Genomic DNA, 55,734 nt, shown 5'->3' on the forward strand with positions numbered 1-55,734 from the left:
TCATGAGCCGACGACTCACCCGAGAATCCACCCCGAACTGGCGCGACACCTGAACCTCGAACCAAACACCCCTGCAGGGGCAAAACGCTCTTTCAGCGTGGGCGGAGCCGCTCGCCGACGGCGCGGGTACGCGAGCGGAGGAGCTGGAGCGAGCCGAGGAGATGCTGGGGCTCACGCTGCCGACCGCATTGCGCGAGGCGTACTCGCTTCTCGGTACGCGTCGCGACCTCACCGACAACCAGGACCCGCTGCTGCGCCCTTCCGAGCTGTTCGTGCACGACGAGTTCGGTGGAGTACTCGTCTTCCGCAGCGAGAACCAGGGATGCGCTTTCTGGGGAGTGCGGCTGCGGGACCTCGGTCAGGACGATCCGCCAGTGTTCGTCCAGTCACGGGAGGGTCTCCCTGGCCTGTGTCGAGCTCGTACTCAGCGAGACGCTGCTTGGCAGCGAAGGACGGCTCTACAACGCCTGCGAACTTCCCGCCAGCCTGATTGGAGAGCTGCCGAGTCGGTTCGCGCCGGTGGAGTTTCCCGAGTACCCGATGTGGACGGGGAAGGAAGAGTCACCCGTGTGCTGGTTCTCCGCGCCGGGGAAGCTCTTACGGCTCGATGGACTGAGTGACCACAGCTGGCTCCGCGTTCGGGGAAGTACGTTCGCCGACCTGGAGTCGCTCTGCGCCACCCTCCCCGGCCACTGGGTACGTGGGTACTCAGAGCCGTTGGAAGCCGACGAACTGCCTTTCTAGGCACCCGAGGGTCTGCTTGGATGACCGGGAAAGTCTGTGAATCGAGCGCAACGGGGGCGTGAGAATGGCTGATCCGTACATCATTCTCAACGAACTCGCCCAGGAGCTTCGACCGATGACACAGGGAATCGAGTGGTTCGAGGGCCTCTCGACTGAGGAGCAGTCCAACACCCTGCGCCTCCTGTCACATTTCTGCATTCAGGCCCGCGCCACCGCCGAGGACGGCCCGGAAAGTATCCGACGCGCCGGACTTCGCGCCACGCACACACCGGCAGTTCTGATCACACGAGGGCGGATCGACCAGCAACTCGAAAAGATCGCCAGCCTCACCCCGTACAACGAACGCCTCAAGTCATTCCGGCTACTGATCGCGGTGCTGGCCGTCGCCGACGAACGCCGACGAGAGCGGTTCTCCTCCGACGGTTGCGGCCACGCGTGGCATCGCCTGTCTGTCGACACCCCCGAAGCCTCGGCCTGATCCCTCGCGCTTTCGCGCCTACCGGGCCAGTGGCCGGAGGGGAAACATCGCGCTCAGCCTCGGCAGTTTGCGCATCGCCTCGTCTTCGCATCGCGCGTCCCACTGCTCGCCGCGCGGCCCTGGATTGCCGCCTACAGCGCCCTGCTCGGCTTCGACGGCTTCATAAAATGCGTCGCCGCAGTCGTCATCCGCGCAGGTGAGTAGTCCATACGCCTCCATGGCGACGTAGTCGAGAGACTCCCACTCCGGCCAGTCGTCGTGCCAGAGCTCCCGAGGGCGACCCACCAGGCACTGAACCTCTGGAGTGTCGGCCAGAGCGTCGGTATCGATCACTGCCCGCGCGAAGGCTTCCCGACCGATCCCCACCATCCACAGACCGAAGTAGCAGAATCCGTCGTCCGAACACCAGCCGCCGAAGATCCGCTCCGCCGCAGCCCATAGATCCCAGGTGAAGGCTTCACGCGTCACTTCGTCCAGGCGAACCTGGAACTGCACGATCTCTGTCAGCGGCCTCCGCGACAACTCGTCACGCAACCCCGTCAGCCGTTCGTCCCGGCCCCGCGTCTGCCGTCGGCCTCTTCGATGAGCTTCCAGAAGGAATCGATGTCCACGGCGGCACTGTGCCAGGCACCTCTGACACCGCAGGGTCGGCGAACTATGTTCGAGCAGTGGAGAACACGGAGATCATCATCAAGCTCACCTCTGATGAAGCGTTGGTCCTGTCGGACTGGCTAGAGCGAGTGCAGATGACGGACCTCAGCCGTCTCGTCGACGAGAGGCGGTCTGGGCGCCCATTCATAGGCTGGCCGGAACGCTCGACAAGTCCCTGCCTGGGATCTTCGCAGCGGACTATGGCGAACGCCTGGACGCGGCGCGTCGCAGGCTTCGACCCGCCTCAGACGATCTCGCCAGCGATCATGAAGACTCTGACTGAGCTGGCTCGCAGCATCACTCACATGAGGGGTTTCAGCCCAAAACTTCTGGTGGATTCCCATTGATTCTGGACAGTGAAGTCCATGGGGTTGGGTGGGACGAGTGATACGGCACCGCTGGACGTGGACGGATTCGAGGTCGGTTGGCGGGATGCCAAAGGTGAACACCGCCGACCACTGAGTGAGGCGGAGGAGGTCGAGTTCGAGACGGGACTGCCAGTACGTGGCTTCCCTTCATACCGCGGCCAGCGGAACTTCCCGGGCCTGTACTGGTCGGCCACAACAGGCGGGCATGTGGGGTTCGAGTCGTGGCTGGAGCGGGATCACGCGATGCTGCTGGATTCACACCCGAGGTGACTGGTCTGCTGTCGCAGCCGCTGTGGCTGTTCTGGCAGAACGACAAGGGCCGCGTGGTCTCGCACGCGCCGGACTACTTCGCACGGTTCGAGGACGGCCGGGGATTGCTGGTGGACTGCTGGCCTCTGGACCGGGTCGACGAGCGGTCGGCGACCAAGTTCGCCGTGACGCGGCTGGCTTGTGAAGCGGTGGGCTGGGGCTACCGGGTGGTCGGGATGGTGGACCCGGTCCGGATGGCCAATGTCCGCTGGCTGGCGGGGTATCGACACCCTCGGCATGCGACCACCGCGGGGATGGCCGAGCGGCTGATGTCGGTGTTCTCGGTGCCCTCACCGCTGGTGGGACAGGCGTCGCTGTTGGGTGATCCGATTGCGGTGTTACCAGCGTTGTTCCATCTGCTCTGGGCGGGGCAACTCCGGACGGACCTGTCGAAGCCGCTGACGGACACGACGCTGGTGTCGCGGGTGGAGGCGTGGTGAGCGGACGGGCGGCGCTGCGCGTCGGCGACCAGGTCCGGCTCGACGAGCGGCCGCACACCGTGGTCGGGTTGTCAGGGACGATGGTGCGGCTGGCCGACGAGGCTGGGCGGGCGAGTCTGGTGCTACTGCCTCACCTACTGGCCGCCGAAGGCTTCGAGTTCCTCGGTCAGCGGGAGGGGTCACCGGTAGTGGCACCCTTCGCGTTGCTGGACACCGTTCCGCCGCTGGAGGCAGAGAAGGCCACCGCCTGGGAACAGCATCTACTGGAGCTGGAGTCCGGGCGGCAAAGCGGTATCGGAGCCGGGGCGGGGCCGCGGCCGGAGTACGACCCGGCCCTGCATACCTTGGAGGAGCGGATCGCCGCGAAGGCCACCGAGTTGCGTGCCCTGGGCTGGACGGTGAGCACGCGGACGGTCGAGAGGATGAGGACCCGCTACCGGGATCAAGGGGTCTGGGGGCTGGTCGATCACCGCAAGACCCGTCTGTCCTCGCCGACGGGCCGGGCTGATGAGCGGGTGGTTTCAGCCGTCGCGGAGGTGCTGGCCGGCCAGCTGAACGAGTCGACTGGGACACGAGGCCGGGTGCGGCGCCGGGTCGAGGCCCTGCTGGCCGAGCAGCACGGGGCCGGGGTGGTGCCGATGCCGTCGAAGACGACGTTCTACCGGCTTGTCGAGGCAGTGAGCGCGGGCACGCACGCCTTCGGTTCGGCTGCTTCCCGCCGCTCCCAAGCTCGGCGGCCCGAGGGAATGTTCACGCCGTCCGCGGCCTGCCGACCTGGCGAGCTAGCGCAGATCGACACGACTCCGCTGGACGTGCTGGTGATCCTTGAGGACGGGGTGAGCGGTCGTCCGGAACTGACCATCGCCGTTGACGCGGCGACCCGGACAATCTGCGCGGCGGTGCTGCGGCCGGCGGGCACCAAGGCAGTCGATGGTCCGCTCCTGGCTCCTGAACAAGAACCAACCTCATCTGCTCTCACGTGGAACGACCGCCTCGCCCAGCTCCCTCCCAAGGAAGCCATCTACGGGAACATCATCAGGCGACGCGTCGACGAGCGGGAGTACATCGCCACCTATCCAGAATTCGTCACGCTGCTGGGCATACTGGCCGATCCTGCCTGGCGGGCACTACGGGAACCTCGCCGATGGACGAACCTCAGCCAGCACCGGCGCACCATCGACTCCGTCTACGCAGAGGCCGAGCACCGGCTGAACGTCCCCACTCTCCGCGAGAAGCTCCGTTCCCACGCCTTCTCCAACGACCCCCTCTTTCGCTGGACCGACTCCCTGGGACGATCACTGATGCTGGTGACGACGCCGGACGACTACGACGCCTTACGGGATGAGTCCCACCAGAACTGAAGACACCAGGCCACGGCCGTACCGTCCGACAGAACAAATGGGACCGTCTCAGCTGCGCTCAAGCAGGCGCAGCAACGGCCAGATCCACTGGGCCGCCCGGCTTTTAACCCGTCCCAGCAGAACTGACAAGGCCCAGGTCAGAGACACCTCCTCGATCCAGATCTTTTGGGAACGGACACGGGGGGCCTCCGGGCCCTTGAGCGGCACCCGGCCCGGTGGCGGAACCGGCCCGCAACACCCCGGCGTCCCTCCAAGGCGTACACAAGATCATGAACGTACGGCGGAGGGCTTCGCGCATGACCGGAACGGCTACTCGCTATCTCTATCTCGCCAGGCACGGTGAGGCTTCACCGGACGAGAGCGAGCTGACGGAGAACGGCCGGCGCCAGGCCGTTCTGCTCGGTGAACGGCTTCGGCGCAGCCCTCTCTCTGTGGTCCATCACGGGCCGCTTCCCAGGGCGGAGCAGACCGCCCGGCTGATCTGCGGCCGGCTCGAAGGCGTACCTCTGAGGTCGTCGGAACCGGCCGGGGACTACATCCCCTACCTGCCCCTGAGGGACGAGCTGCCCGCGGAATCGGCCGACGCGATGCTCGCCCACCTCGCCGGGTTCCCTGCCGAGGAACGCGAGCGCGGCCCGGAGCTGGCGCGGGCGGCTCTCGCGGAGTTCGCCGGGACGGTCGACGGCGACGAGCCCCGGCACGAGCTGGTCGTCACCCACAACTTCCTGATCGGCTGGCTCGTCAGGGCCGCCCTGGACGCGCCCGACTGGCGCTGGATGGGCCTGAACCAAGCCAACGCCGGGCTGACGGTCATCCGGTACGCGCCCGGGCGGCCCGCTTCTGTGCTCTTCCACAACGACATGGGGCACCTGCCCGCCGAGCTCCGCTGGACCGGCTTCCCACCGGGACTGCCCGTGTGAGGGCGCCGGTCCGGGACACGGTTGACCTTCACCTCGGGGGAGGCCACAGCATCGGGAGGGCCGGGCGACGCGCCCGGTGCGAGGAGGAACAGGCATGGGGTTGCTGACCATCGGGGCGTTCGCCAAGGCGTCCCGGCTTTCGCCGAAGGCGCTGCGTCTCTACGACGAGCTGGGCCTGCTGGTCCCCGCCCGCGTCGACCCCGCCACCGGCTACCGCCTCTACGGCCCTGACCAGTTGGAGCGGGCCCGCCTGGTGGCCTGGCTCCGCCGTCTCGGCATGCCGCTGGCGCACATCCAGCAGGTGTGTGAGCTGGAGGGGGCCGCGGCGGCCCGGGAGGTCCGCGCGTACTGGGCGCGGGTCGAGGCCGACACCGCCGGCCGGCGGGACCTGGCCGCCTTCCTCGTCGACCACCTCTCACGGAGGGACTCCACCATGTCCACGACCGCCCAGCCGCTGGAGATCCGGTACGCCGCGCTGTCCGACACCGGTCTCGTGCGCGAGAACAACCAGGACACCGCCTACGCGGGATCCCGTCTGCTCGCTGTCGCCGACGGATTCGGCCGCCGGGGAGCCCCCGCGAGCGCCGCCGCCGTCGACGTACTCAAACGCCTCGAGACCGACACCCTCCCGGCGGGCAGTCTCCTCAACGCCCTTGAGGACGCGGTCGAGGAGGCAGGCCGCGCCGTGCACGGCATCGCCGCGTCCGATCCGGAGCCGCAGGAGGTGGGGACCACGCTCACCGCGATGCTCTGGACCGGAACACAGCTGGCTCTCGTCCACATCGGAGACTCCCGGGCGTATCTCCTGCGGGACGGGGAGCTCTTCCGGATCACCCACGACCACACGCTCGTGCAGTCGATGGTCGACGAAGGCCGCATCAGCCGGGAGGAAGCCGCCTCCCATCCCCACGGTCGCTGCTGGCCCGGGCGCTGGCCGGAGGAACCGTCACGACCCCTGACATGCGCCTGCACGACGCCCTGCCCGGGGACCGTTACCTGCTCTGCTCGGACGGCCTGTCCACCGTCGTGCCGGAGGAGGACGTACGCCGGGTGATCATGTCGAGCGGCGCCCCCGAGCAGGCCGTACGCGAACTCGTCGCCCTGGCCAACGGCTCCGGCGGACCGGACAACGTCAGCTGTGTGGTGGCCGATGTGCTGGAGGCCGGGCGGTAGGGGCGTCCGGCTCGGCCGCCGGGCCGGCGCGCACACGGTTCACGGCGCCACCGCCGTACCCGTGCGGGCCGGCCCGGCGGTGCGCCGGTTGCTCTTCCGGCGAGTCCTTCAGCTGAAGACCGCGGCGTTGCGTGCCGCCCACTCGGCGAAGGTGCGGGGCGGACGGCCGAGAACCTGCTCGACGTCGGGACTCACCCGCCGCTCGGCGGCCGACGGCTCGCCCAGGATGGAGAGCGTCCCGTCCGCGACGGGCCCGGGCATGAAGCGGAGCATGGCCGCACGCGCCTCGTCGCGGGTCATCCCGGTGAAGCGGACGGGTGTGCCCAGTGCTTCGCCGATCGCCCGGGTCTGCTCGCGTGGAGTGATCGCCGCGGGTCCGGTGAGTTCGTACGTACGGCCCGCGTGCCTGCTGTCACGCAGTGCCGCCGCCGCGACCTCGGCGATGTCCGACGGGTCGACGACCGGAAGGGCGACATCGCCGAAGGGAGCCACGACCGTCCGCTGCGAGCGGACCGTCTCCGCCCACATGCGGGCGTTGGAGGCGAAGCCGGACGGCCGGAGAACGGTCCAGTCCGGCCCCGCCTGCCGCACCGCGTCCTCGAACGCCCGCAGATGGGCATGGGACACGGCCTCGGGGCGGGTCCCGGTGATCTGGGACGACTGCAGGACGATCCGCCGGACCCCGCCGGCCTTGGCGACGTCGAGGATGTCGCGGGGGTTCAGTCCCTCGCCGCCCCCGGCGACGAGGAGGTACAGCGCTTCGGCCCCGTCGAGGACGGGCTCGAGGCTCTCCGGTGCGGCGAGATCGGCCTGCCGGTGCCGTACGCCCTCATGGGTGCCGGCCTCGTCGGCGGAACGTCGCGAAAGCGCTGTCACCCGCTCGCCCGCGGCTGCGAGTGCCGCGACGAGCGGCCGGCCGACGTTCCCGGTGGCGCCTGTTACCACGATCATGATCAGCTCCGATTCCGGTCTGCACCCGCGGTTGGCGGGTTCTGGTCATGACGTCATCCTGGTGACCAAAGTGGCCATCTCCTGGCCAGTTTCCGGGGCACGATGACCCGTATGAGAGCCGACCGTCTCGTGGCGACCCTGCTGTTCCTCCAGTCACGCGGACGCGTGACCGTGGCGGAGGTCGCGGCCGAACTCGAGGTGTCCGAGCGGACCGCGCGCCGCGACCTGGAGGCGCTGGCGATCTCCGGAGTCCCCGTCTACTCGCAGCGGGGGCGGGGCGGCGGCTGGTCGCTCGTCGGCGGCGCCAGGACCGATCTCACCGGTCTGACCGCCGACGAGATCCGCGCGCTGTTCCTCGTCGCGGGCCCCTCGTCGACGACGCCCGAGCTGCGGACCGCGCTCCGCAAGCTGGTACGGGCCCTGCCCTCCACGCTCCGCCAGGGAGCCGAGGCCGCGGCGCGAGCCGGCGTCAACGACGAAACGGACTGGTCGCGCTCCCCGGTCCCGGGGGCGACGCCCCATCTCGACGCGCTCCGGCGCGCGGTCGTGGACGGTACGCAGATCCGGCTCGGGTACGCCGGACCCGGCAGACCGGATGGCGAGCGGACCGTGCACCCGCTCGGCCTCGCGGCCAAGGCCGGCGTCCCGTATCTCGTCGCCGGCACGGATCGCGGGCTGCGGACCTTCCGGCTCAGCCGCGTCACGTCGGTCGAGGCGACGGGTGAGTCCGTCGTGCGCCCGGACGGCTTCGATCTCGCCACCACCTGGCGCTCCCTGGCCGCGCGCATGGAGGACCGCATGCTCGCCTCGACCGTACGGATACGGGCGGAACAGGGGGCCCAGCAGGTGCTGGAGGGGCTGTTCGGCGGCCGGTTGCGCATCATCGTGCCGGCCGGGTCCGGCGGATGGCTGGAGGCGGAGATCGACGGGCCGTCGCCGGAGATCGTCGCGGCGCAGCTGGCCGGGCTGGGCTCGCGGGCCGAGGTCCTCGGGCCACCGGCGGCACGGGAACGGCTGGCGCAGCTGGCGGCCGAGCTCACGGCCACGTACGGGGCACCGACGGGCGAAGCGGGAACGGCGAACGAAGCAGAAGCGGTGAACGAAGCGGAAGCGGCGAACGAAGCAGGAGCGGTGAACGAAGCGGAAGCGGCGAGCCGTCCCGCGTGATTCCCGTGCGGTCCCGGGGACCTCGCATGCCGAGGTGACGGCGCCCGGGGTGGTGCTCCGGGGAGCCGGCGTGTTCCGTGGTGCCGAGGTGTCGATCCGGGGCGACGCCGTTCGTATAGAGGGTGAGAAGCCGGAACGACGGCGTCCGGGACCGCGGCGGCAAGGCGGCACAACGCCGCACGACGCCCGCCAGGCGGTCAAGGCGCCTGACACCGGAACCGGATATCGAATATCGAATATCGAATACCGAATACCGGATACCGGACGGCATACCGCCAAGGAGGAACCCCATGAAGCAGTACCTGCTCAGCATCTACCAGCCCGACGGCCCCCCGCCGCCGCCCGAGTTCCTGGAGCCGATCATGCGGGACCTCGAGGCCGTGAACGCCGAGATCAGGGCCGCCGGCGCCTGGGTCTTCTCCGGGGGCCTGCACCCGCCGAGCACCGCGACGGTCCTGCGGTTCAAGGACGACGAGATGCTGATGACCGACGGCCCGTACGTCGAGGGCAAGGAGCACATCGGCGGGTTCACGGTCGTCCAGGCGCCCGACCTCGACGCCGCACTCGAATGGGGCCGCAAGCTCGCCCGGGCGATCACCCTCCCGATCGAGGTGAGGCCTCTGGAGCACGGCAGCTGTGCGTGACGTGCCGTGCGGACCCGCCAGGCCCGCGGAGGTGACCGCGGCGGAGGTGGAGCGCGTGTTCCGCCAGGAGTACGGGCGGGCGGTGGCCGTCCTGGTCCGCGCCTTCGGTGACATCGACGTCGCCGAGGAGGCGGTCCAGGACGCGTTCGCCACGGCCGTCGAACGGTGGCCGACGTCCGGACCGCCGCCCGGCCCGGCGGGCTGGATCATCACCACCGCCCGCAACCGGGCCGTCGACCGCCTGCGCAGGGAGGCCTCCCGCGAGGACCGGCACGCCCAGGCCGCACTGCTGTACGCCCGCGACGGACAGCCCGGGGAGGAGGGACCCGTGCGCGACGACCGGCTGCGCCTGATCTTCACCTGCTGTCACCCCGCGCTCGCCCCCGCGGCACGGGTCGCACTGACCCTGCGGCTGCTCGGCGGGCTGAGCACCGCCGAGATCGCCCGCGCCTTCCTGGTCACTGAGCCGGCCATGGCCCAGCGGCTGGTCCGCGCCAAGGGCAAGATCCGTGACGCGGGGATCCCGTACCGGGTCCCCGCCGATGCCGACCTCCCGGACCGTGTCCGGGCCGTGCTGGCCGTCGTCTATCTCATCTTCAACGAGGGGTACGCGGCCGGCTCGGGCGACGAGCTGGTCCGCGAGGACCTCTGCGCGGAGGCCGTCCGCCTCGGGCGGCTCCTGGCCGAACTCATGCCGGACGAACCAGAGGTCATGGGGCTGCTCGCCCTGATGCTGCTCACCCGGTCGCGCCGGGACACCCGTATCACCGCGGACGGCCGCCTCGTGCCCCTGGCCGACCAGGACCGCGGCCGGTGGGACCGCGGCCTGATCGACGAGGGCCAGGCCATCGTGCGGCAGTGCCTGCGGCGCAACCGGCCGGGCCCGTACCAGATCCAGGCCGCGATCAACGCCGTGCACAGCGACGCGCCGGAGGCCGCGGCGACCGACTGGCGACAGATCCTGCAGCTCTACGACCAGCTGTACGCGATCGCGCCGAACCCGGTCGTCGCGCTCAACCGTGCGGTCGCGGTGGCCGAGGTCGAAGGCCCGGAGGCGGCGCTGGCTCTCGTGGACGAACTCGGCTCGAGCTCCGGCTCCGGCTCCGGCTCCGGCTCCGGCATCGACGGCTACTACGTTTTCCATGCCGTCCGGGCCGACCTGCTGCGCCGCCTGGGCCGTCCCGCCGAGGCCGCCCGGGCGTACGGGAAGGCCGTCGCACGTACGGACAACGCCGCCGAACGCGACTTCCTGCGGCGCAGGCGCGAAGATCTCGGCGGTCGATGACCGGCACCGGCGCCGCGGGCCACCTTTCCCCTCGCCGTATCCCGCTTGACCTCAACCGAAGTTGACGTTCAAGACTGCCGCGTACGGGCTCCGGAACGGCCGGAAGCCCTGCCTGGGAGTGGTGGACGGTATGCACGTGGCGCAGGTGACCGAATTCGGTGGCCCGGACGTCCTGGTGACGGCGGAGGTGCCGGACCCGCAGGCGGGCCCCGGTCAGGTGGTGGTGGAGGTCGCCGCGATCGACACGATCTTCGTGGAGACACAGGTCCGGGCGGGCTGGGGCACCGGCTTCTTCCCGGTGCGGCCGCCGTACGTACCCGGGGGCGGCATCGCCGGCACGGTGGGCGCCACGGGGGCGGGCGTCGACGAGTGGCTGGGACGCCGGGTGGCCGCGTCCATCGGCTTCACCGGCGGGTACGCGGAACGGGCTGTCGCAACGGCGGAGTCCCTCGCGCCCGTGCCGGACGAGGTCTCGTTCACGGACGCGGCCGCGCTGATCCACGACGGCGTCACCGCCCACGCTCTCCTCGACAGGACCGCCATCAAGCCGGGTGAACGCGTACTGATCACAGGCGCGTCGGGCGGCATGGGCACCCTGCTGGTCCAGCTGGCCACGGCGGCAGGCGCGTATGTCGTCGGGACCGCACGGGGAGTCCTGAAGACCGCGCTGGTACGGGAGCTCGGCGCCGACGTCGTCGTGGACGCGGCCGTACCCGGCTGGGTGGAGCGGGCCCGCGAGGCACTCGGCGGAGCAGGCGCCGATGTCGTACTGGACGGGGTCGGCGGCGACCTGGGCCTCGCCGCCTTCGCACTCGCCGCCGACGGCGGCCGCTTCTCGGGCCACGGCGCCCCGACCGGGGGCTTCGCCGCGGTGGACCCCGGCGAAGCGCGTCGGCGCGGTGTACGTCTGCTCGGTATCGCGGACGTCCAGCTCTCCGCCGCCGCCCACTCGAACCTGGCCGCCCGCGCCCTGGCCGCCGCGGCGTCGGGCATCCTGTGCCCTGTGATCGGGGCGACGTTCCCCCTGGTCAGGGCGTCGGAGGCGCATGCGGCGATCGAGTCGCGGGAGTTGCTGGGCAAGGTGGTGCTGACGGTCTGACGGACGGTCTGACGGCCGTCGGCATACGACCCGCAGCGGTGTTCCCGTCTTCCGTCAGGGTGCGGACGGCGTATCAGTTCGACTGCCTGTCGTGGAATCGCGGAACCGGGTCGACCATCGCGTGCGGCTCTCCTTGTCTCCGCTTCGACCGGGCCTTGACGGCGCTGGACGCGAGTCTCAGCCGGAGTCGCGCGACGGGTCCTGACGCAAGGGCCGCCCGACGCGCCGCACCGCTTCGAGCACCGGCTCCAGCGACTCCACGACCACGGTGGCGCCCGCCCGCCGGAGCCGTTCCGCCCGTTGGGCTTCGCGGCCGTACCCCAGGAAGGGGACACCGGCCTCGCGGGCCGCGTACAGGTCGGCGGGGGTGTCCCCGATCACCAGCGATGCGGCCGGGTCCGCGCGGAGGGAGGCCAGGGCACGCCGGACGCAGTCCGGAGCGGGCTTGACGAGATGGGGGTCGCTCGTGCGGCCGTGGATGTGCGGGGCGAAGCACTCGCGCAGTCCGCGGCCGGCGAGGTACTCCTCCATCGCCTGTGGAGAGTTGGCGCCGGTGATCGCAAGGCCCACACCGACGGCGCTCCAGGTCCGTATCAGCGGGTCCGCATAGGGGGTGGGGAGGGCGGTGGCGGTGGCGTGCAGTTCCTCGCGGGTGAGCTCGGCCTCCAGCGCCTCGACCAGATCGTTTCCGGGTTGCAGTCGGTGGACGGCACGGAGGACGGCGTACGGGTCGCCGGAGGCGCGTTCCTCGTCGCTCAGCAGGACATGGCTGCCGTGCTTCTCCAGCCGGTCGACCAGGCCGGCGGCGACCTCGTGCGCACGGTGGCCCGCGAAGAGGCGGCAGACGGGTCCGTCGAAGTCGAAAAGGACGTACTCCGCACCGATGATCAGGTCGTTGAGCTGCTCGGCCACCTGCGTCGCCCGTTCCGTGTGTGCCGCATCGGTAGTCACCAGGAAAGTGTCGGCCCCGAGGTGACGGTGTTCCAGAGGGCGTCGCACCACATCTGCGACTGCTCCACGAAGGCGGCGTCCCACGCCGGCGCCCCGACCCCCGCGAGGGTCCTCAGAACATGTCCGGGCACCAGGGCCGGCGCCGCGCGCGGAACACCGCGTCCGCCCGGGTGGCCGCGCCCGGGCGGTGCTCGTCGATACGGCCCAGCGCAACCAGCCGCACCACCGACTCGTCACCGAGATAGAGCGTCCCCAACTCCCCGGCCCCCAGCGACAGATCGGCCGTCTCCGTGGTCGGCACGCACCATGCGCCCTCCGGCGTCGCGTCCAGCCGGAAGCGGCCGGCGGCCAGCCCCGACTCGTCGTGCACGTCCAGCACCAGTGACCCCGACGCCTCGTAGGCACGCGACTGCAGTGCCCGTACGACGTCCAGCAGCCGCACCCACAGGAAGTCCGCCTGCGAGACGGTCCGGGCGGCCCGGGGATCGGGGAGGAAGAGGGGGAGCAGGTCGTCGGGGGCACGGCCGCCGGACCTGACCGCGGTGATCCAGTCGATCGAGCAGACGAACTCCCACAGCGCACGTTCCGCGGCCGGCGTGACCGCGATCAGGTTCTCGGTCCGCGCCGTGTTCGCGGGCTGGTTGGCGTCGTTCCAGCGGCTGTCCACCCTGTAGGTGATCAGACCCTCCACTTCGCCCGCCGCAGAGCGGTACACCGCGTGGTACGGCTCCGTCCACGGCCGGGACGGTATCCGCACCGCGCCCGTGTTCAGGCTCCACCAGCGTTCGTCCCGGTCGATCGCGCCGTGCTGCCGCGCCCGGAACCGTTCGTGCAGGTCAGGGCCGGACTTGCGTACGTCGTCGGCGTCGGCCAGGTCCACCCGGCCCCCGTCCGCCGCGCCCGACCACCGCGGGTCGAGACCGCTGCGCGGGACGTCGATCTCCCACTCGGTGAGCCAGGCGGCCGGTCCGAAGCCGTAGCGCCCGTAGATGCGGTGCTCGGCCGCGATCAGCGTCGCGACCGCGTCACCGCGCTCCTTGGCCTCCGCCAGATCCTCGGTGATCATCCGGGTGAGGATCCCGCGACGGCGGTGGGTCGGCGCGACCGTGACATGCGAGACGGCGTCCGCGGTGACGAAGGCGCCTCCGACGACGGTGAGCTGCTGGGGGAAGGAGTAGTACGTCCCCACGCACCGGCCCCGGTCGAAGGCGCCCCGTGCCCGCGTGAGGTCCATGTGGGCGAGCCGGTCGGCGGCCTCGGGCTCCGCGATGACCGGGGACATGAGAAAACCCGTGGCCATGGCCCGCAGCCAGTCGCGGCCCTCGGCCTCGGTGACGGTACGCACCTCGACGCCCTCAAGGCTCATACCGTCCACGCTAGTGCGGCGACCGGAAAGGTTCACCGGCTCACGGCGCCGTGCACAGGTTTCCGGTCACGGCAACGGCCACTTCGGCGAGATCCCGTGGATCGGACCCCGCGCGGATCAGAACCCCGCGCGGATCAGAACGCCTCAGAACGCCGCGCGGATCAGAACGCCGCGCGGATCTCCCCCACCGTTCGCCCGCCGCCCAGCAGCGGCGCATCCGCGAGCCGCGCCAGCACCGGGTCGTCCACGCCGAGGCGCTCCAGGCAGCGGGCCAGCACGGGGCCCAGCGCCCGTGTCGCGCCGTCGTCGACCTTGAAGGCGAGTGCGCGGCCGTCCGGCAGGGCCACCGCCTGGACCGCCTCCGCACCCATCTTCGACAGCGTGCCGGGCACGGCCCGCATCAGCCAGGTGTCGGGGCGGCGCGTCCCTGCGACGTACTCGGGGTGGGCGGTCATCGCATCCGCGACCCGCCGTTCCGCCGACCCCTCCGGGGCCAGTACGAAGGAGCGGTACGCCCGGGCCAGGCCCGTCAGGCTGATCGCCATCAGTGGCGCCCCGCAGCCGTCCGTACCGACCGCGGCGACCTGCTCGTCCGCCGCCTCCTCCACCACGTCGTGCACGAGCCGCTGCAGCGGATGGGACGGGTCGAGATACGAGTCGAGAGGCCAGCCGTTGAGGGCGCAGGCCGCCAGCATCGCCGCGTGCTTGCCCGAACAGTTCATGGTGACCCTGTCCCGCACCAGACCGGCCGCGAGGTACGCCTCCGCCTCGGCCGGGTCCAGCGGCAGATCGGGCGGGGTCTGCAGATCGCCGGGCGTCAGCCCGTTCTCGGTGAGCATCTCGCGGGCCAGCTCGAGATGAAACGATTCGCCCGAGTGGCTCGCTGCGGCCAGCGCCAGCCGCTCCCCCGCTATGTCCAGACCGGCGCGCAGCACGGCAGCGGCCTGCATCGGCTTGTTCGACGAACGCGGGAACACCGGCGCCGCCGGATCGCCCAGCGCGAACTCCACGCTGCCGTCCGCCGCCAGGACCACCAGCGATCCCCGGTGATGGCCCTCGACGAAGCCTGAACGCACGACTTCGGCGAGGACCGGGCGTATCGCGGAGGCTGAGATGGTGGAGCTCATCGGCGGTGCGTGCCTTCCGGACAGGAGACCCGCCCGGAGGATCGCCTCAGGTGAGCAGGTCGTCTACTTGTGCTTCCCCTTCACGGTACCTGCGGGCGATTTCGGCGCTGCAGTCGTCCGCGGTCCGCTGCAGTTCCGCACGCTGCCGCGAGACCTCCTGCTCGTAGCTCACCAGCCGTCCCATCGCGGAGTGGAGCTCCTCGTCCGTACGCGCGTCGAGGTCGGACAGCTCCACCTCGGCCAGCATCTGCGCGGCCAGCCGCCCCGACTCCTCGCCCCTCGGCGTGGACAACGTCACATGACGGGCCGAGCTGCCCCGGCGCGAGGGCGGGTCGGCGAGGATCCGCGAGAGCCGGTCGACGACCGCCGAGTCCGGCTCGGCGGGCCCGCCCGGAGCCGTCCCGGCCGGCGACTGAGTACGGCGGGAGAGCTCGGCCCGCAGAATGTCGATACGGCCGTGCAGCAGCCGGCGCACATAGCTGAGATCCGCCTCGTCCCGCTGGGAGTCACGGCGCAGCGCCCGCAGCTCCGGCAGTCTCAGCGCGCCGAGGTCGTGCATGCGCGGCTCGGGCAGGGTGCCCGCGGTTCGCTGTGCGGGCGGACGCAAGGCGCCCGCACTGTGGATGGTCGGAACGGGACCGGACGACTGCCCGGCGCCAGATGTGCTCATTGGTTGATCCCCTCGACCGGTGCATGAGGTCTCCCCGGGCACGGAGCGCCGAAGGGAAGCACCGACTCCGTGCATCGTGCCATTCCGGGCGGTTCGTACGCAGGTGCTCTGCACCCGTTCAGCCCCGGATACGCCCGGACAGGTCCCGGATAGGTTGGTCCGTATGCGAGCAGTGGTACAGCGGGTCGACGGCGCGAGCGTCGTGGTGGCCGGTGAGACGGTGGGCGAGATCGTCGGAGAAGGACTGTGTGTGCTGGTGGGGGTCACCCACGGGGACACACCGGAGAAGGCCGCGCAGCTGGCCCGCAAGCTCTGGTCGGTGCGCATCCTGGACGGCGAGAAGTCCTGCTCGGACGTGAATGCGCCCTTGCTGGTGATTTCGCAGTTCACTCTCTACGGGGATGCCCGCAAGGGCCGCCGCCCCACCTGGAATGCCGCGGCGCCGGGCGAGATCGCGGAGCCGCTCGTCGACGAGGTGGTGCGTCAGCTGCGGGCGCTCGGGGCGCCTGTGGAGACGGGCCGGTTCGGAGCGAGCATGCGGGTGTCGCTCACGAATGACGGCCCGTTCACGGTGCTGATCGAGGTCTGAGAGACGGCCGCGGAGCCGTACGGGACCACCCCGCCGTCGTCGGCGACAGGCCGTGCCGCACGCCGCGGCCGCCGGCCGACCCGCTACGGCTCGACGACGGGCTCCTGCGCCGCCGCCGTGTCCCCGGCGAGCAGTTCCGCGTCCACGGGGACGTTCCGCTTCACCAGCGCCAGGGCGATCGGCCCCAGCTCGTGGTGGCGGGCCGACGTGGTGATGAAGCCCAGCTGGCGGCCGTCGTCGCCGTCCGCGGCCAGCCGGACCGGCGTGCCGTGGCCGGGCAGATGCACCTCGCTGCCGTCCAGGTGGAGAAAGACCAGTCGCCGCGGCGGCTTCCCCAGGTTGTGGACGCGCGCCACGGTCTCCTGACCGCGGTAGCAGCCCTTCTGCAGATGCACCGCGCTGCCGACCAGCCCGATCTCGTGCGGGATGGTGCGGTGGTCGGTCTCGAAGCCGAGCCGCGGGCGGTGCGCCTCGACGCGCAGCGCCTCGTAGGCCAGCACCCCCGCCGCGGGGCCGTTGGCCGCCGCGAACGCCTCGAGGTCCTCGCGCGGCAGGAACAGATCGCGGCCCTGTGACGTCTCGCGTACGACGACTCCCTCCGGCACCTCGGCGATCGAGCCGGCGGGCAGATGGACGACCGCGATCTCGTCGGTACGGTCGGCGACCTCCACCTGGTAGAAGAACTTCATCGACTCCAGGTACGAGATGAGCGCGTCCTGCGTCCCGGGCTCGACATGCGCCCATACCGTCCCGCCGTCGTCCACGAGGTAGAGGGCGTGCTCGATGTGGCCGTGTGCGGACAGGATCAGCGCCTCGGTGGCCTGCCCTGCCGGCAGGTCGCTGACATGCTGCGTGAGCAGCAGGTGCAGCCAGCTGAGCCGGTCCTTGCCGGACACGGTGACGACGCCGCGGTGCGAGAGGTCGACAAGGCCGCTTCCGTCGGCGAGCGCGCGCTGCTCGCGGAACAGATCGCCGTAGTGTGCGGCGACACCTTCGTCGCGCCCCTCTGCGGGGACGGCGCCGGGCAGGGACAGCAGAGGGCTGATCGTTGAATGTCGCTGCATACGCATAAGCCTACGACTGGTCAGCGGCCGCCTTCACAGTGCAGTCGCGGCAACGCCCGAAGATCGCGAAGTGCTTCATGTCGGTTTCGAAGCCGAACGTCTCGCGGAGCTTCGCGGTGAAGTCGGCGGCCACTTCGACATCCGCCTCGATGACGTTCCTGCAGTCCCGGCAGACCAGGTGCAGATGGTGGTGCCGGTCGGCCAGGTGGTACGTCGGCGCGCCATGACCCAGGTGCGCGTGCGAGACCAGCCCCAGCTCCTCCAGGAGCTCCAGCGTCCGGTAGACCGTCGAGATGTTGATCCCGGAGGCGGTCTTGCGCACCTCGACGAGGATGTCGTCGGGGGTCGCGTGCTCCAGGGTGTCGACGGCTTCGAGGACAAGCTGGCGCTGCGGGGTCAGCCGGTAACCACGCTGACGCAGGTCGCTCTTCCAGTCGGTGCTCACCACGCGACCAGTGTAGGCACGCGCGGTGCGCTCGCCCCCGGACCGCGGGAAGCCCGGGGGAACGCCCTGCCTGTGGAGCGGGAAGGTCCTGCTGCTCGAGGTCCTGCTACTTGAAGAAGGCGATGCCGTCGTCCGGGAGGTCGCCGAGGTCCTTCGCCCACTGCTCGACCTGCTCGGGGGTGACGACCTTCTTTAGGTGCGCCGACATGTACGGCCGCAGCGGCACCTCGGGCGTGGCCTTCTCGCCGACCCACATCAGGTCACCCTTGACGTAGCCGTAGAGGCGCTTGCCACCGGTGTACGGGCCGGAGACCGCGGTACGCGCGACGGCGTCCGTCACCAGGTCGATCTGCGGCTTCTTGTCGGCGAGGTCGCCGTACCAGACCTCCACGATGCCCTGGTCACGGGCCATGACGATCTCGACCTTGCGGTCCTTGTCGATGCGCCAGTAGCCGGACTCGGACTCCAGCGGCCTGACCTTCTTGCCCTCGGCATCCAGGACCCAGGTGTGCGAGACGTACTCGAGGAAGTCCCGGCCGTCATGGCTGAACGTCACCGACTGGCCGAAGTTGCACTTCTCGGCACCCGGGAAGTCGGAGACGCCCGCGCCCTCCCATGTGCCGAGGAGGAACGCGAGGGGGACGAGGTCCGGGTTCAGGTCGGACGGGATCTCGATCATGAGCAGCTCTGTCGATCTCTAGAGGGATTAACGCTGGCCCTGGTACAGCTTCTTCACGGCCAGGCCGGTGAAGGCGAGCACGCCGACGCAGACGAGGACCAGCAGGATCTCGAAGAAAAGAATCACGGGTGCTCCTTGAATGAGCAGTGAACGCAGAACGGGCCGGATCCCAGCTTAGTGGGCGGGGGTCCGGCCCTCGCTGCGAGGTCGGCTCCCGGGTCAGCCCAGCAGCTGGTTCTGCAGCACCACGGTCTGGTGGAAGGGGACGGCGGGCGCCTTGCCCTTCCTCGACTGGATGACCAGCGCCAGGGTGTCGCCGGAGACGATGTAGGCGTGGTGCGTCTCCTCGGCGCCCACGGGAGCGGTCTCCCGATAGACGTACGACGCGGTGGGGAGTTCGTGCCCCACGGTGGTCCAGCTCCGGTCCAGCTCGAACTCGGACGTGCCGGCCAGCGGTACGTGCGGCCTCGTCCCCTGGGCGACCAACCCCTTGAACGCCTCCGCCGAGTCGGCCGAGCCGAACTGGAGAAGGTAGATGCGGCAGACCGTCCCGTCCGGCATCGTCCAGCCACGGGCGGCGATGTGCCGTGCGCCGTGATCCTTGAGGTCGCGCTCCAGATCGGACCGCTCCGCCGCGACGAACTCGGCACTGAACTGCCCGGGTGTGACCCACCCCCCGGTCAGCTTCTTGTCCACGGTCGCCCCCACCGGGGCGGACAGCAGGAGTTTGCGCAGGTCGGCATGGTGGATCTGCTGCACGTTCCCCTCGTTGAACGGGCGCGGCGTGCCCTCGGGGAGCGCGGGCAGCGACAGCTTCGGGTAGTCCCAGCGGCCGTCGCTCTCTGTGGCCAGCCCCGGGACGTCCGTCCGTTCCATGGAGGTGATACCGAGAGCGGTCCCGGCGCCGAGGCCGCCGCAGACGAGCGCGGCGACGGTCCACCGGGCCACGGCACGCAGGACCCGGCGATCGCGTCCGGGGGCGGCCGGAGGCGCCGTCTCGGCGGCCGGAACCGCAGGCGGCGCCTCGGGCATCGGAGGGATGATCCGGGCCGTCTCCGGCATCGAGGCCATGCCCGGCTCCTTCTCCGTCGTCATCGGCTCGGTCATACGTACTCCCCCGGGGAGGCGATGTGGTCGAGCTGCTTGCGCAGCACCTCGGCGACAGCGGACTTGTCGAAAGGCGTGGTGCCGGACGCGGTGACGCTGACCAGCAGTTCCGAGTCGTAGGCGGAGCAGGCCATCGCCTCGAGCTCGGCCTTGCCCTTGTTCTCCCCGTACTCGTCCAGCCGTGGCAGCAGGAAACAGGCGGCCTTCTTGTGGCCCTTGATCCTCGGGCCCTTGCTGAGGTGCAGCAACTCGGACAGCTCGGTCTTGAGCTCGTACAGATCGTGGATCCGCTTCTTGTCCTTCATGCGCGTGATCTGCACCTCGATGACGAGATCGTTCTCACCGGAGGCGAAGGAGCGCACGGCGATTCCCTGGACGCCCATCCGGTCGATCCGCCTGTCGAACTCCCGGCGCTTCCTCGCGGGCAGACCGCTGCCCTCGTCCTTGAGGACGGCGACCGCCTCCTTGTCGCCGATCTCGCTGTCGTTGCCGTACGCGTCGATGTCCGGGCCGAGACGGAAGCCGGGCGGCACCGGGAGCAGCAGCTTGCTGAGCGGCGTCCCATGCCGTCCACGCGCCACGTCACCGGCCGGGTCGTCGTTCGAGGCGCCCTCGAACTCTCCCCACACCGTGGTCGGCGCGGTGCGGTCCGCGTTGTCGACGGTGAGCTTGGTCCAGGTGAGCCCACCGCCGACGAGCAGGAGAGCGAGTACGGCGGGGAGGACGGTGCCGAGGCGCGGCCGGCGCCGGGTGACCCGGGGCGCGGGCCCGGTGCCGGCCGGCACGGCAGGTGCCTGCTCGGCGGCGGTGGGCGCGGGCGCCCCGACGGGCGCCACGGGCTCTGCGGTGGCCTGGGCCGCGGGCTCGTCGGCCTGCGCCGGCAGCGGCTCCGACTGCGGCTCCTGCTCCGGCTCCGGCTCCGGCTTCGGCTCCGGCTCCGGCTTCGGCTTCGGCTTCGGCTTCGGCTCCTGGGGTACGAGGTCCTCGCTCACAGGCGCTCCAGCTGTCGCTCGGCCAGGCTGCGGATGTCGTTCTTGGTGATGCGCTTGGTGTCGTAGATGCTGATGTCGACCATGATGTCGCCGCGATGGAAGACGGCCCGCGCCTTGTACGCGGGGAGGTAGCCCGCCTTTTCGCTGACCTTGTAGAGGTAGTAGCGGCCCTCCTTGCTCCCCTTCAGCGGGTCGCCGTGGTTGCCGGCGCCGTGCTCGTCGTCGTAGGGCATGTACGACCGCTGGTCCGACGCGAGCTCCCCGGCCTCCTGGCCCGTGCGGAACTGGACGAGCCTGATCGCGGTCCTCTTGTGCTCGCCCTGCTCCCAGGCGGCCCCGGCGACCCGGCGGAGGTCCGACTCCAGGAACATCTCGAACATGTGGTCCTCGCTCTCGAACTCGAGCGAGTAGAACGCGAGGTCCATCCAGCCGTCCGGCCCCATGCCGTCGACCCGACGAGCACCCGACGGCTTCGCGAGCACCAGCTTGCGCAGATCGCCGTCCGTTCTGACCTGGTGGTCCTCGGCGGCGGACAGCGGAACCGGGCGCGCGCCACCGGGCAGCGGCTTCGCCGGGTACGCGAGTTCCGGCCGGCTCAGCGCGGGCAGCGGCGTCGGTTCACGGTCTGCCTGGACGCCGTACCCGACGGCCGTACCGCCGACGATCCCGACGACGGCCGCGGCCGCGACGATCAGCGCGGTCCTGCCGCGGCGGCGTGCGGGCGGGTCCACCGGCGCCGGGGCCGGTGCGCTCTGCGCCGGCACGACGAGCGGCGGCGAAGGCACGGGCGGCGCCGGGTTCGGTACCGGGTTCGGTACCGGCTCCTGTGCCTGTGTGTCCTGCGTTTCCAAGAAGGGTCCCCCCAAGAGACCTGAGGCACGGACTCCATATGTCCGTGCACACAGCAGACACATGGCCCGCGAGGGGGGTTGTGGCGTCGCGCATTACAGTTCGGCGTATGGCGAAGAAGCTCGTGATCAAGGTAACCGCCGGGGCAGATGCCCCCGAACGCTGCTCACAGGCCTTCACGGTCGCTGCCGTGGCCGTGGCGAGCGGGGTGGAGGTCTCGCTGTGGCTGACCGGTGAGTCCTCGTGGTTCGCCCTGCCGGGCCGCGCAGCCGAGTTCGAACTGCCGCACGCCGCCCCGCTGCCGGAGCTGATCGAATCGATCCGGGCGGCGGGACGAATCACGCTCTGCACCCAGTGCGCGGCGCGGCGCGAGATCACGGAGAAGGACGTCATCGAGGGCGTGCGGATCGCGGGCGCGCAGGTCTTCGTGAGCGAGGCGACGGCCGACGGCGTCCAGGCCCTCGTCTACTGACGGGGGTCGAGTACCGACGGGGGTCGAGGCACTCGGCCTTACGGCTCACGCGTCGGAGCGGGGGTCGGAGTCCTCCGAGCCCGGCTTCCGCTTCCCGTCGAGCTCGTCCCACCACTGGTCGGACTGAGGATCCCCGGAAGGGTCGTCCCACCAGCGGTCATCGGGCCCCCGCCGGTTCGCCACCATCGCGGCGACCGGCGGAATGACCATGGCCACGACGCACATCCCGACGGCGGCCGGCACCGACCACAGGCGCACGAACGCCCAAGCGGACACGAACAGTGCGAGGCATCCGCCCATCATCCAGAAGTAGACCCTGCGCCTTCGGGCGAGCACACCTCAAGAGTAGATCGAACGGCACGAAGGACCGCACCCCGATCCAGTGGCGTCCAACCCCCGGGGGTGCGGCCCTTCGGCCGGTACATCAGTGTCGTCAGACGGCGATGGCCACCTCGGAGAGGCCACCGGTCCGGGCGACGACCGTGCGGTCCGCCGTTCCGCCGGGCACGAGGGCGCGAAGGGTCCAGGTGCCCTCGGCCGCGTAGAAGCGGAACTGTCCGGTCGCCGAGGTCGGGACCTCGGCGGTGAACTCGCCGGTCGAGTCCAGCAGGCGCACGTAACCGGTGACGGGCTCACCGTCGCGGGTCACCTGGCCCTGGATGGTGGTCTCGCCGGGCTTGATCGTCGAGGCGTCGGGGCCGCCGGCCTTCGCTCCACACATGCTGTTCTGTCCTTACGTAGGGAGAGGGGGAGGCTGAGTGCCTGGGGCTTACTTGTTCGCGCCGAGCTCGATCGGCACGCCGACGAGGGAGCCGTACTCGGTCCACGAGCCGTCGTAGTTCTTGACGTTCTCGACGCCGAGCAGCTCGTGCAGGACGAACCAGGTCAGCGCGGAGCGCTCGCCGATGCGGCAGTAGGCGATGGTGTCGGTGGCCAGGTCGACCTGCTCGTCGGCGTAGAGGGCCTTGAGCTCGTCGTCCGACTTGAACGTGCCGTCGTCGTTGGCGTTCTTGGACCACGGGATGTTGCGGGCGCTCGGCACATGGCCGGGGCGCTGCGACTGCTCCTGCGGGAGGTGGGCCGGGGCGAGCAGCTTGCCGCTGAACTCGTCGGGCGAACGCACGTCGACCAGGTTCTGGCTGCCGATGGCGGCGACGACGTCGTCACGGAAGGCACGGATGGACGTGTCCTGGGCCTGCGCCTTGTACTCGGTGGCGGGGCGCTGCGGAACGTCGGCGCCGTCGACCAGGTCGCGGGAGTCGAGCTCCCACTTCTTGCGGCCGCCGTCGAGGAGCTTCACGTCCTGGTGGCCGTAGAGCTTGAAGTACCAGTAGGCGTAGGACGCGAACCAGTTGTTGTTGCCGCCGTAGAGGACGACGGTGTCGTCGTTGGCGATCCCCTTCTCCGACAGCAGCTTCTCGAAGCCGGCCTGGTCGACGAAGTCACGACGGACGGGGTCCTGGAGGTCCTTCTGCCAGTCGATGCGGACGGCGTTCCTGATGTGGTTCTTGTCGTACGCCGAGGTGTCCTCGTCGACCTCGACGACGGCGACCTTCGGGTCGTCCAGGTGGGCCTCGACCCAGTCGGCATCTACGAGGACGTCGCTGCGGCTCATGCTGTTCTCCTCCGGGGCAGTGTGCGGCGGGTGTCGCGCGGGAGTGGTGCGCGAGGGGTCGGTGCGGGTACGCCTGAGAGGCGTGAGGCACACGGGGTGGCCCTGGCCGGAAAACGCGCTCACAGGGCCGGGGGATGCGAAAGTCGGCGCTTTCGCTCAGAAGGTGCGACAGAGCATGGCGGCGACGCGGCACAGGTCTACTGCCCGCCGCTTCGTGAGGTCCGCCTGTCGCTTCATGTGTCCGATCGTAGGGACGAGGCGGCGGCGATGTCACCGGCGTGTCGCATGTTGAGACGCGATCGTCCGCATAGCAATACGATATTCGGCCACCGGTGCCCTCGGCCGGGCACCGCGACCCCTTCCGTCCGCCTGGCATCTACGGATCGGACGTCACCGTCTCACCATCCGATCGTCCGGCCACCAGCACGACCGAAGCCCACCCGCCCGGGGGCTCAGCGCCTCGGGTCCGGCGGCCGGGACCGGGCCTCGCAGGCTCAGCCGGCCAGCGTCACGTCCGTGCCCACACCCGAGAACCGCAGTCCGTTCTCGTCCGCGACGACCTTGTCCAGCTTGATGGTCTTCGGCAGTCCGTCGATCTTCAGGTCGTAGTCGACGGCCTTGCGCAACGTCCGGTCCATGCCCGGCAGCGGCAGCTCCGGGAGGTCCTGGGCGCGCAGCCGGACCGTGTCGCCGCCGGATATCGAGACCGTGCTGTATGCCGTGAGCGTGCGGCCCTTCAGCAGTCCCTCGGCGAAGCCGGGGACGTCGAATCCCGCGCCCTCCAGCAGCTCCTTGGCCGGTCCGGTGACCTTGACCTGGCCCTTCGCGGCACGCTCCGCCCCGGCGTAGGAGACGGTCGCGCCCTCCGGCGCGGACTTGCCGAGGTCCGCGTACGAGATACGGGCGGAACCCGTGGCGCGGTCCGCGACGGCGGAGGACAGGCCGTTGAGGCGCACGCCGCTCAACTCGGCCGCGACCTCTGTCACCTCGACCGAGTGCCCGCCGGCGCTGGCCTTCACCCCGCCCATGCGGACCTCGACGTCGTCGAGCTCGGAACTCACGACCTGGGTCAGGAAGGGGAAGCCGTTGATGGACACATCGGGCTCGGTGCCCAGCCCCTGGCTGCTTCTGACCTTGGCCGCGACCTCGCCCTCGGCGTAGTTGACCGCCAGCCGGTCGGCGATGGCGAAGAGGCCACCCAGGATCACAGCGGTGATCAGCAGTGTTCGCAGTGCGCGCATGACTCGATGTTCCCCCACCCTGTCCCCTGGGCCGCCCGGGATCGAACCGGCCCCAATGATCGACGTGCGGGCGCCCTGGAAAGGTTCCCGGGGCAGCCTGCCCGTCGTGACCTCGGTGACCCAGGATGCCTCGTGAAGCTCGGCGCGGCTCACGACCGCTCGGCACGGCTCAGGCCGGCGCACGCCCCACGGACGCCCACAGCCGTCACCACGTTCGCGTGATCACTTCGGTTCACGACCGGTCAGGCCAGGGCGCGGCCCAGCAGATACACGACGGGCGCCGCGGCGGTGAGCGGCAGCGCGACGCCGGCGGTCATATGGACGAAGCGCGACGGATAGTCGTAGCTCGCGACCCGCAGTCCGACGAGCGCGCAGATCCCGGCTCCCGCGCCCAGCAGCGCGGCGGTCGTACCGGTTCCCGTGACCTCGCCGGCCGCGAGACCGGCGCCCGCTGCCGCGAGCAGCGCCACGGCGACCGACGCGGCCCCCGGCAGGGGAAGCGCACGGGCGAGGGTGGCCGCGGCGACCGCCAGACCCCCGACGGCCACGGCGTCCGGCTCGGCCGCGAGATACCCGGTGGCGGCGATGGTCAGGGCGGCCGAGGCGACCGTGGCCATGAGGCCGTACATCCGCTCGTCGGCGCCGGCGTGACTGCGCAGCTGCAGCACGAGCGTGAGCAGTACCCAGACACCGAGGGTGCCGATGATCGCGGCGGGCGCGTGCTCCCGGCCCGCGGTGAGCAGCGCGGCATCCGCGGCGACGCCGCCGGCGAACGCGAGCGCGATGCCCTGGCGGGCGGGCCACATGCCGTTCAGCCGGAACCAGCCGGCGGCGGTGACCGCCTGAAGCAGGATCAGCGGGAGGAGCAGTACGTAGGACGACTGGGAGGCGCCGGCCGCGGCGAGCAGCAGACCGGTCACGGCGGTCAGACCGGCGGGCTGGATGCCGGGCGGAATGACCGGCGAGCGCCCTTCGGCGCGGGCCCGCTGTGCGTCCGTGATCCGGGCGTTGCCCAGGGTGGTGGGCGCGCTGTAGGCGGGCTCCCCGCCGGCGTCGGCGGGCCCGTATGCGGCGGCCCCGTCCCGTGCGGCGACAGGCAAGGGCGCCGCGGCGGGAGCCTCGGGCGGCAGCGGGTACGACCCCGGCCCCTGGGAACCGCCGTGGGACGGCAGATACGTCGTCTCGGCGGCCGGCCGCGGGTACTGCGCGTGCTGGGCGTGCTGGTGGTGCTGGGCGGGCCCGGTCCCCCGGACCTGCGGCTGGTGCTGGGTGTCCCAGGTCTGGCCCTCCCATGTCTGGGTGACCTCGGGGTCCGGCCGGTGGCCCTGCCCGTACGGGTCGTACGGGTACTGCTGATCGCTGCTCATGCTGTGCGGTTCACCCTCCTGCGAACGGCGGGAGCACCTCGACCGTGCCGCCCTCGGCAAGCCGTACGCTCTCATGTTCGCGCGTACCGACGGGGTCACCGTCGACGAGGAAGGAGCAGCGCCCGAGGACGCGGACAAGCTCGCCCGGGTGCCTCTCGCGGGCGGCGTCCAGCGCCTCGGCCAGGTTCTCTGCGGCGTAGGGCTCCTCGGCCACACCCGCGGCTGCCTTGGCCGCTGCCCAGTAGCGGATGGTCCCCGCTGCCATGGCGGCACTCCTCTCGTCGGCTGGTCGGCTCTCCATGATGGGCTATGCGCGGACGAGCCATTCCGCGAGGCGCCCCAGCAGCTCGTCGTCCGCGGCGTTCTCCGCGTGTCCCATGCCCGGCTCCAGCCAGAGCTCGCACGGACCCGCCGCCGCCAGCATGCGGGGGTGGTCGAGCGGGAAGTACGGATCGCGGTCACCGTGCACGATCAGCAGCGGGCAGGGGGCGATGAGGGGCACGGACTCGACCGGGGAGAGAGGCACCGGGTCCCAGTCCTCGTGGTGGATGCGCGTCCGCAGGCCGTACCGCCCGACCAGCCGCCCGAGGGGCCGCGTGACCACCCAGTGCAGCCGGCGCATCGGGGCCGTACCCCGGTAGTACCAGCGAGCCGGCGCGCTGACCGCGACGACGGCGTCCGTGCGGGCGTCACACGCGTCCGTGCGGGCCTCCTGTCGCCCCGGCGGTCCGCCCGGGGCGGCACCCGGCCGTTCTCCCGACGCCTTGCCGTACAGCGCCGCATGCCGAAGCACCACAGAACCACCCATGGAGAAGCCGATCGTCACCACCCTGCGGTGGCCCAGCGACCGCGCCCATGCCACCGCCGCTGCCAGATCCAGCACCTCCCGGTCGCCGACCGTGGAGCGCCCGCCGGACCCGCCGTGGCCGCGGAACGAGAAGGTGACGACGGCCGCGTACCGGGTGAGCACACGGGCCGCTCGCCGCACCGCGGGCCGGTCCACCGCGCCGGTGAAGCCATGTGCGACGACAATCGCGGTATCGGTGAGACCTGCCGTGCAGGGCTCGTGGAGCGCCTCGATGGGTACACCGTCGGAAGTCCTCAGGGTTGCGCGCCGAGGTCGGTTCGTGATCGAGGAAACATCCACATTGTGAAATCGACCCTCTGCCGCAGAGCTCATGTGGGCTATTCTGCTGACAGAGGATCCGGGCGACGCAGCCCCCGGGTCCTTTTGTGTTTCCGGCCCGTTGTTACAGGCAGGTGAACGAAACGATCGCGACCCCGGAGTGCGGGGGCCGTGACCGGCAGGAAGCAGTGCCGCAAGAAGCAGTGCCGCAAACGCCCCCACCGCCCTCCGGGCGTGGGAGGTACCCCCCTCTCGCAGGGACGAGGAGGAACCGACGTTATGGGCGAGCGAACCGTGCACGACCGAAGGACGACGAGGCAGGCAGGGACGGACCCCGGGGCAGGTGAGGCGCGATGAGCTCGCTGCTCCTCCTCACGAACGCCCTCCAGCCGTCGACGGAGGTGCTCCCCGCCCTCGGCCTGCTGCTCCACAACGTTCGGGTCGCACCCGCCGAGGGCCCGGCCCTCGTCGACACGCCCGGCGCCGATGTGATCCTGGTGGACGGCCGGCGCGACCTGCCGCAGGTGCGGAGCCTCTGCCAGCTGCTGCGCTCCACCGGGCCCGGCTGTCCGCTGCTCCTCGTGGTCACGGAGGGCGGCCTCGCGGCCGTCACCGCGGACTGGGGCATCGACGACGTGCTGCTGGACACCGCGGGCCCCGCAGAAGTGGAGGCCCGGCTCCGGCTGGCCATGGGCCGTCAGCAGATCACCTCGGACGACTCCCCGATGGAGATCCGCAACGGCGATCTGTCGGTGGACGAGGCGACGTACAGCGCGAAGCTGAAGGGCCGGGTCCTGGACCTGACCTTCAAGGAGTTCGAACTGCTCAAGTATCTGGCGCAGCACCCGGGCCGGGTCTTCACCCGGGCCCAGCTCCTGCAGGAGGTGTGGGGCTACGACTACTTCGGCGGTACGCGCACGGTCGACGTCCACGTACGGCGGCTGCGCGCGAAACTCGGCCCCGAGCACGAGTCGCTGATCGGAACCGTCCGGAACGTGGGCTACCGCTTCGTTGCGCCGGAGAAGGTCGAGCGCGCGGCGGAGGAGGCCAAGGCGAAGGCGGCGGCTTCGGCCGCCCGTGCGCAGGCTCCGGCAGAGGAGCAGGAAGCGGCCGTACGCCCTGCCCAGAGGTAGGTCACCACGCGTAGACTTCGCGCGTGGCCAAGGTGACGCGGGACGATGTGGCACGACTGGCGGGTACTTCCACCGCCGTCGTCAGCTACGTCATCAACAACGGACCCCGGCCGGTCGCCCCGGCCACGCGCGAGCGGGTACTCGCCGCGATCAAGGAGCTGGGCTATCGGCCCGACCGGGTCGCGCAGGCGATGGCCTCGCGGCGTACGGACCTCATAGGCATGATCGTCCCCGATGCACGGCAGCCGTTCTTCGCGGAGATGGCACACGCGGTGGAACGCGCCGCGGCCGACCGCGGGAAGATGGTCCTCGTCGGCAACTCGGACTACCGGGACGAGCGCGAGGTCCACTATCTGCGGGCCTTCCTCGGTATGCGCGTCGCCGGACTGATCCTGGTCAGCCAGGGTCCGAGCGAGCGGGCGGCGGCGGAGATCGAGGCCTGGGACGCCCGGGTCGTGCTGCTGCACGAACGTCCGGAAGCAATCGACGACGTCGCGGTCGTGACCGACGACATCGGCGGCGCGCAGCTCGCGGCGAGGCATCTGCTGGAGCACGGGCACGAGTACGTCGCGTGTCTCGGCGGCGTCGAGAACACCCCGGCGGTGGGCGACCCGGTGGCCGACCACGTCGAGGGCTGGCGGCGGGCGATGCTGGAAGCCGGACGGCCGACCGAGGGCCGGCTCTTCCAGGCCCCCTACAACCGTTACGACGCCTACCTCGTCGCCCTGAAGCTGCTCTCCGGTCCCGACAGGCCGCCGGCGATCTTCTGCGCGACGGACGACCAGGCGATCGGCGTGCTGCGGGCGGCGCGCGAGCTGCGGATCGACGTACCGGGCGAGCTGGCGGTGGCCGGCTTCGACGACGTCAAGGAGGCGGCACTGACCGATCCTCCGCTGACGACGATCGCCTCCGACCGCCCTGCGATGGCGCGCGCGGCGGTGGATCTGGTCCTGGACGACGGGCTGCGGGTGATCGGCTCCCGCCGGGAGCGGGTGAAGCAGTTCCCTTCGGCGCTGATCGTCCGCCGCTCCTGCGGGTGTGCGTGACCCCGGTGCGGGTCCGCTGCACGGTGCCGGTGTGGTTGTCGGGGTTGGCCTGTACGCGTCGCTGCGCCGTGCCGGTGCGGTTGTCGGCGTTGGCCGGGACCAGGTGCGCGGCCGGTGTGTCCGTCCTCAAGCGCCGGACAGGCTCAGGTATACGGGGTCGGCCCGGACCGGGTCGTTGGCGTTGGGGGGCCGTTCCGGGGCTCGCATCCGGGACGGCATGATTTACGGCGCGCCGACCGGTACCTCAAAGGACAGCGCCCGCGCCGCGCCACAAATCACGCTTTAGTGTCCCGGACACGACCCCTCCACGGCCCCCCTCGGGGCCAGGGGTGGGGGCCGATCGCCGTGTGTCGGGTGAACCATCCACCGGGCGGCAGTCGGCAACGCTGCCGGGGCGGGGCCGTGCAGGGTCGGCCCCGCAGGGGACGGCGGGACTGCTGGTTGCCCCTGAGGTGGGCGGTACGCCGCCGTCCCCGAGGAGTCGAGCCCGGAGGGGCCCCGCCCCACCACCCACAGCCCGTCCGGCGATTGAGGACGGACACCCCGGCCGCGCACCTGGTCCCGGCCAACCACGACAACCACACCCGCACCGCCCGCGCAGCGACCCCGTAGCGACACCTCTTTACATCGGGCATACACGCTTCTGTCGGGCTTCTCACCCCGTCCTCAGGGTCCTCTCATCTGCCGCCCCGAGAGTCGTCACCATGACGGACCACTACCGCAGCCGTGGCGACTACCGCACGCAGACCGACGCGCAGCAGTACCCGTACGCGGGCTTCGGGAACGGCGGGTACCCGCCGCCGCCCCCGCATCCGCCCGCGCCCGCCTCGCACGCCGCACCCGCACCCGCACCCCGCGCGAGGCGGTCCGTCGCGGTGCTCGCCGCCGTGGCGATCGTGGCCGCGGCCGTCGGCGGCGGGGCGGCCACGCTCGTGGAGCGGTTCGCCGGGGACGGCTCGGGCACCGGCGTCGCGACCGGGGTCAACGGGACCACGGTGTCCCGGAGCAGCATGGGCACCGTCGCCGGTGTCGCCCAGGCCGTGTCGCCGAGCATCGTGGAGATCGGAGCGTCCACCACCGCCGGCTCGTCCACCGGCTCGGGTGTGATCATCACCGAGGGCGGCGAGATCATCACCAACAACCACGTCGTCGCCGGCGCCGACAAGGTCAAGGTCAAGGTCACCCTCAGCGACGGCAAGTCGTACACCGCGGACGTCGTCGGCACCGACCCCGACAAGGACCTCGCCCTCGTCAAGGTCCGCGGCGCGGGAGATCTGAAGCCCGCGACCCTCGGCGACTCCGACGCGCTCGGGGTCGGTGACGAGGTCGTCGCGATCGGTTCGCCCGAGGGCCTCACCGGCACCGTGACCAGCGGCATCGTCTCCGCGCTCGACCGGGACGTGACCGTGGCCAAGGACCAGGGACAGCAGGACCAGCGGGGGAGCTGGCCCTTCGAGTTCGGCGGTGAGAAGTTCAACGGGGACACCGGCGACTCCAGGACCACGTACAAAGCCATCCAGACCGACGCCTCCCTCAATCCGGGGAACTCCGGCGGCGCCCTGATCAACATGAACGGCGAGATCATCGGCATCAACTCGGCCATGTACTCGCCGACTTCCTCGGACGGTGCGGGTGCGGGCAGCGTCGGCCTCGGCTTCGCCATCCCCGTCAACACCGTCAAGGCCGACCTCGACAGCCTGCGCTCCGGCTCCTCCGACTGAGCGCGTGCGAGGCTGGGCCCATGACGACCACACCCGGCGAAGGCGAGCGCATCCTCATCGTCGACGACGAACCCGCCGTACGTGAGGCACTCCGGCGCAGCCTCGCGTTCGAGGGGTACGCCACCGAGGTCGCGGTCGACGGCGTCGACGCCCTCGCCAAGGTGGAGTCGTACGCGCCCGACCTCGTCGTGCTCGACATCCAGATGCCGCGGATGGACGGGCTGACGGCGGCCCGCCGCATCCGCTCCTCCGGCTCCACGCTGCCGATCCTGATGCTCACCGCCCGCGACACCGTCGGCGACCGGGTCACCGGTCTCGACGCCGGGGCCGACGACTACCTGGTGAAGCCGTTCGAGCTGGACGAGCTCTTCGCCCGGATCCGGGCGCTGCTGCGCCGCAGCTCGTACGCCGGGGCCGCCGCCGCAGGCCGGGCGGAGCCCCGCGATCTGCTGTCGTTCGCCGATCTGCGGATGGACCTGGCGACACGCGAGGTGACCCGTGGCACGCGCCGCGTCGAGCTGACCCGCACCGAGTTCACCCTGCTGGAGCTGTTCCTGGCGCATTCGCGCCAGGTGCTGACCCGGGAGCAGATCCTCAAGTCCGTCTGGGGCTTCGACTTCGAGCCGAGCTCCAACTCACTGGACGTCTATGTGATGTACCTGCGCCGCAAGACGGAGGCCGGAGGTGAGCCGCGCCTGGTGCACACCGTGCGCGGGGTCGGCTATGTCCTTCGGGAGGGGTCGCCGGAGTGACCGGACGATTCCAGTCGCTGCCCCTCAGATCCCGGCTCGCGCTGCTCACGGCCGCAGCGGTCGCGATGGCGGTCGCCGCGGTCGCCGTGACGTGCTGGCTGCTCGCCCGCACCCAGTTGCGCCAGGAACTCGACACCTCGCTGCGCAACACCAGCGCACCGATCGGCACGGCGCTCGCCGCGGCACAGGCGTGCCGCAGTCCCGGCAGCCGGGACACGGGGCACGCCCCGTCCTTCGCCTATGTCCAGGTCGTCGGCGCCGACGGAGGCCGCTGTGTGGCGCCGGGCTCCGAACCGGTCAAGGTGCTCGGCGAGGACATCCAGGTCGCGCGGGGTGCCGTACGCGACTCCCTGCACAGCAGCACGACCGACGACGGCGACGAGGTGCGGGTGCACACCGAGCGGTTGCCCGTGCCGGGCCTCGGCCCCGAGGTCACGGTGTCGGTCGCCCGGCCGCTGCACGAGATCGACGCCGCTCTGAACCGGCTCGCCCTGCTGCTGACCGGGCTGGCAGGCGTCGGCGTCGTCGCCGCCGGGGCCGCCGGGCTCTGGGTCGCCCGCACCGGGCTGAAGCCGGTGGACCGGCTCACCGACGCCGTCGAGCATGTGGCCCGTACCGAGGATCTGACCGTACGGATCCCCGTCGAGGGCGAGGACGAGATCGCCCGGCTGTCCCGCTCCTTCAACCAGATGACCGCCGCGCTGGCGTCCTCCCGCGACCGCCAGGCACAGCTCATCGCCGACGCGGGCCATGAGCTGCGGACACCGCTGACCTCGCTGCGCACGAACATCGAGCTGCTGGCCCGCAGCGAGGAGACCGGCCGGGCGCTCCCGCCCGGGGACCGGGCCGCGCTGCTGGAGTCCGTGAAGGCGCAGATGACCGAGCTGGCGGCGCTGATCGGTGACCTTCAGGAGCTGGCCCGCCCGGACAGCGCACAGCCCGGACCGCTCCAGGTCGTGGCACTGCACGACATCGCACGGACGGCTCTGGAGCGGGCCCGGCTGCGCGGCCCGGAGCTGACCGTGTCCGCCGGGCTGCGGCCCTGGTACGTACGGGCCGAGCCGGCGGCCCTTGAGCGCGCACTCGTCAATGTGCTGGACAACGCGGTGAAGTTCTCCCCGCCGCAGGGGACGGTCGAGGTGCTCCTGGATCGCGGGGTGCTGACCGTACGCGATCACGGTCCAGGCGTTCCGCCCGATGAACTCCCGCATGTCTTCGAACGGTTCTGGCGCTCCCCGTCCGCCCGCGCGCTGCCCGGTTCGGGTCTCGGTCTGTCGATCGTGGCCCGTACGGTGCAGCAGGCGGGCGGCGAGGTGGCGCTGCGTCCGGCTGAGGGCGGCGGGACGGTCGCCGAGATCAGGCTGCCGGGCGCGCCGACCCCGCCGCCCGGCTCGCCCGGCTCCTCCTCTTCCTCAGTTGTGGCGGATGAGCGAGTCGACAAGCCCTGAGCGGGTGTTGGGGAAGTCCATCGGCACGATCCCGAGGCCCTTCCAGGAGCTCGCCGTACCGTCGAGGAAGCCGTGGACGCGCGGATTGAGGTTGTCGGAGTTCCAGCGGGGCGGCAGATACGCCGATGTGCTGACGAAGTTGATGAAGAGCCTGCCCGGCTGCTGGACGGCCTTGCCGAAGTGGCCCTCGATCTTCGGGTACTTGGCGCCCGGAGCCGCGTTCCAGTCGTCCTGGATGTCGAAGACGTTGCCGTCCCACCATTTCACGCCGGGCAGTCCGCCGTTGTCGGCGACGAGCACGACCTTGCCACGGGCCTGGCCGAGGGTGGGAAGGGCTTCGCCGATGTGGAACAGCGGGCGCCAGCCCCTCGCGTCGAGGTAGTTGTCGAAGATGCCGCGGAAGGTGGCGTCACTGTCCCCCGAGTACTCCTGCTTGACCCGCATCAGGACGGTCTCCGAGGGGTGGGCGCCGAGGAAGTCGCGGCAGGCGATGAGCACGTCGCCGAACATCATGTTCTGGTAGGCGGCGCCGTGGTGGATGGCGAACGAGCCGCCGGTGACCCGGCAGCGTACGTCGAGGAAGCGGATTCCGGAGTCGAGCTGCTGGGCGATGGTGGTGTTCTGGCATTCGGCCCAGAGGCCGCCGAAGCGGGCACCGGAGTCATGGGTGCCGGGGATGGTGAGGGACGCCAGCGCCCTGCTGCCGTCGATGCCGCTCATCCAGTCCTGGGTGCCCAGGACGCGCCGCGTGGAGGCAGCGGCCGGTGACGCTCCGATGAGGGCGGTGGCGGAAACGAGCGCCGCGCCGGTGAGAAAACCACGTCTGCTCAAGGACATGTGCTGTCTCCTTCTTCGGCCTCCGCGAAGTGGGGGGTCGCGGTCGGCAGACGGATGATTGCAGACATGCCCATGACACAAAATGAGTTGCGCGGAAACAGCGGAAGCACGTGGGAAACACCTGAGGGGCGGCGGGCCACCACGGCCCACCGCCCCTCGGCGCACTGCCCGTTACTTGACGACCGTGATCCGGCCGGTGGCCGGCGGCGCGAGCGGGGCGGCCGCGCTCGAGTGCGCGGCGAAGTACGCGGTCAGGGCGTCCAGGTCGGACGCGCCCACCAGCTTGTTCTTGTGCTCCTTGAGGACCGGGAAGCCGTCGCCGCCACCCGCCAGGAACTCGTTCATCGCGACCCGGTAGGTCTTCCCCAGGTCGATCGCCTCACCGTTCAGCTTCACCGAGTCGACGACGATGCGGTCGGCGCCGGTCTTGGTCGTGTCGAGGGTGTAGGTGAAGCCCTTGGACACCTGCAGGATCTTCGGGGCGGCCTGGTTGGCACCGCTGACCTGCTGCTGGAGCGTGGTGATCAGCTGAGCGCCGGTCAGGTCGACCGCCGTCATCATGTTGGTGAAGGGCTGCACGGTGAAGGCCTCGCCGTACGTCACGACGCCGTCGCCCTCACTGCCGGACGCCTTGTGGACCAGGCCCGCGCGGATGCCGCCCGGGTTCATGAGGGCGATCTGCGCGCCGCCCTTGTCGGCCGGGGCCATGCCCTCGAGCTGCGCGTCCGCGATCACGTTCCCGAGCGGCTTCTCGAACGGCTCGAAGGGGTTCTCGATGTCGGCGGAGATGAAGCCGACGGGCCGGTTCGCGATCGGCGCGGCGAGCGCGTTCCAGCGGTCGATGAGCCGCGTCATGTCCTCGGCCTTCGCCACGTCACGCGTGACGACGTGGTTGGCGGAGGCGACGGACGTACGGACGATGTCCCGGGTGCGACGGTCGTACGTGAGCGTCGTGTCGGTGTAGAGCTTCCCGAAGGAGGCGGCCGACGTGACCGTGCGCGGCTTCCCGGACGGGTCCGGGATCGAGCAGGCGTACGCCTGGTGCGTGTGGCCCGTGATCAGGGCGTCGACCTGCGGACTGACGTTCTTGGCGATGTCGACGATCGGGCCCGAGACGCCGTCGCCGGGGCCGGGGCTGTCGCAGTTGTAGTTGTACGAGGACGAGGCCGGCAGCCCGCCCTCGTGCAGCAGGGCGACGATCGACTTGACGCCCTTGCGCTCCAGCACCTTGGTGTACTTGTTGATCGTCTCGACCTCGTCGCCGAACTTCAGGCCCTTGATGCCCTCGGCGGAGACGATGTTCGGCGTGCCCTCCAGGGTGACGCCGATGAAGCCGATCTTGACCCCGTTCCTCTCCCAGATGAAGTACGGGTCGAGGATCGGGCGGCCGGACTTCTCCTTCGTCACATTCGCGGCGAGGTAGGGGAAGTCGGCGCCCCGGAACTTCTTGGACTTGCCCTTCGCCGTCTTCTCGTAGCAGCCCTCGGTCGGGTGGCAGCCGCCGTTCTGCATACGGGCGAGTTCCAGGGCGCCCTCGTCGAACTCGTGGTTGCCGACGGAGGTGACGTCGAGGTCGAGCTTGTTCAGTGCCTCGATCGTCGGCTCGTCGTGGAAGAGACCGGAGAGCAGCGGCGACGCGCCGATCATGTCGCCGGCCGCGGCCGTGATCGAGTACCTGTGACCCTCGCGGGCCTGACGCAGATGCGTCGCGAGGTACTCGGCGCCACCGGCGTCGATGGTCTTGGTGGTGCCGTCCGGGTTGGTGTGCGTGACGCGGCCGGCCGAGCCGGCGGGCGGCTGCAGGTTGCCGTGCAGGTCGTTGAAGGACAGCAGCTGGACGTCCACGGTCCGGCCGTAGCCGTGCCCGTGCCCGTGGCCGTGGCCGTTGGCGCGCTCCTGGGCCCCGGCCGGCATCGCGGCGACCAGCGCGCCGACGGTGGTCAGTCCGGCAACGGCGGCGAGTATGCGGCGGCGCTTCTGGTGCGATGTCGCTGACATCTGTCCCCTTGTCAGTTTCAGCGTGATGATCGGTCGTGCTGGGTAGTGCTGGGTGGTGCTCTGCGGCGCGCAAGGGCGCTCAGCCGGGCAGCCTATTGTCAACGCGCGTAGCACGACAGGGGGTAACGGGTTACGACCTGGTTTCCGATCGGCTGACGCCAGGCGCCGTACCCTCGATGTATGACTGACGCAGCCCCCGCCCTCGAGCCCGGCCGGCAGATCCAGACGCTCGACGAACTCACCCCTGAGCAGGCCGATGACGTCCTGAGCCTGCTCTCTGCCGCAGCCCGCGCCGACGGCATGCAGGCCGTCTCCGAGCAGGGGCGGCTCCAGCTGCGCCACGGGCGGCGCGAAGGCGTGCGGCACTTCCTGCTCACCGTCGGCGGCGATCTCCGCGGCTACGCACAACTGGAGGACACCGACCCGGTGGAGGCCCCCGCGGCCGAGCTGGTCGTCCATCCCGCCCATCGCGGCCGCGGCCACGGCCGCGCCCTCGGCAGCACCCTGCTCGCCACGTCCGGCAAGCGCCTTCGCGTGTGGGCCCACGGCGGCAAGTCCGCGGCCCGCCACCTGGCACAGGTCCTCGGCCTCAGCCTCTTCCGCGAACTGCGCCAGCTGCGGCGCTCGTTGAACCCGCCGGAGATTCCCGAGCCGGCCCTTCCCGAGGGTGTGACGATCCGCTCGTTCGTCCCCGGCCAGGACGACACGGCCTGGCTCGCGGTCAACGCGGCGGCCTTCGCCCACCACCCCGAGCAGGGCGCGTTGACCCAGCGCGACCTCGACGACCGCAAGGAGGAGCCCTGGTTCGACCCCAAGGGCTTCTTCCTCGCCGAACGCGAGGGCGAGATCATCGGCTTCCACTGGACGAAGGTCCACGCCGAGGACCAGCTCGGCGAGGTGTACGTCCTCGGCATCAGCCCTGACGCCCAGGGCACCGGCCTCGGCAAGGCCCTCACCGCGATCGGCCTGCGCCACCTGGCCGCCCAGGGCATGCCGACGGCCATGCTCTACGTCGACGCGGACAACCCGGCCGCGCTGCGGGTGTACGAGCGTCTGGGCTTCATGACGCACGAAGTGGATCTGATGTACCGCACGGAGACCTGAGCACGACGCACACGCGGCTGAACGGAAGGGGGCGGTTGACACCGCCCCCTTCTTTGCACCACCCTTTCACTACTTGATTAGTGAAAGGGTGGTGTATGTGATCGAGTACCGGATCGACCGGCGCAGTGGCATGGCCACCTATATGCAGATCGTCCAGCAGACGAAGCAGGCCCTGCGGCTCGGACTGCTGGAGCCCGGCGACCGGCTGCCCACCGCCCGCGAGGTCGTGGAGGCGACGGCGATCAATCCGAACACGGTGCTCAAGGCCTACCGCGAGCTGGAGCGCGAAGGGCTCGTCGAAGCGCGGCGGGGGCTCGGCACCTTTGTGCGCCGCACGCTCGGCCGGACCACGGCGGCCGACGCGCCCCTGCGCGCCGAACTGGCGGACTGGGCCGCCCGCGCACGGCGGTCCGGTCTCGAACGGGACGACATGGCCGCGCTTTTCGCATCCGCGCTGGACCGCACGTACGGCCGGACGACGGAGCAGGCATCAGAGGGGGAAGACATATGAACGACACCGCCATCGAGGCGGTCGGCCTGGACAAGCGGTACGGCAGGCGCCACCTCCCGGCAGTCGACGACTGCTCCTTCCGGTTGCCCGCCGGCCGGATCTGCGGCGTCGTCGGCCCCAACGGCGCCGGCAAGTCCACGCTCCTGGCCCTCGCCGCCGGACTGCTGCGGCCGTCGTCCGGCACGATACGGATCCTCGGCAGCGAGCCCGGCGGCGCCCGCGAGCGCGTCGCGTACGTCGCCCAGGACAAGCCGCTCTACCCCCAACTCACCGTCGCCGACACCCTGCGGCTCGGCGCCGAGCTCAACTCCCGCTGCTGGGACCCCGGCATCGCCGGGCGCCTCACGGAGAACCTCGATCCCGGCACGCGCGTCCGTTCGCTGTCCGGCGGCGGCCGGACCCGGCTCGCCCTCGCCCTGGCCCTGGGCAAACGCCCCGAACTCATGCTCCTCGACGAGCCCATGGCCGACCTCGACCCGCTCGCCCGCCACGAGCTGATGGGCGCCCTGATGGCCGACGCCGCCGAGCGGGGGACGACCGTCGTGATGTCGTCGCACATCCTGACCGAGCTGGAGGACGCCTGCGACTATCTCCTCCTCGTCGACAACGGCCGGATCCGGCTCGGCGGCGAGATCGAGGACCTGCTGGCCGCCCACGCCGTGCTCACCGGGCCCGTACGCGAACCGACGCCGCACACCGTGGTCGAATCCCGTGCGACGGGACGTCAACTCACCGCCCTCGTACGCCGCGAAGGCCCCGTCGACGACATCTGGGCGAGCGCCACACCCAGCCTCGAGGAGCTCCTGCTGTCCCATCTGCGCGCACCCGACACGCCACCCCTGCTGACGCCCAGCGCTCAGGCCCGCCCCACCGAGGCGGTCACGGCGTGAACCTCCTGTTGCCCCCGCGCCAGCACCACACCCTGCTGCGGACCGCGCTCGTGCTCCTCGCCCTGGGCGTCGGCGCTCTGGTCGCCGCGCGGCTCGCGTACAGCCCGCGGATGCTCGGGTGCACCCCGACACCCTGCCCGGACGACGCGATCGTCCTGGCGCACTCGTCCGCGTACGACTGGCTGTTGAGGATCCTCGACCGCACCAGCACGGTCATCATGCTGCTGCCGCTGCTCATCGCCGCCGTCGCGGCCGGACCGCTCACGGCCAGGGAGCTGGAGTCGGGAACGTACAAGCCCGCCTGGACCCAGTCCGTGTCCCCGGCCCGCTGGCTCGCGTCGAAGCTGGTCCCGGCCGCCGTGGCCCTGACCATGGGCACGCTCCTGCTCAACGCCGCCTGGCGGTGGGGCTGGAAGTCCGTCCACAGCAGCATGGTCATGCAGCTGTGGGACAACCAGGTGTACGCCGCCGTCGGGATCACCTCGTTCGCGAACGGCCTGCTCGGGCTCGCCATCGGTGTGCTCAGCGGACTGCTGGTACGGCGGACCCTCGTCGCCATGGCCGTGTCGGCCGCACTCGCCGGTGGTGTGCTGGCCGCCCTCGCCGCCCTGCGCCCGTATCTGTGGCCCTGGGTGAGCATCACCGGCGACGACCACGCCAACGGGCCCGGCGACTGGTGGTTCCGGTCCGGGATGCTCGACGCCTCCGGCAGGCGCCTCTTCTGGGAGGACTGCACACCTGGTAACGGCGACACCTGCATGGCGGGCGCCAAGACCTTCTTCGCCGATGTCCACCCGCCCTCCGACTTCTGGCCGATCCAGCTCGTCGAGACCGGCATCGGGCTGGCACTCGCCGCGCTGGCGACGTTCACGGCCTTCCGGGTCCTGCGCCGACTGCACGCCTGAGGAGACCGACGTCCGGGACCAAGTCCCCGCGCCGGCCGCAGGAGCGCACACACCGTGGCTCCGCACCGCGTCTCTCCGCGCCCCCTCTTCGCCCGTCCACCTCACGTACCCGACCGACCGTGGAGGCCGTATGAACTTCTCCTCCCTGACCGGGCCCCGCTTCGTGTTCCTGCCCCACCGCAGGGCTCTGCTGCTCTTCGGGGCGTTCCTCGCGCTGTCCGTCGCCGGCCTGGTCGCGCTGCGCGCCGCCGGACCGGGGGCCGTGGCAGGCCCGTGCGGCTCTCCGGGCTCCGGGCTGCCGCCCTGCCGGCTCCCTCTGCCGTCGCTGTTCGACTACCCGGGCAGCATGAGCTCCGTCGCCTCCGTGATCGCGTGGCTGCCCTTCCCGGTGGCCTTCTACGCGGGCGCGGTGCTCTTCGGCGCGGAGCTGGAGCGCGGCACGGCCGGCCTCGTCTGGACCCAGTCCGTCACCCCGGCCCGCTGGCTCGCCGCCAAGCTGGCCGTGCCCGCCGTCGTGCTCACCGCGGGAATCGGCCTGCTTTCCCTGCTCTACCGCTGGGCCCGCAACGCCGGAGCGCAGGCCCTGGGCGACGAGTGGTACTACACGGATGTCTTTGTGGCACTGGGCCCGTCCGTCCTCGCGTACGGTCTGCTCGCTCTCGCGACAGGCGCCCTCGCCGGCCTGCTGCTGCGGCGCGCCCTGCCCGCCGGGGGCCTCGCCCTCGCCGCCACCGGGCTCGTGTGGTTGCTCTTCGACCTCTGGCGGGACCGGCTGTGGCCGACGGCGGACGTGGTGTGGAGGGATTCACGGGGCGAGGTCGCCGACAGCGCCTGGCAGATGGAGAACGGGCTGGTGACCGCCGCCGGGCAACGGGTCGAACAGTGCTGGGACCCCCATGTCGCGATGCCTCCCGGCTGTCACCCCGAGACCGGGATCCGCGAGTGGTACGCCGTCTTCCACCCTTCGTCGCACTTCTGGCCGATCCAGCTCGTCGAGACCGGCATCGTGCTGGCACTCGCCGCGCTGGCGACGTTCGCGGCGTTCCGGGTCCTGCGCCGACTGCACGCCTGACGGCGCCGCCCGCGCGGGCGTGGTGGACGGGGGTCTCCACGCCCGCGCCGGTTCCTCCCCGGCGCCGGGGCTCCACGCCCGCGTCCGGACCGCCCGCGTCCGGGCCGTACGGCCCGGACCTGCCGAACCCCGCCGCCGTCGCGGAGCGCTCACGCCGCACGTAGACTCCGGCCCCGGCTCACCCGCCCGGCGGCGCCGGGCTCCACGGTCCGACCACCACCTCGTGCCGCGGGCCGCCCCGGCCAGGCCGTCCCACAGCAGGATGTCGGTGGCTGCGTACGCGAGTTCACGGCGACGCGGGCCCCCGATGCGCCCCGCCCTGCGGCGTCCTGCTTGCCCAGGCGTCATGTTCTCGTTACCGGCCATTCAGGGGCCCTTGCGACGCTCGGTGAATGCAGCCGCCTGCCGTGCCAGCCCCGAGAAATGGGCGCCTTCCCTCCACCACGGCCCGCTCCGACGCGCCCGGAGACCCCTTCGCGCGGAAGAATGGGGCTATGAGCAAGCAGCCCGCCGAGGTCCCGGTACAGCACGTCCAGCCTTCCGTCGGCTCCATAGCCGCGCACCGCCCGCACACCGTCTCCGCCGCCGTCTCCGACCTGGAGCCGGACATCGATGCCGACCTCGACGTGTACGAGGACGAGTCGGAGGGCGAGGAACTGCCCCAGGGACGGTTCCTGGACCGTGAGCGCAGCTGGCTCGCCTTCAACGAGCGGGTGCTGGAGCTCGCCGAGGACCCGGCCACGCCGCTCCTGGAGCGGGCGAACTTCCTGGCCATCTTCGCCTCGAACCTGGACGAGTTCTTCATGGTCCGGGTGGCCGGACTGAAGCGCCGTATCGCGACGGGTGTCGCGACCCGTTCGGCCTCCGGTCTGCAGCCGCGCGAGGTCCTGGAGCTGATCTGGAACCGCTCGCGGGAGCTCATGGCCCGCCACGCGGCCTGCTACCAGCAGGACGTCGCACCGGCCCTGGCCGACGAGGGCATCCACCTCATCCGCTGGCCCGAGCTCACCGAGAAGGAGCAGGCCCGCCTCTTCACCCTGTTCCGCCAGCAGATCTTCCCGGTCCTCACCCCGCTGGCCGTGGACCCGGCGCATCCCTTCCCGTACATCTCGGGCCTGTCGCTCAACCTCGCCGTCGTCGTACGCAACCCCGTCAGCGGCCACCGCCACTTCGCCAGGGTCAAGGTGCCGCCGCTGCTGTCCCGCTTCCTGGAGGCCTCGCCGCACCGCTACGTCCCGCTGGAGGACGTCATCGCGGCGCATCTGGAGGAGCTGTTCCCCGGCATGGAGGTGCTCGCCCACCACATGTTCCGGGTGACCAGGAACGAGGACCTGGAGGTCGAGGAGGACGACACCGAGAACCTGCTCCAGGCGCTGGAGAAGGAGCTCATGCGGCGCCGCTTCGGCCCGCCGGTGCGGCTCGAGGTCGAGGAGTCCATCGACCCGTACGTGCTGGACCTGCTGGTCAGGGAGCTGAAGATCTCAGAGGCCGAGGTCTATCCGCTGCCTGGACCGCTCGACCTGACGGGCCTCTTCGGTATCGCCGCCCAGGACCGGCCCGAGCTGAAGTACCCGAAGTTCATCGCCGGCACCCACCGCGATCTCGCCGAGGTCGAGTCGGCGTCCGCGCCCGACATCTTCGCCGCGCTGCGCGAGCGGGACGTGCTGCTGCACCACCCGTACGACTCGTTCTCCACGTCCGTCCAGGCGTTCCTGGAACAGGCCGCCGGGGACCCGGACGTCCTCGCGATCAAGCAGACCCTGTACCGGACGTCCGGTGACTCGCCGATCGTCGACGCGCTGATAGACGCCGCGGAGGCCGGCAAGCAGGTCCTCGTCCTGGTGGAGCTCAAGGCCCGGTTCGACGAGCAGGCCAACATCAAGTGGGCGCGGAAGCTGGAGGAGGCCGGCTGCCACGTCGTGTACGGCCTCGTCGGCCTGAAGACCCACTGCAAGCTGTCGCTCGTGGTCCGCCAGGAGGGCGAGACCCTGCGCCGCTACTCGCACGTCGGCACCGGCAACTACCACCCGAAGACCGCGCGGCTGTACGAGGACCTCGGCCTGCTCACCGCGGACCCGCAGGTCGGCGCGGACCTCTCCGACCTGTTCAACCGGCTGTCCGGGTACTCGCGCCGCGAGACGTACCGCCGGCTGCTGGTCGCGCCGAAGTCGCTGCGCGACGGGCTGGTGTCCCGCATCAACAAGGAGATCGCCCACCACCGCGCCGGGCGTCCCGCGTTCGTCCGTATCAAGGTCAACTCGATGGTCGACGAAGCGGTCATCGACGCCTGCTACCGGGCGTCGCAGGCCGGTGTCCCGGTGGACATCTGGGTGCGCGGCATCTGCGCGGTCCGCCCCGGGGTGCCCGGCCTCTCCGAGAACATACGGGTCCGCTCGATCCTCGGCCGCTTCCTGGAGCACTCCCGGGTCTTCGCCTTCGGCAACGGCGGCGAGCCCGAAGTGTGGATCGGCAGCGCCGACATGATGCACCGCAACCTCGACCGCCGTATCGAGGCTCTCGTCCGGGTCACCGACCCGGCACACCGCGCGGCACTGATCCGACTGCTGGAAACCGGCATGTCCGACTCCACGTCGTCCTGGCACCTCGGCCCGGACGGGGAGTGGACGCGGCATGCGACGGACCAGGACGGCCAGCCGCTGCGGAACGTACAGGAAATGCTCATAGACGCGCGGAGGCGCCGGCGTGCACAGCCCTGACCTTCCCCTGGTGCCGCGGGGGGCCGGCGCCGACCAGGTCCTGGCCGGTTATCTGCACACGCAGGCCGCCGACTTCCTCCGCAGCCTGCGGCTGCACGGCGAGAGCGGTGCGGACACGGCGGGTGCGGAGGCAGCGGCCCGCGCGCTGCGCCGTACCGCCCGCCGTATCAGCGGCACCCTCAGCACCTACCGTTCCCTGCTGGACCCCGCCTGGGCGGACCAGCTTCGGACGGAACTGATCTGGCTCTCCGGCGTCCTCGCCCAGGAGCACGCCTGCACGGCCCGCCTGGCCCGGCTGCTCGACGCCCTGGCCCGCCTCTCGGGCGCGGGCCCGGTGCCACCGGCCAGGTCGGAACCGGAACGGTTCGCCATGGACCTGCCGACGGCCCGCCCGGCCCACGCCGCTTCGGCCGCCGCCGGCCCCGGCGCCGGAGCGGTGGGCTCAGCGACGTCCACAGCCGGTGCGCCCTCGCCGGACCTGCAGAGTTCCGGCGCGCTCCGGGCGGGCGGCACGTCAGCAGAACGCCCCCGGGCACACGCCTCCGGCGCCACCTCCTCGGGCGTCGACGACATGCCCCGGCCCGCCGATGACACCACACGCGGCCCGGCGGCCGGGAACGTCGGGATCCGCGGGGACGGCACGGCCGCGCCCACCGGTCCGACCCCGGACCCGGGCACGGCAGCCGGGACCACGGCCGCCCGGGGAGCCGTCGGCACCGACCCGCAGGGCTGTGGGGCCACCCAGGCCGCACCCCTCGCCCGCGGCCGGGTCACGGCAACGGCGACGGCGACCGAAGAGGCCGCCGCGGGCACCGACACGGGGACATCGGCCTCCGGCAGGACCCGGGGCAGCGCAGCGACGGGCCCGGAGCAGCAGCGTGGGACCGCCGCCGCACGCGGCGCCGGGGCCGGGGCCACAGGAACGGGCAACGGGAGCGGCGCGCGCGGCACGCTCACCGTCGGCGCCGCTCGGGCCGGTGCGCTGCTCGAGCGGCAGCTGACGCTCGGGCGGACACGGGCGCACTCCGCCGCACTGCAGGCCCTCGGCTCTTCGCGGTTCCACGCCGTCGCCGACGCCGTCGCGCTGCTCGCCTCCGAGGTACCGCTCGCCCCGTCCGCCGCCGCGCCCGTCGGCGTACTCGACGTACACGCGGAGACCGCCCGGCGCAGGCTGCTGGACGCCGTCGCCGCCCTGCCGCTGGCCCGCGCCGCGCATCCGTACAACGCCGACGCGCTGGTCCACGGCCTGGCCACCACATCGGCCGGCGAGGCGCAGGACGCCCCCTGGCACCAGGTGAGGCTGCTGCTCCGGCTGCACCGGTACGCCCAGGAGGTCGCGGCCTCCGGCACGGACCCGCTGCTGACCGTCGCCGGCCGCGCCCTGGACCAGCACCGGGACGCCGCCGAGGCTGCTGCCGCCGCCGCGGCCGCCGCCCGTACGCCTCGTATCGCCCCCGCCACGGCCTACGCCCTCGGTGTCCTCCACGCCGACCAGCGCCACGAGGTCGAGGCCGCCCGTTTCGCCTTCCACCAGGTCTGGCAGGGCGTCTCCAGGGACAGCGAGGCGGTGGCCGCGCCATGAGCACGCCGGGGACCGGCAGCACCGTACGCGCCGCCGGCTGCGTCCTGTGGCGGCGCTCCCACCAGGGCGGCACTCCGCACGGCAACGCCGGCGAAGGCGGCATCGAGATCTGTCTCGTCCACCGGCCCCGCTACGACGACTGGTCCCACCCCAAGGGCAAGCTGAAGCGCGGCGAGGACCCCCTGACCGGCGCCTTGCGCGAGGTCCTGGAGGAGACCGGACACCGCGCCACCCCCGGTCCGCGCCTCCCCACGGTCCACTACCTCGCGAACGGCCGTCCCAAGGAGGTCACCTACTGGGCCGCCGAGGCGGAGGCCCACGGCGACTTCACTCCGAGCAACGAGGTCGACCGCATCGTCTGGCTGCCCCCCGCCTCCGCCAAAGCCCGGCTCACCCAGCCCCGCGACCGCCATCTCGTGGACGCACTCATCTCAGAACTCGGGACAATCGGTACACTCGGCATACATTGATGCGAATCGGGTGTTTCAAACGGCGTGAGAACGGGCAACCCGTGGCGGATGTCGCTTAATACCCCCCATAACACCCCCATACTCCCCCTACACCCGAGAACTTCCCCGCCTAACAGGGTTCACCTTCCGTTCACTCCCCTCCGTCGGCGGCTTCACCTGATCTGCCTAATTTCGGGCTTACAAGGTGACCGGCACACGCCGCATCACCCACCCCGACGCGCGCCGCCGTACTACGTCGAAACGAGACGACGTCCCCCGACCGGCGCTCCTGGAAGGAACACCCGAAAAGTGAAGCTTCAGCGCAACAACGGGCTTCGCGCCACCGCGCTTGCTGCCCTCGCGGTCTCCGGCGCCCTGGTCCTCACGGCGTGCGGCTCGGACAACAACACCGGCGACACCACCGGCGGCTCCGGCGACAAGACCAACGCCGCCTCCAACATCAAGTGCGACGGCGCCAAGGGCCAGCTGATGGCGTCCGGCTCCAGCGCGCAGAAGAACGCCATGGATGTCTGGGTCAAGAACTACATGGCCGCGTGCCCGGGCGTGGAGATCAACTACAAGGCTTCCTCCTCCGGTGAGGGCATCGTCGCCTTCAACCAGGGCAGGGTCGGTTTCGCCGGCTCCGACTCGGCGCTCAAGCCCGACGAGGTCGCCGACTCCAAGAAGATGTGCAAGGGCGGCCAGGGCGTCAACATGCCCATGGTCGGTGGCCCGATCGCCATCGGCTACAACCTGCCGGGCGTGGAGAACCTCGTCCTCGACGCTCCCACCCTCGCCAAGATCTTCGACACGAAGATCAAGAAGTGGAACGACAAGGAGATCGCCAAGCTCAACCCGGGCGCCACGCTCCCGGACAAGGCGATCCAGCCGTACCACCGCTCCGAGGACTCCGGCACCACCCAGAACCTCGGCAAGTACCTCTCCAAGGCCGCTTCGAACGACTGGAAGTACGAGCCCGAGAAGAAGTGGCCCGCCCCCGGCGGCCAGGCTGCTTCCGGCTCCTCCGGCCTCGCGGCCCAGGTGAAGTCGGTCGAGGGCTCCATCGGTTACTTCGAGCTGTCCTACGCCACCTCGCAGTCCATCCCGACCGTCGACATCAACACCGGCGCCTCCGCCCCGGTGAAGGCGACCTCCGAGAACGCCTCGAAGGCCATTGCCGCCGCCAAGATCGAGGGCACCGGCAAGGACCTCGCCCTGAAGCTCGACTACACCACCAAGGCCGACGGCGCCTACCCGATCGTCCTGGTGACCTACGAGGTCGCCTGCGACAAGGGCAACAAGGCCGAGACCCTGGGTACGGTCAAGTCGTTCCTCGGCTACACCGCCTCCGAAGAGGGCCAGAAGGTCCTGACCGAGGCCGGCTACGCCCCGATCCCTGCCGAGATCATCGCCAAGGTCCGCGAGACGGTCAGCAGCCTCTCGTAAGACCCTGCATCCCGTCGGTGACGGCCGGCCCGGCGAACCTGTCCGGGCCGGCCTCAGCCGACACCATCCGGTGCACCGCCGCCAGGGGACCGCAACCGCGGAATCGCCCCCACACAGACCGGAAAGATCATGGCTTCCACCACACCCATAGAGACACCACCAGCCGGGCCCGCCGCCTCGCGCCGGGCCACATCCACGGGCCGCGCGGGCGACAAGGTCTTCCTGGGCCTCTCACGTGGCTCGGGCATTCTGCTGCTCGTGATCATGGCGTCGATCGCCGTGTTCCTCAGCTACCGCTCGATGCTCGCGATCTCCCAGGACGAGGGCAACTTCTTCACCACCTTCGACTGGAACCCGGCGGGCGACCCGCCGGTCTTCGGCATCGCCGTCCTGCTCTTCGGCACGATCGTCAGCTCGATCATCGCGATGGCCATCGCGGTTCCGATCGCTGTCGGTATCGCGCTCTTCATCTCCCACTACGCGCCGCGCAAGGTCGCCGCGCCCCTCGCCTACGTGGTCGACCTGCTGGCCGCCGTGCCGTCGATCATCTACGGCATCTGGGGCGCCCTCTTCCTGGTCCCGTACCTGGAAGGGCTGAACCTCTGGCTCGACGAGTACATGGGCTGGACGTACGTCTTCGACAAGACCGAGGTCGGCGTCCCCCGCTCGCTGTTCACCGTGGGCATCCTGCTGGCGATCATGGTCCTTCCGATCGTCACCAGCGTGAGCCGTGAGGTCTTCCTCCAGGTCCCGCGGATGAACGAGGAGGCCGCGCTCGCGCTCGGCGCCACCCGCTGGGAAGTCATCCGCATGTCGGTGCTCCCCTTCGGCCGCTCCGGAGTCATCTCCGCCTCGATGCTCGGCCTCGGCCGCGCGCTCGGCGAGACGATGGCCGTCGCGACGGTGCTCTCCCCGAGCTTTCTCGTCTCGCTCCACATCCTGGACCCGGGCGGCGGTACGTTCGCCCAGAACATCGCGGCGAAGTTCGACGAGGCCAATGAGCTCGGGCGCGACGCCCTGATCGCCTCCGGCCTGGTCCTCTTCGTCCTCACCCTGCTGGTCAACGGCGCAGCTCGCATGATCATCGCGCGCCGCAAGGAGTACTCGGGGGCGAACGCCTGATGAGCCACACCGCCATAAAGGACGCCCGTCCCGCCGCGCCCGCCCGGGACTCCCTGAGCCGCCGCGGGCTTCCCCGCTGGGCCCAGCCTGTCTTCGCCGTCGTCTCGATCGCGCTCGGCATCGCCATCGGCGTCGCCGCCGGCTGGCAGAGCCGTGTGCAGTGGGGCCTCATCTCCGCGCTGCTGTTCGTGGTCATCTCGTACGTCACCACGTCGGTCGTCGAGAACCGCCGCCAGGCCAAGGACCGCCTCGCCACCAGCGTCGTCTGGGTGTGCTTCGTCCTCGCCGTGATCCCGTTGCTCTCGCTGATCTGGGTCACCGTCAGCCGCGGTGTGAAGGCCCTCAACGGCTACTTCCTCACCCACTCGATGGCCGGTGTCCCCGGCTTCGAGACGGGCGGCGGTGTGTACCACGCGCTGGTCGGCACGCTGGAGCAGGTCGGCCTCGCGGCCCTGATCTCCGTTCCGATCGGTCTGCTGACGGCCGTCTACCTCGTCGAGTACGGCAAGGGCGCGCTCGCCAAGGCCGTGACCTTCTTCGTGGACGTCATGACGGGTATCCCGTCGATCGTGGCGGGTCTGTTCATCCTCTCGATCATGCTGATCGCCGATCTGCAGCCGTCCGGGTTCATGGGCGCCCTCGCCCTGACGATCCTGATGATCCCGGTCGTGGTCCGCTCCACCGAGGAGATGCTCAAGCTCGTCCCGAACGAGCTGCGCGAGGCCTCACTCGCCCTCGGCGTCCCGAAGTACCGGACGATCCTGAAGGTCGTCATCCCGACCGCCGTCGGCGGCATCTCCACCGGTGTGATGCTCGCGGTCGCCCGTATCGCCGGTGAGACCGCCCCGATCATGCTGCTCGTCTTCGGCAGCCAGCTGATCAACACCAACCCGTTCGAAGGCGCCCAGTCCTCGCTCCCCTTCTACATCTGGGAGCAGTACCGGGTCGGCAGCGAGGCGTCGTACGACCGCGCCTGGTCCGCCGCCCTCGTACTGATCGCCTTCGTCATGCTCCTCAACCTGGTGGCCCGCGGCATCGCCCGCTGGAAGGCCCCGAAGACCGGCCGCTAAGCGTCCATCGCGGCAGCCGCCCCCGGGCGGCGAAAGGAAGTGAATTTAATGGCCAAGCGAATCGACGTCAGCGGCCTCTCTGCCTTCTACGGCTCCCACAAGGCCATCGAGGACATCTCGATGACCGTGGAGCCCCGCTCGGTGACGGCCTTCATCGGCCCCTCCGGCTGCGGAAAGTCCACGTTCCTGCGCACCCTGAACCGTATGCACGAGGTCACCCCCGGCGGCCGCGTCGAGGGCAAGGTGATGCTGGACGACGAGAACCTGTACGGCTCCGGCGTCGACCCGGTCGCGGTGCGCCGCACGGTCGGCATGGTGTTCCAGCGCCCGAACCCGTTCCCGACCATGTCGATCTTCGACAATGTCGCGGCAGGTCTGAAGCTCAACGGCAAGTACAACAAGCGCCAGCTGTCCGACGTCGTCGAGCGGTCCCTCAAGGGCGCGAACCTCTGGAACGAGGTGAAGGACCGCCTCAACAAGCCGGGCTCCGGCCTGTCCGGCGGCCAGCAGCAGCGGCTGTGCATCGCCCGCGCGATCGCGGTCGAGCCGGACGTCCTGCTGATGGACGAGCCCTGCTCCGCCCTGGACCCGATCTCGACCCTCGCGATCGAGGACCTGATCGGTGAGCTCAAGGAGCGCTTCACGATCGTCATCGTGACGCACAACATGCAGCAGGCGGCGCGTGTCTCCGACCGTACGGCCTTCTTCAACCTGTCGGCGGTCGGCCAGCCCGGCCGGCTGATCGAGATAGACGAGACGGAGCGGATCTTCTCCAACCCGTCCGTCCAGGCCACAGAGGACTACATCTCGGGCCGCTTCGGCTGAGCCGCCTCCCCCCTGACAGCCCTGCGGTGCTGCATGGCGGTGCCACCGCAAGGCGAAGGGTCGGCCCCCTCTCATACGAGAGGGGGCCGACACGTTTCCCCCGGCGGGGGTGCGTCAGGGGCTGGTTGTGCGGTGCCGCCCGCCGCCATGAGCGCGGGCGGGGTGCCCGTCCTCGAACTCCCCCGGGCTCCGTCCGGAGGGACCCCGACAGACGGGTTCTCGGAGGTGCTCCGCACCGTGCGGGGCCGAGCCGGTGCGGGCCTTCCGGGGTCACCGCCGGAGTGGGCGTCACCTGACCGCGGCCGGGAGCGAGGCCGGGGCGGGGCCGTGCGGGATCGGTCCGGAAGGGGCAGGCAGTGTGCCGGGACGGCCGGGTCCGGGGCGGGCTCTCGCCCCGAGGAGCCGAGCACCAGGTGGGGCCCCTGAGCCCGTCCGGCGATTGAGGACGGACACACCGGGCGCCGCGCGGTACCGGGCGACCACGGGCGGCCCTGCCCCCCACGCGAACGTCAGCCGAACGCCAGGTTCACGACCCAGAAGCTGAACGCCGCCACCACCGCCGCCGCCGGCATCGTGATGAACCAGCCCATGACGATGTTCTTCGCCACACCCCACCGCACCGCGTTCACCCGCTTCGTCGCGCCCACGCCCATGATCGCCGAGGTGATCACATGCGTGGTCGAGATCGGCGCGTGGAAGAGGAACGCCGACCCGAACATGATCGACGCACCCGTCGTCTCCGCGGCGAATCCCTGCGGCGGATCCAGCTCGATGATCTTCCGGCCGAGCGTCCGCATGATGCGCCAGCCGCCCGCGTACGTACCCAGCGACAGCATCAGCGCGCACACGATCTTGACCCACACCGGGATCGGGTCCCCGAAGTCCTCGACATCCGCGATGACCAGGGCCATCACCACGATGCCCATCGTCTTCTGGGCGTCCTGGAGACCATGGCCGAGCGCCATGCCTGCCGCCGAGACGGTCTGGGCGATACGGAAGCCGCGCTTGGCCTTGGCCGGGTTGGACTTCCGGAAGCGCCACATGATCGCGCACATCACCAGATAACCCACGACCAGGCCGACGATCGGTGACACGAACATCGGGATGATCACCTTGTCGAGCACCCCGGTCCAGATGACCTCGGTACCTCCCGCCAGCGCCGCGCCCACCATGCCGCCGAACAGCGCGTGCGAGGACGACGAGGGCAGACCGAAGTACCAGGTGATCAGGTTCCAGATGATCGCGCCGACCAGCGCGGCGAAGAGGATGCCCATGCCCCGGTCGCCCTTGGGCGTCTCGATCAGGCCCTCGCTGACGGTCTTGGCGACCCCACTGCCGAAGAACGCACCGGCGAGGTTCATCACCGCGGCCATCGCCAGTGCCGCCCGCGGGGTCAGCGCACGCGTGGACACGGAGGTCGCGATCGCGTTGGCGGAGTCGTGGAAGCCGTTCGTATACGTGAAAAAGAGCGCGACCCCGATGGTCACGACCAGCGCAAGCGTGTCCACGAAGCCTCAGGACTCCTTGACCGCGATGGTCTCCACCGTGTTGGCCACGTGCTCGAACGCGTCGGCGGCTTCCTCCAGCACATCCACGATCTGCTTGAGCTTGAGCACCTCGATGGCGTCGTACTTGCCGTTGAAGAGATGGGCGAGGAGCTTGCGGTGGATCTGGTCCGCCTGGTTCTCGAGCCGGTTGACCTCGATCCAGTACTCGGTGAGGTTGTCCATCGTCCGCAGGTGCGGCATGGCCTCCGCCGTCAGCTCGGCCGCCCGCGCCAGCACCTCGATCTGCTGCTCGACGCCCTTCGGCAGTTCCTCGACGTTGTAGAGGACGACCAGGTCGACGGCCTCCTCCATGAAGTCCATGATGTCGTCCAGCGACGAGGCGAGGGAGTAGATGTCCTCACGGTCGAAGGGCGTGATGAACGACGAGTTCAGCTGATGGAAGATCGCATGGGTGGCGTCGTCCCCGGCGTGCTCCGCTGCCCGCATCCGTTCCGCGATCTCGGCCCGGCCAGGACCGTCCGCCCCGAGCAGTTCCATCAGGAGCTTCGAGCCCGTGACGATGTTGTCCGCGGACGCGGCGAACATGTCGTAGAAGCTCGTCTCCCTGGGGGTCAGACGAAATCGCACGTGGGGTCCTCGGGGTGCTGGGTTTCGGTCAGGCTGATGCTAGGCGCATCATTCGGCCACGGCTAACCGGCGTCCCTTCAGTGTCGCCCATGGGGCACAGTGATCAGCACAGGGCCCTGCCGCAACCGTCAGGGATCGGTACCATATACCCACGAGGGGTATACCGGACAGGGCTGCGGGCCATGCGACCGGACCACGGATCACGGGAGGACGCGATGACGACCACGGACACGGCCACGGAGGCTGCGGACGGCCTCCCGGTATCGGACCACGACCGAGGTGTGCACGGCTACCACAAGCAGAAGGACGAGCACCTCAAGCGGCTGCGCCGGATCGAGGGCCAGATCCGCGGACTGCAGCGCATGGTCGACGAGGACACGTACTGCATCGACATACTCACGCAGGTCTCCGCCTCCACCAAGGCCCTCCAGTCCTTCGCGCTCCAGCTGCTGGAAGAGCATCTGCGCCACTGCGTCGCGGACGCGGCGCTCAAGGGCGGTGACGAGATCGACGCGAAGGTCGAAGAGGCGACGAAGGCGATCGCCCGCATGATGCGGACCTGAGCGGGGGCACGGCCACGGCAGGCGCCCCCGCGTTCAGCCGCTCTCGGGCACCGTCACGCTGGTCACATTGAGCACCTCGTCGATACGGTCGGCGCTGAGCCGCTCCCCGTCCGCGGCGGACGCCGCGATCATCAACTCACCGCACAGCTCGATCTCGGCGAGGGCCACGTGGTCCTGGACCGTCGGCGTACTGGGCGGAGCCACGTGCTTTCACCTCTTCCGGCCGGTGTCGACTTCCTAGCGTAGGGAGCGGGACACGCACCACGCATGGCACGTCCGGACCATTTAGCGACAGCCCGTCTACCTAGACGCGGATCTTCCCGGCGTAGATGTCCCGGTGTGCGGGCAGCTGGACGAGCACGGGCACGCCGAACTCGTAGAGCAGAGTCGTCGACGCGACGTCGACGATGCGGCCCTGATTGGCGAAGCTGAACTGATGGCGCACCTTCCGCAGCCTCCCCGCGTCGTCGAGATACGCGTCGAACGGCACCGTGTCCCGGGCGAACCCTTTCGCCGCCGCGGCCAGTGCGCCGCGGGCCCGCGGTGACGCCACCTTCGCGGCGTAGGCGATGTCCGTGGTGCCGCGGTAGTGGGTGACCTTGACGCCCGCGAGATCCTCTCGCCCCACATACCTCACCGTCCGTGTCCCGCGCAGCAGTTCGGCGGCGGCGGCCGGGTCCGTCGCGCCGCCCGTGACCAGATTGCCGTCCTTGAGGGTCGTCGTGTCGACCCGGACCCATTTGTCGGCGGGGACGCCCGCGCCGCGGTCCTTCATATAGAGGGCGCCGGGCGAGAGCAGTTCGGTGATCGGCCGGTGCTCGGCCGTGCCCGCGGGGTCCTTCGGCAGCATGACGCGCAGGCGGCCCATGCTGCGGCGGAAGTCGTAGTGGCCCTCGCCGCGGATGGTGACCCTGGTCCCGCCGGCCGCCATCTCCATCGAGGTGCGGGCCTTGGACGTCCCGGCGCCGGCGAGCGCGTCGGCCGCGTTGCGCACCGAGGCGACGGAACTCCCGGTGGGCCGGGCATCGGCCACGGCGTTCCCGCCCGGGGAACACCCCGCGCTCGCGGCCACCGCCACCCCCACACCGACCACGGAGGCGACGGCGCACACCCCGCCCCAGAGCCTGTGCTGCTGCACCACCATCGCCGCCATCCCCTTCCTGGACCCACCCGTCCCGGATAACGACGCTGCCCGGCGCGCCGTCACGGCAAGTACCGTGGTGTCGTGGAGCGGCAACATCACACGAGGACGACCGAACGTGGAGCCTTCTGTCTCGCCAGCTGCAGCTGTGGCTGGAAGGGACCTGCGCGCCGCTCCCGCGAACGCGCGCGCACGGATGCGCAGTCGCACGAGACGAACCCGCTGTCCGAGCCCTGAGGCCGGGACGAACCGGCCGGCCAGTGGGCCGGCCACGGCCACGGAAGGGGTCAGCGGGCCGGGTTGACGGCTTCCGGCCCCCGGGCCGGACGGACGGACGCTCCCCGGGGCCCGGACAGGCGTACCCCCGCGCCCCCTGGGCACGGAAGTGCCGGGGCGGATGCCCCTCCACGGCACGGAAGTACCAGGCGGGTGCCGGACTACGCCGCGAGGTCCCTCTCGCCCGGTCCCGCGCCCTGCCGGGGCTCCGCCAGGTCCAGCGTCCCGTGCGGCGCCTGTGCCTGCTCCAGCGCCGCCGCACGCCTGGACCGTACGAGCCACCCCGCCCGCCCCGACCGGGCGACCGCGGAGACCAGAGGGGTCAGCAGGGCCAGCGCCAGGGGCGCGAACAGAAGCGTCACGGCCGTGCCGAGCGCGAAGCCGCCGACCACGTCCGTCGGGTAGTGGACGCCCATGTAGACCCGGCAGAAGCCCTCGGCCAGCGCGAGTCCGATCGCCGCCAGCCCGAAGTACCGGTGTGCGACGAAGAGTCCGACGCCCAGTGCCATCGCCAGGGTCGCGTGGTCGCTCACGAACGAGAAGTCGGTCTTCCCGGCGACGAGTACCTCGATCCCCTCATGGTCCAGGAAGGGCCGCCGCCGCTCCACGAACCCCCGGATCGGGACGTTCACCAGCAGGGCGACACCGGCCGCGAGAGGCGCCCAGACCAGCGCGGCCAGCGCCGCGACCGACTCCTCCTCCGTGCTTCCGCGCCGGACGCTCCACCAGCACCAGAGCACCAGGAGGACCGTCGCGAGCAGGATGCCGTACTCACCGACGAACCCCATGACGCGGTCGAACCACGGCGGCGCGGACCGGGCCAGCCCGTTGATGTCGTGGAGCAGGCTGACATCGGGGTTCACGCCTTCACGTGCGAGTCCAGCCATCTGCCGCGGCCCCTTGCCTGCCTTGTCGCCTTCTGCCGCGCACGACGATGTGCGCCGCTCCTGTCGTTCCCCCGTGGTCGGTGCGGTCCGTACGTACTGCTCCGCTCCAGGGAACGCCCCGTCCCGCGGGTCCGTTCCACTCTCCACGGAACGATCACCATGACGTTATCGAAGAGTGATGCATCGTCGCAGCTCACGGCCCTGGCTTAACGCAGAGTTCCGGCCACGGCCGACACGACGTCAGTTCCCCTTCACGCCTTCGGACGGGCCGTCGGCAGCGCCGCCGCCCCGTCCTCCGTCACCCTCGTCGCCCCGAAGTAGTCGGGTGTGTCGATCTTGTCGAAGCGGATCACCGCTCCCGTGTAGGGCGCGTTGATCATGTACCCGCCGCCGACGTAGAGCCCGACGTGCCGGATCGCCCGCGAGTTGGTCAGGTCGTCCGAGAAGAACACCAGGTCTCCGGGGAGGAGCTCGTCCCGCGAGGGATGCGGCCCGGCGTTGTACTGGTCGTTCGCGACGCGCGGCAGTTCGATCCCGACGGTCCGGTACGCCGCTTGTGTGAGCCCGGAGCAGTCGAAGCGCCCGCCCTGGTCCGGCGTCCCGTTCCCGCCCCACAGATACGGGGTCCCGAGCTTCTGCTGCGCGAAGTAGATGGCCCCGGCCGCCTGCCGCGACGGAGCGACCCGCCCGACCGGCCGCGCGAAGCTCTTCTCCAGGGTGCGGATGACTTTGACGTAGTTCCGCGTCTCGCGGATGGCCGGCACCCCTCCCGCCTTGATCACGCGATACGCCCCGGCGTTGTAGGCGGCGAGCATGTTGTCCGTCGGATCGCCCGGCACCTTCTTGACGTATCC

At 70.7% G+C, this 55,734-nt stretch carries 58 protein-coding genes and 2 pseudogenes (1 of these 60 only partly in view); 31 read left to right on the forward strand and 29 right to left on the reverse strand.

The genetic code is table 11. The features are described 5' to 3' along the window. Positions 1–92 precede the first annotated feature (92 nt). Positions 93–278 (reverse strand): hypothetical protein, encoded by a 186-nt coding sequence (locus ACFU5O_RS34400; RefSeq protein WP_384246417.1) that lies wholly within the window; start codon positions 276–278, stop codon positions 93–95. A gap of 530 nt (positions 279–808) precedes the next feature. Here ACFU5O_RS34400 and ACFU5O_RS34405 point away from each other — a divergent pair. Then, positions 809–1,222 (forward strand): DUF5958 family protein, encoded by a 414-nt coding sequence (locus ACFU5O_RS34405; RefSeq protein ID WP_384246419.1) that lies wholly within the window; start codon positions 809–811, stop codon positions 1,220–1,222. Positions 1,223–1,240: 18 nt separating this feature from the next. On the opposite strand, the gene ACFU5O_RS34410 is transcribed toward ACFU5O_RS34405, so the two are convergent. Then, on the reverse strand, positions 1,241–1,756 hold the full coding sequence (locus tag ACFU5O_RS34410; protein ID WP_384246420.1) for a DUF4240 domain-containing protein: 516 nt from the start codon (positions 1,754–1,756) through the stop codon (positions 1,241–1,243). 134 nt (positions 1,757–1,890) lie between these two features. Between ACFU5O_RS34410 and ACFU5O_RS34415 the strand changes: the two genes are divergently transcribed. The 5 genes and pseudogenes from ACFU5O_RS34415 (at position 1,891) to ACFU5O_RS34435 (ending at position 6,444) form a co-directional block, all read left to right on the forward strand. Beyond that, positions 1,891–2,220, forward strand: coding sequence for a hypothetical protein (locus tag ACFU5O_RS34415; protein WP_384246422.1), 330 nt, complete (start codon positions 1,891–1,893; stop codon positions 2,218–2,220). 287 nt (positions 2,221–2,507) lie between these two features. Further along, positions 2,508–2,990, forward strand: coding sequence for a TnsA-like heteromeric transposase endonuclease subunit (locus ACFU5O_RS34420; protein ID WP_384246424.1), 483 nt, complete (start codon positions 2,508–2,510; stop codon positions 2,988–2,990). Continuing rightward, a complete protein-coding gene (locus ACFU5O_RS34425; RefSeq protein WP_384246426.1) occupies positions 2,987–4,351 on the forward strand; it encodes a hypothetical protein in 1,365 nt (454 codons plus the stop codon). Before ACFU5O_RS34420 ends, ACFU5O_RS34425 begins: the two co-directional genes overlap by 4 nt. Before the next feature lie 296 nt (positions 4,352–4,647). Further along, complete coding sequence (locus tag ACFU5O_RS34430) at positions 4,648–5,271, forward strand: histidine phosphatase family protein (protein ID WP_384246428.1); 624 nt, start codon at positions 4,648–4,650, stop codon at positions 5,269–5,271. A 94-nt stretch (positions 5,272–5,365) separates the two neighbouring features. Next, positions 5,366–6,444, forward strand: a pseudogene (locus tag ACFU5O_RS34435) (MerR family transcriptional regulator). Between the two features lie 108 nt (positions 6,445–6,552). Here ACFU5O_RS34435 and ACFU5O_RS34440 read toward each other — a convergent pair. Continuing rightward, positions 6,553–7,395, reverse strand: coding sequence for an NAD(P)H-binding protein (locus tag ACFU5O_RS34440; RefSeq protein WP_384246430.1), 843 nt, complete (start codon positions 7,393–7,395; stop codon positions 6,553–6,555). Between the two features lie 111 nt (positions 7,396–7,506). Here ACFU5O_RS34440 and ACFU5O_RS34445 point away from each other — a divergent pair, with 111 nt between their 5' ends. The 4 genes from ACFU5O_RS34445 to ACFU5O_RS34460 all read left to right on the forward strand — a co-directional run bounded on the left by ACFU5O_RS34445 (position 7,507) and on the right by ACFU5O_RS34460 (position 11,590). Continuing rightward, positions 7,507–8,562 (forward strand): helix-turn-helix transcriptional regulator, encoded by a 1,056-nt coding sequence (locus ACFU5O_RS34445; RefSeq protein WP_384246431.1) that lies wholly within the window; start codon positions 7,507–7,509, stop codon positions 8,560–8,562. 290 nt (positions 8,563–8,852) lie between these two features. Then, positions 8,853–9,206 carry a YciI family protein gene (locus ACFU5O_RS34450; protein ID WP_384246433.1) on the forward strand — a complete coding sequence of 118 codons (354 nt, stop codon included), beginning with the start codon at positions 8,853–8,855 and terminating at the stop codon, positions 9,204–9,206. A gap of 55 nt (positions 9,207–9,261) precedes the next feature. Further along, positions 9,262–10,491, forward strand: a complete 1,230-nt coding sequence (locus ACFU5O_RS34455; protein ID WP_384246435.1) for an RNA polymerase sigma factor — start codon at positions 9,262–9,264, stop codon at positions 10,489–10,491. 130 nt (positions 10,492–10,621) lie between these two features. Continuing rightward, a complete protein-coding gene (locus ACFU5O_RS34460) occupies positions 10,622–11,590 on the forward strand; it encodes a zinc-binding dehydrogenase (protein WP_384246516.1) in 969 nt (322 codons plus the stop codon). A gap of 177 nt (positions 11,591–11,767) precedes the next feature. Here ACFU5O_RS34460 and ACFU5O_RS34465 read toward each other — a convergent pair whose 3' ends face one another. The 4 genes from ACFU5O_RS34465 to ACFU5O_RS34480 form a co-directional block, all read right to left on the reverse strand. Further along, positions 11,768–12,541, reverse strand: a complete 774-nt coding sequence (locus ACFU5O_RS34465; protein WP_384246436.1) for an HAD family hydrolase — start codon at positions 12,539–12,541, stop codon at positions 11,768–11,770. Between the two features lie 112 nt (positions 12,542–12,653). Continuing rightward, positions 12,654–13,907, reverse strand: coding sequence for a GNAT family N-acetyltransferase (locus tag ACFU5O_RS34470; RefSeq protein WP_384246438.1), 1,254 nt, complete (start codon positions 13,905–13,907; stop codon positions 12,654–12,656). A 161-nt stretch (positions 13,908–14,068) separates the two neighbouring features. Continuing rightward, complete coding sequence (locus tag ACFU5O_RS34475; protein ID WP_384246440.1) at positions 14,069–15,034, reverse strand: asparaginase; 966 nt, start codon at positions 15,032–15,034, stop codon at positions 14,069–14,071. A gap of 46 nt (positions 15,035–15,080) precedes the next feature. Next, on the reverse strand, positions 15,081–15,704 hold the full coding sequence (locus ACFU5O_RS34480) for an AmfC protein (protein ID WP_384246441.1): 624 nt from the start codon (positions 15,702–15,704) through the stop codon (positions 15,081–15,083). 163 nt (positions 15,705–15,867) lie between these two features. Here ACFU5O_RS34480 and dtd point away from each other — a divergent pair, with 163 nt between their 5' ends. Then, positions 15,868–16,293, forward strand: coding sequence for a D-aminoacyl-tRNA deacylase (gene dtd, locus ACFU5O_RS34485; RefSeq protein WP_384246443.1), 426 nt, complete (start codon positions 15,868–15,870; stop codon positions 16,291–16,293). Positions 16,294–16,376: 83 nt separating this feature from the next. On the opposite strand, the gene ACFU5O_RS34490 is transcribed toward dtd, so the two are convergent. From ACFU5O_RS34490 to ACFU5O_RS34515, 6 genes are all read right to left on the reverse strand, one after another. Continuing rightward, on the reverse strand, positions 16,377–17,357 hold the full coding sequence (locus ACFU5O_RS34490) for a YgfZ/GcvT domain-containing protein (RefSeq protein WP_384246445.1): 981 nt from the start codon (positions 17,355–17,357) through the stop codon (positions 16,377–16,379). Between the two features lie 10 nt (positions 17,358–17,367). Then, positions 17,368–17,805 (reverse strand): Fur family transcriptional regulator, encoded by a 438-nt coding sequence (locus ACFU5O_RS34495; protein ID WP_384246446.1) that lies wholly within the window; start codon positions 17,803–17,805, stop codon positions 17,368–17,370. 103 nt (positions 17,806–17,908) lie between these two features. Beyond that, positions 17,909–18,481, reverse strand: coding sequence for an FABP family protein (locus ACFU5O_RS34500; RefSeq protein ID WP_384246448.1), 573 nt, complete (start codon positions 18,479–18,481; stop codon positions 17,909–17,911). A gap of 219 nt (positions 18,482–18,700) precedes the next feature. Further along, positions 18,701–19,588 carry a hypothetical protein gene (locus ACFU5O_RS34505; protein ID WP_384246450.1) on the reverse strand — a complete coding sequence of 296 codons (888 nt, stop codon included), beginning with the start codon at positions 19,586–19,588 and terminating at the stop codon, positions 18,701–18,703. After that, positions 19,585–20,580 carry a hypothetical protein gene (locus ACFU5O_RS34510; protein ID WP_384246452.1) on the reverse strand — a complete coding sequence of 332 codons (996 nt, stop codon included), beginning with the start codon at positions 20,578–20,580 and terminating at the stop codon, positions 19,585–19,587. The genes ACFU5O_RS34505 and ACFU5O_RS34510 overlap by 4 nt, the downstream gene beginning before the upstream one ends. Beyond that, a complete protein-coding gene (locus ACFU5O_RS34515; RefSeq protein ID WP_384246453.1) occupies positions 20,577–21,431 on the reverse strand; it encodes a hypothetical protein in 855 nt (284 codons plus the stop codon). The genes ACFU5O_RS34510 and ACFU5O_RS34515 overlap by 4 nt, the downstream gene beginning before the upstream one ends. Before the next feature lie 107 nt (positions 21,432–21,538). Between ACFU5O_RS34515 and ACFU5O_RS34520 the strand changes: the two genes are divergently transcribed. After that, the gene (locus ACFU5O_RS34520; protein WP_384246455.1) at positions 21,539–21,901 is read left to right on the forward strand and encodes a DsrE family protein; all 363 of its coding nucleotides are present in this window, start codon (positions 21,539–21,541) and stop codon (positions 21,899–21,901) included. Between the two features lie 45 nt (positions 21,902–21,946). Here the strand turns inward: ACFU5O_RS34520 and ACFU5O_RS34525 are convergent, their stop codons facing one another. From ACFU5O_RS34525 to ACFU5O_RS34560, 8 genes are all read right to left on the reverse strand, one after another. Next, on the reverse strand, positions 21,947–22,237 hold the full coding sequence (locus ACFU5O_RS34525; RefSeq protein WP_384246456.1) for a DUF3099 domain-containing protein: 291 nt from the start codon (positions 22,235–22,237) through the stop codon (positions 21,947–21,949). Positions 22,238–22,334: 97 nt separating this feature from the next. Next, complete coding sequence (locus ACFU5O_RS34530; RefSeq protein ID WP_384246458.1) at positions 22,335–22,622, reverse strand: DUF1416 domain-containing protein; 288 nt, start codon at positions 22,620–22,622, stop codon at positions 22,335–22,337. Between the two features lie 48 nt (positions 22,623–22,670). Continuing rightward, positions 22,671–23,516, reverse strand: a complete 846-nt coding sequence (locus ACFU5O_RS34535) for a sulfurtransferase (RefSeq protein ID WP_384246460.1) — start codon at positions 23,514–23,516, stop codon at positions 22,671–22,673. A gap of 156 nt (positions 23,517–23,672) precedes the next feature. Then, entirely contained in the window at positions 23,673–23,753 is an 81-nt protein-coding gene (locus ACFU5O_RS34540; RefSeq protein WP_350310325.1) for a putative leader peptide, read from the reverse strand. A 257-nt stretch (positions 23,754–24,010) separates the two neighbouring features. Then, positions 24,011–24,757, reverse strand: coding sequence for a DUF2993 domain-containing protein (locus ACFU5O_RS34545; protein ID WP_384246462.1), 747 nt, complete (start codon positions 24,755–24,757; stop codon positions 24,011–24,013). Between the two features lie 242 nt (positions 24,758–24,999). After that, positions 25,000–26,124, reverse strand: coding sequence for a hypothetical protein (locus tag ACFU5O_RS34550; RefSeq protein WP_384246464.1), 1,125 nt, complete (start codon positions 26,122–26,124; stop codon positions 25,000–25,002). 10 nt (positions 26,125–26,134) lie between these two features. Next, positions 26,135–26,389 carry a MoaD/ThiS family protein gene (locus ACFU5O_RS34555; protein ID WP_384246466.1) on the reverse strand — a complete coding sequence of 85 codons (255 nt, stop codon included), beginning with the start codon at positions 26,387–26,389 and terminating at the stop codon, positions 26,135–26,137. A gap of 42 nt (positions 26,390–26,431) precedes the next feature. Continuing rightward, complete coding sequence (locus tag ACFU5O_RS34560; RefSeq protein WP_384246468.1) at positions 26,432–27,304, reverse strand: alpha/beta hydrolase; 873 nt, start codon at positions 27,302–27,304, stop codon at positions 26,432–26,434. A 299-nt stretch (positions 27,305–27,603) separates the two neighbouring features. On the opposite strand from ACFU5O_RS34560, the gene ACFU5O_RS34565 reads away from it, so the two are divergent. The 5 genes from ACFU5O_RS34565 to ACFU5O_RS34585 all read left to right on the forward strand — a co-directional run bounded on the left by ACFU5O_RS34565 (position 27,604) and on the right by ACFU5O_RS34585 (position 33,350). Then, entirely contained in the window at positions 27,604–28,383 is a 780-nt protein-coding gene (locus ACFU5O_RS34565) for a response regulator transcription factor (protein ID WP_384246469.1), read from the forward strand. 23 nt (positions 28,384–28,406) lie between these two features. Continuing rightward, positions 28,407–29,429, forward strand: coding sequence for a LacI family DNA-binding transcriptional regulator (locus ACFU5O_RS34570; protein ID WP_384246471.1), 1,023 nt, complete (start codon positions 28,407–28,409; stop codon positions 29,427–29,429). Positions 29,430–30,133: 704 nt separating this feature from the next. Next, on the forward strand, positions 30,134–31,150 hold the full coding sequence (locus tag ACFU5O_RS34575; RefSeq protein ID WP_384246474.1) for a S1C family serine protease: 1,017 nt from the start codon (positions 30,134–30,136) through the stop codon (positions 31,148–31,150). 20 nt (positions 31,151–31,170) lie between these two features. After that, positions 31,171–31,902, forward strand: a complete 732-nt coding sequence (locus ACFU5O_RS34580) for a response regulator transcription factor (RefSeq protein ID WP_384246476.1) — start codon at positions 31,171–31,173, stop codon at positions 31,900–31,902. After that, positions 31,899–33,350: an ATP-binding protein gene (locus ACFU5O_RS34585; protein WP_384246477.1), complete on the forward strand. Its 1,452-nt coding sequence runs from the start codon at positions 31,899–31,901 to the stop codon at positions 33,348–33,350. Before ACFU5O_RS34580 ends, ACFU5O_RS34585 begins: the two co-directional genes overlap by 4 nt. On the opposite strand, the gene ACFU5O_RS34590 is transcribed toward ACFU5O_RS34585, so the two are convergent. Both ACFU5O_RS34590 and ACFU5O_RS34595 read right to left on the reverse strand, forming a co-directional pair. Then, positions 33,315–34,187 (reverse strand): phosphatidylinositol-specific phospholipase C, encoded by an 873-nt coding sequence (locus tag ACFU5O_RS34590; protein WP_384246479.1) that lies wholly within the window; start codon positions 34,185–34,187, stop codon positions 33,315–33,317. The genes ACFU5O_RS34585 and ACFU5O_RS34590 overlap by 36 nt on opposite strands. Positions 34,188–34,358: 171 nt before the next feature. Next, positions 34,359–36,185 carry a bifunctional metallophosphatase/5'-nucleotidase gene (locus tag ACFU5O_RS34595; protein ID WP_384246481.1) on the reverse strand — a complete coding sequence of 609 codons (1,827 nt, stop codon included), beginning with the start codon at positions 36,183–36,185 and terminating at the stop codon, positions 34,359–34,361. 180 nt (positions 36,186–36,365) lie between these two features. Between ACFU5O_RS34595 and mshD the strand changes: the two genes are divergently transcribed. The 13 genes and pseudogenes from mshD to pstB all read left to right on the forward strand — a co-directional run bounded on the left by mshD (position 36,366) and on the right by pstB (position 49,878). After that, positions 36,366–37,289 (forward strand): mycothiol synthase, encoded by a 924-nt coding sequence (mshD, locus tag ACFU5O_RS34600; protein WP_384246482.1) that lies wholly within the window; start codon positions 36,366–36,368, stop codon positions 37,287–37,289. Positions 37,290–37,419: 130 nt separating this feature from the next. Continuing rightward, complete coding sequence (locus ACFU5O_RS34605) at positions 37,420–37,800, forward strand: GntR family transcriptional regulator (protein WP_384246517.1); 381 nt, start codon at positions 37,420–37,422, stop codon at positions 37,798–37,800. Beyond that, positions 37,797–38,690, forward strand: coding sequence for an ABC transporter ATP-binding protein (locus ACFU5O_RS34610; RefSeq protein ID WP_384246483.1), 894 nt, complete (start codon positions 37,797–37,799; stop codon positions 38,688–38,690). Before ACFU5O_RS34605 ends, ACFU5O_RS34610 begins: the two co-directional genes overlap by 4 nt. After that, the gene (locus tag ACFU5O_RS34615) at positions 38,687–39,595 is read left to right on the forward strand and encodes an ABC transporter permease (protein WP_384246484.1); all 909 of its coding nucleotides are present in this window, start codon (positions 38,687–38,689) and stop codon (positions 39,593–39,595) included. The genes ACFU5O_RS34610 and ACFU5O_RS34615 overlap by 4 nt, the downstream gene beginning before the upstream one ends. A gap of 130 nt (positions 39,596–39,725) precedes the next feature. Beyond that, positions 39,726–40,667, forward strand: coding sequence for a hypothetical protein (locus tag ACFU5O_RS34620; RefSeq protein ID WP_384246486.1), 942 nt, complete (start codon positions 39,726–39,728; stop codon positions 40,665–40,667). Positions 40,668–41,161: 494 nt separating this feature from the next. Next, a complete protein-coding gene (locus ACFU5O_RS34625) occupies positions 41,162–43,384 on the forward strand; it encodes an RNA degradosome polyphosphate kinase (RefSeq protein ID WP_384246487.1) in 2,223 nt (740 codons plus the stop codon). Between the two features lie 10 nt (positions 43,385–43,394). Then, positions 43,395–43,712 (forward strand): annotated as a pseudogene (locus ACFU5O_RS34630) (CHAD domain-containing protein); the annotation flags it as partial. Between the two features lie 243 nt (positions 43,713–43,955). Further along, positions 43,956–44,966: a hypothetical protein gene (locus ACFU5O_RS34635; protein ID WP_384246518.1), complete on the forward strand. Its 1,011-nt coding sequence runs from the start codon at positions 43,956–43,958 to the stop codon at positions 44,964–44,966. Then, positions 44,963–45,436: an NUDIX hydrolase gene (locus ACFU5O_RS34640; RefSeq protein WP_384246488.1), complete on the forward strand. Its 474-nt coding sequence runs from the start codon at positions 44,963–44,965 to the stop codon at positions 45,434–45,436. The genes ACFU5O_RS34635 and ACFU5O_RS34640 overlap by 4 nt, the downstream gene beginning before the upstream one ends. A gap of 288 nt (positions 45,437–45,724) precedes the next feature. Then, complete coding sequence (gene pstS / locus ACFU5O_RS34645) at positions 45,725–46,861, forward strand: phosphate ABC transporter substrate-binding protein PstS (RefSeq protein ID WP_384246490.1); 1,137 nt, start codon at positions 45,725–45,727, stop codon at positions 46,859–46,861. Positions 46,862–46,990: 129 nt separating this feature from the next. Continuing rightward, entirely contained in the window at positions 46,991–47,983 is a 993-nt protein-coding gene (gene pstC / locus ACFU5O_RS34650) for a phosphate ABC transporter permease subunit PstC (RefSeq protein ID WP_384246491.1), read from the forward strand. Next, a complete protein-coding gene (gene pstA, locus ACFU5O_RS34655) occupies positions 47,983–49,053 on the forward strand; it encodes a phosphate ABC transporter permease PstA (RefSeq protein ID WP_384246493.1) in 1,071 nt (356 codons plus the stop codon). The genes pstC and pstA overlap by 1 nt, the downstream gene beginning before the upstream one ends. Positions 49,054–49,101: 48 nt before the next feature. Beyond that, a complete protein-coding gene (gene pstB, locus ACFU5O_RS34660) occupies positions 49,102–49,878 on the forward strand; it encodes a phosphate ABC transporter ATP-binding protein PstB (protein WP_384246494.1) in 777 nt (258 codons plus the stop codon). Positions 49,879–50,387: 509 nt separating this feature from the next. Here the strand turns inward: pstB and ACFU5O_RS34665 are convergent. Both ACFU5O_RS34665 and ACFU5O_RS34670 read right to left on the reverse strand, forming a co-directional pair. Beyond that, positions 50,388–51,386, reverse strand: a complete 999-nt coding sequence (locus tag ACFU5O_RS34665) for an anion permease (RefSeq protein ID WP_384246496.1) — start codon at positions 51,384–51,386, stop codon at positions 50,388–50,390. 6 nt (positions 51,387–51,392) lie between these two features. Further along, positions 51,393–52,013, reverse strand: a complete 621-nt coding sequence (locus ACFU5O_RS34670) for a DUF47 domain-containing protein (RefSeq protein ID WP_384246497.1) — start codon at positions 52,011–52,013, stop codon at positions 51,393–51,395. 215 nt (positions 52,014–52,228) lie between these two features. Between ACFU5O_RS34670 and ACFU5O_RS34675 the strand changes: the two genes are divergently transcribed. Next, positions 52,229–52,576 carry a metal-sensitive transcriptional regulator gene (locus ACFU5O_RS34675; protein WP_384246498.1) on the forward strand — a complete coding sequence of 116 codons (348 nt, stop codon included), beginning with the start codon at positions 52,229–52,231 and terminating at the stop codon, positions 52,574–52,576. A 33-nt stretch (positions 52,577–52,609) separates the two neighbouring features. Here the strand turns inward: ACFU5O_RS34675 and ACFU5O_RS34680 are convergent, their stop codons facing one another. From ACFU5O_RS34680 to ACFU5O_RS34695, 4 genes are all read right to left on the reverse strand, one after another. After that, the gene (locus ACFU5O_RS34680) at positions 52,610–52,780 is read right to left on the reverse strand and encodes a hypothetical protein (RefSeq protein ID WP_384246499.1); all 171 of its coding nucleotides are present in this window, start codon (positions 52,778–52,780) and stop codon (positions 52,610–52,612) included. A 100-nt stretch (positions 52,781–52,880) separates the two neighbouring features. Continuing rightward, positions 52,881–53,720 carry a hypothetical protein gene (locus ACFU5O_RS34685; RefSeq protein WP_384246501.1) on the reverse strand — a complete coding sequence of 280 codons (840 nt, stop codon included), beginning with the start codon at positions 53,718–53,720 and terminating at the stop codon, positions 52,881–52,883. A 434-nt stretch (positions 53,721–54,154) separates the two neighbouring features. After that, positions 54,155–54,880, reverse strand: coding sequence for a phosphatase PAP2 family protein (locus tag ACFU5O_RS34690; protein ID WP_384246502.1), 726 nt, complete (start codon positions 54,878–54,880; stop codon positions 54,155–54,157). Positions 54,881–55,131: 251 nt separating this feature from the next. Continuing rightward, a protein-coding gene (locus ACFU5O_RS34695) for an NlpC/P60 family protein (protein WP_384246504.1) crosses the window boundary here: on the reverse strand, positions 55,132–55,734 show its 3' portion. It continues 411 nt past the right edge of the window; the window shows 603 of its 1,014 coding nt (coding positions 412–1,014); its start codon lies beyond the right edge, outside the window; it ends in the stop codon at positions 55,132–55,134.

The organism is Streptomyces sp. NPDC057445, from assembly GCF_042802855.1.
Classification (GTDB): Bacteria; Actinomycetota; Actinomycetes; order Streptomycetales; family Streptomycetaceae; genus Streptomyces.

Coding starts and splice junctions, on each gene's coding strand:
- ACFU5O_RS34405 (WP_384246419.1), top strand. CDS start 809: ATGGCTGATCCGTACATCATTCTCAACGAACTCGCCCAGGAGCTTCGA.
- ACFU5O_RS34430 (WP_384246428.1), top strand. CDS start 4,648: ATGACCGGAACGGCTACTCGCTATCTCTATCTCGCCAGGCACGGTGAG.
- ACFU5O_RS34440 (WP_384246430.1), bottom strand. CDS start 7,395: ATGATCGTGGTAACAGGCGCCACCGGGAACGTCGGCCGGCCGCTCGTC.
- ACFU5O_RS34445 (WP_384246431.1), top strand. CDS start 7,507: ATGAGAGCCGACCGTCTCGTGGCGACCCTGCTGTTCCTCCAGTCACGC.
- ACFU5O_RS34450 (WP_384246433.1), top strand. CDS start 8,853: ATGAAGCAGTACCTGCTCAGCATCTACCAGCCCGACGGCCCCCCGCCG.
- ACFU5O_RS34460 (WP_384246516.1), top strand. CDS start 10,622: ATGCACGTGGCGCAGGTGACCGAATTCGGTGGCCCGGACGTCCTGGTG.
- ACFU5O_RS34470 (WP_384246438.1), bottom strand. CDS start 13,907: ATGAGCCTTGAGGGCGTCGAGGTGCGTACCGTCACCGAGGCCGAGGGC.
- ACFU5O_RS34475 (WP_384246440.1), bottom strand. CDS start 15,034: ATGAGCTCCACCATCTCAGCCTCCGCGATACGCCCGGTCCTCGCCGAA.
- ACFU5O_RS34480 (WP_384246441.1), bottom strand. CDS start 15,704: ATGAGCACATCTGGCGCCGGGCAGTCGTCCGGTCCCGTTCCGACCATC.
- dtd (WP_384246443.1), top strand. CDS start 15,868: ATGCGAGCAGTGGTACAGCGGGTCGACGGCGCGAGCGTCGTGGTGGCC.
- ACFU5O_RS34490 (WP_384246445.1), bottom strand. CDS start 17,357: ATGCAGCGACATTCAACGATCAGCCCTCTGCTGTCCCTGCCCGGCGCC.
- ACFU5O_RS34500 (WP_384246448.1), bottom strand. CDS start 18,481: ATGATCGAGATCCCGTCCGACCTGAACCCGGACCTCGTCCCCCTCGCG.
- ACFU5O_RS34505 (WP_384246450.1), bottom strand. CDS start 19,588: ATGACCGAGCCGATGACGACGGAGAAGGAGCCGGGCATGGCCTCGATG.
- ACFU5O_RS34520 (WP_384246455.1), top strand. CDS start 21,539: ATGGCGAAGAAGCTCGTGATCAAGGTAACCGCCGGGGCAGATGCCCCC.
- ACFU5O_RS34530 (WP_384246458.1), bottom strand. CDS start 22,622: ATGTGTGGAGCGAAGGCCGGCGGCCCCGACGCCTCGACGATCAAGCCC.
- ACFU5O_RS34535 (WP_384246460.1), bottom strand. CDS start 23,516: ATGAGCCGCAGCGACGTCCTCGTAGATGCCGACTGGGTCGAGGCCCAC.
- ACFU5O_RS34540 (WP_350310325.1), bottom strand. CDS start 23,753: ATGAAGCGACAGGCGGACCTCACGAAGCGGCGGGCAGTAGACCTGTGC.
- ACFU5O_RS34545 (WP_384246462.1), bottom strand. CDS start 24,757: ATGCGCGCACTGCGAACACTGCTGATCACCGCTGTGATCCTGGGTGGC.
- ACFU5O_RS34550 (WP_384246464.1), bottom strand. CDS start 26,124: ATGAGCAGCGATCAGCAGTACCCGTACGACCCGTACGGGCAGGGCCAC.
- ACFU5O_RS34555 (WP_384246466.1), bottom strand. CDS start 26,389: ATGGCAGCGGGGACCATCCGCTACTGGGCAGCGGCCAAGGCAGCCGCG.
- ACFU5O_RS34560 (WP_384246468.1), bottom strand. CDS start 27,304: ATGAGCTCTGCGGCAGAGGGTCGATTTCACAATGTGGATGTTTCCTCG.
- ACFU5O_RS34565 (WP_384246469.1), top strand. CDS start 27,604: ATGAGCTCGCTGCTCCTCCTCACGAACGCCCTCCAGCCGTCGACGGAG.
- ACFU5O_RS34575 (WP_384246474.1), top strand. CDS start 30,134: ATGACGGACCACTACCGCAGCCGTGGCGACTACCGCACGCAGACCGAC.
- ACFU5O_RS34580 (WP_384246476.1), top strand. CDS start 31,171: ATGACGACCACACCCGGCGAAGGCGAGCGCATCCTCATCGTCGACGAC.
- ACFU5O_RS34590 (WP_384246479.1), bottom strand. CDS start 34,187: ATGTCCTTGAGCAGACGTGGTTTTCTCACCGGCGCGGCGCTCGTTTCC.
- ACFU5O_RS34595 (WP_384246481.1), bottom strand. CDS start 36,185: ATGTCAGCGACATCGCACCAGAAGCGCCGCCGCATACTCGCCGCCGTT.
- mshD (WP_384246482.1), top strand. CDS start 36,366: ATGACTGACGCAGCCCCCGCCCTCGAGCCCGGCCGGCAGATCCAGACG.
- ACFU5O_RS34605 (WP_384246517.1), top strand. CDS start 37,420: ATGGCCACCTATATGCAGATCGTCCAGCAGACGAAGCAGGCCCTGCGG.
- ACFU5O_RS34610 (WP_384246483.1), top strand. CDS start 37,797: ATGAACGACACCGCCATCGAGGCGGTCGGCCTGGACAAGCGGTACGGC.
- ACFU5O_RS34620 (WP_384246486.1), top strand. CDS start 39,726: ATGAACTTCTCCTCCCTGACCGGGCCCCGCTTCGTGTTCCTGCCCCAC.
- ACFU5O_RS34625 (WP_384246487.1), top strand. CDS start 41,162: ATGAGCAAGCAGCCCGCCGAGGTCCCGGTACAGCACGTCCAGCCTTCC.
- ACFU5O_RS34635 (WP_384246518.1), top strand. CDS start 43,956: ATGCCCCGGCCCGCCGATGACACCACACGCGGCCCGGCGGCCGGGAAC.
- ACFU5O_RS34640 (WP_384246488.1), top strand. CDS start 44,963: ATGAGCACGCCGGGGACCGGCAGCACCGTACGCGCCGCCGGCTGCGTC.
- pstC (WP_384246491.1), top strand. CDS start 46,991: ATGGCTTCCACCACACCCATAGAGACACCACCAGCCGGGCCCGCCGCC.
- pstA (WP_384246493.1), top strand. CDS start 47,983: ATGAGCCACACCGCCATAAAGGACGCCCGTCCCGCCGCGCCCGCCCGG.
- pstB (WP_384246494.1), top strand. CDS start 49,102: ATGGCCAAGCGAATCGACGTCAGCGGCCTCTCTGCCTTCTACGGCTCC.
- ACFU5O_RS34675 (WP_384246498.1), top strand. CDS start 52,229: ATGACGACCACGGACACGGCCACGGAGGCTGCGGACGGCCTCCCGGTA.
- ACFU5O_RS34685 (WP_384246501.1), bottom strand. CDS start 53,720: ATGGTGGTGCAGCAGCACAGGCTCTGGGGCGGGGTGTGCGCCGTCGCC.
- ACFU5O_RS34690 (WP_384246502.1), bottom strand. CDS start 54,880: ATGGCTGGACTCGCACGTGAAGGCGTGAACCCCGATGTCAGCCTGCTC.